We start from the raw sequence: 56,062 nt of genomic DNA, 5'->3' as shown, positions 1-56,062 counted from the left end.
GCCGAGCTGGTCGAGTGGTCCGGCGGGCTGTACCAGCCGCCGGCGCGTTTCAGGAGCTGGTGATGAACGCCATCGCGAACCTCGCGGCGACGCTGCGCGCCGACCTCGGCGAATGCCTGGCCGACCTGGCGGTGGACGCCCTCATCGACGAAGCCGAACTGTCGCCCAAACCGGCCCTGGTGGACCGTCGCGGCAATGGCGCGCATGCCGACCTGCACCTGGGCCTGATGCAGGCCTCGGCGCTGAGCCTGTGGCCGTGTTTCAAGGAAATGGCCGACGCCGCCCAGCGGCATGGGCGCATCGATGCGCGCCTGCGCGGCGTCCTTGGCCAACTGGGGCGCGACGGCGAGGCGGCGATGCTGCGTACCACCGAAGGCGTGAACACCCATCGCGGAGCGATCTGGGCGCTCGGCCTGCTGGTCGCGGCCGCCGCTCTCGAACCGCGCCGCACGCAGGCCGGCGAAGTGGCCGCGCGCGCAGGACGCATCGCCCTGCTCGACGATCCGGCGGCCGCCATCGGCGACAGCCACGGCGAGCGCGTCCGTCGGCGCTACGGCGTCGGCGGCGCCCGCGAGGAGGCGCGTCTCGGCTTCCCCCGCGCAGTGCGCCACGGCCTGCCGCAGCTATGGCGCAGCCGCGAAGGCGGCGCTGGCGAGCAGAACGCCAGGCTCGATGCGCTGCTGGCGATCATGAGCGTCCTCGACGATACCTGCGTGCTGCACCGCGCCGGCCGCGTCGGCCTCGCCGCGATGCAGGATGGCGCCCGCGCGGTGCTCGCCGCCGGCGGCAGCGCCAGTCTCGCCGGGCGTCGCCGCCTGTGCGAGCTGGACCGCCGCCTGCTGGCGCTGAACGCTTCGCCCGGCGGCGCCGCCGACCTGCTGGCCGCCTGTCTTTTCCTCGATCGCCTGCCCGCCGTGTCCGGTGGGTGGGCTGGGAGTCTCTGAGATGGAAACCCTGACCTTCGAATTTCCCGCCGGCGCTCCGGCGCATGGTCGCGCCCTGGCCGGCTGCGTCGGCTCCGGCGACCTGGAGGTGCTGCTCGAGCCGGCCGCCGGAGGCGCGCTGAGCATCCAGGTGGTGACCTCGGTGAACGGCAGCGGCCCGCGCTGGCAACAACTCTTCGCGCGGGTCTTCGCGGCGTCCACGGCGCCGGCCGCGTCGATCCGCATCCACGATTTCGGCGCCACTCCCGGGGTGGTCCGCCTGCGCCTGGAGCAGGCACTGGAGGAGGCTGGCCATGACTGACGTCGCCCGCCTGCTGGCGCTGCGCAGCTTCACCGAACTGGGAGCGCGCCAGCGCGCCCGCGCCCTGCTCGACGCGGGCAGCTTCCGCGAATTGCTCGACCCCTTCGCCGGCGTGCAGTCACCCTGGCTGGAACGACAGGGCATCGTGCCCCAGGCCGACGATGGGGTAGTGGTCGCCCGTGGCCTGCTCGACGGCCAGCCGGCGGTGCTCGCCGCCATCGAAGGTGCCTTTCAGGGCGGCAGCCTTGGCGAAGTCAGCGGAGCGAAGATCGCCGGCGCGCTGGAGCTGGCCGCCGAGGACAATCGCAACGGCGTTCCGACCCGGGCCCTGCTGTTGCTGGAAACCGGTGGCGTGCGCCTGCAGGAAGCCAACCTCGGACTGGCGGCGATCGCCGAGATCCAGGCGGCCATCGTCGATCTGCAGCGCTACCAGCCGGTGGTGGCGGTGATTGCCGGGCCGGTCGGCTGCTTCGGCGGCATGTCCATCGCCGCCGGGCTGTGCAGCTACGTGCTGGTGACCCGCGAGGCGCGCCTCGGCTTGAACGGTCCGCAGGTGATCGAACAGGAGGCCGGCATCGCTGAATACGACTCGCGCGACCGGCCGTTCATCTGGAGCCTCACCGGCGGCGAGCAGCGCTTCGCCAGCGGTCTCGCCGACGCCTACCTGGCCGACGACCTCGATGAGGTACGCACCTCGGTACTCGCGTATTTCGCCAAGGGCCTGCCGGCACGGCCGCGCTGCCGCCGCGCCGAGGATTACCTGCGGCGGCTGGGCGACCTCGATACCGCCGAGCAACCGGATGCCGCCGGCGTGCGCCGGCTGTACCAGGGGCTGGGCCAAGGAGATGCAACATGAGCCAACCGTTCGCTTCCCGTGGCCTGGCCTGGTTCCAGGCGCTGGCCGGTAGCCTCGCGCCGCGTCCCGGCGATCCTGCTTCGTTGCGCGTCGCCGATGCCGAGCTGGACGGCTACCCGGTGCGTTTCCTGGCCGTCGTGCCCGATCCCGACAATCCGTTCCCGCGCGCTCGCCAGGGCGAGGTCGGGCTGCTCGAGGGCTGGGGCCTGGCCGCCGCCGTCGACGAGGCGCTGGAGGCCGACCGCGAGGCGCCACGCAAGCGCGCGCTGCTGGCCATCGTCGACGTGCCGAGCCAGGCCTACGGCCGCCGCGAGGAGGCCCTGGGTATCCACCAGGCGCTGGCCGGGGCGGTGGATGCCTACGCCCGCGCCCGACTCGCCGGGCATCCGCTGATCGGCCTGCTGGTGGGCAAGGCGATGTCCGGCGCGTTCCTCGCCCACGGCTACCAGGCCAACCGCCTGATCGCCTTGCACGATCCGGGGGTGATGGTCCACGCCATGGGCAAGGCCGCCGCCGCGCGGATCACCCTGCGCAGCGTCGAGGAACTGGAGGCGTTGGCGGCGAAGGTGCCGCCGATGGCCTACGACATCGACAGCTACGCGTCGCTCGGCCTGCTCTGGAGGACCCTTCCGGTGGAGACCGTCGAGGTGCCGTCGACGGCGGACCTGGTGCGGGTCCGCACCTGCCTGGGCGAGGCCCTGGCCGATATCCTCGGCGGCCCGCGCGACCTCGGCGGCCGCCTCGGCGCGGCCAACCGCGAGGCGTCGGCGCGGGTGCGCCGGCTGCTGCGCGAGCAGTGGTGAATTCAGGAGCGAGCCGTGGTCATCGCGAACAGCTCACAGCGGGGCTCCAGCCGGCGACGGCTCGCTCCTGATCCGATGCGTCGCAGGGCAGGGCCGGAACCCCATGACTTGCTCCTGGGCATGGCGCCGGCGCATTTGCCGGAGAATGCTCCGGCCTGGGTCTGCGCGGCACTGAAGGCCGGCTGGCCGGTGGTGGTGCGCCGTGCGCCGGCAGATCCCGCGCGGGTGGCCATCGGCGTGCGCGGCCTGGCGCGGGAGCAGCGCTGGGCCGGCTGGATGCCGTTGGCGGCAATCACCCGGCGCTTGCGCCCGGAAGCGCTGGGCCAGCGCGAGCCGGCGATGCTGCGCGATCTGCCGGCCTGGCGTGCCTTGCGCGACCTGCGTGCGCCGCTGAACGCGCTGGGACTGGCCTGGGGCGTGACCGGCGGCGCCGGTTTCGAGCTGGCCAGCGGGGTCGCCGTGCTGCATCCGGACAGCGACCTCGACCTGCTGCTGCGCACCCCGCGCCCGTTCCCGCGCGATGACGCGCTGCGCCTGCTGCAGTGCTTCGAGCAGTGTCCCTGCCGGATCGACCTGCAACTGCAGACCCCGGCGGGCGGCGTGGCCCTGCGCGAATGGGCCGAGGGTCGGCCCCGGGTGCTGGCGAAAGGCAGCGAGGCGCCGCTGTTGCTGGAAGACCCCTGGCGGATCGCGGAGGTCGAGGCATGAGCGTGCTGTTCGCCTATCCCGGCCAGGGCGCCCAACGTCCCGGCATGCTCGCGGCCTTGCCCGACGAACCGCCGGTGCGCGCCTGCCTGGAGCAGGCGGCGGACTGTCTCGGCCAGGCGCCGGCCGAACTGGAGAGCGCCGAGGCCTTGCACGGCACCCGCGCGGTGCAGTTGTGCCTGCTGATCGCCGGGGTCGCCGCCAGCCGCCTGCTGGAGACGCGCGGGCATCGGCCGGGGCTGGTCGCCGGGCTGTCCATCGGCGCCTATCCGGCGGCGGTGGTAGCCGGCGCGCTGGACTTCGACGACGCGCTGCGTCTGGTGGCGCTGCGTGGCGAACTGATGCAGGCCGCCTGGCCCGAGGGCTACGGGATGAGCGCCATCCTCGGTCTCGAACAGGCGCAACTGGAAGCGCTGATCCTGGCGGTGCGGCGCGAGCACCCGCCGCTCTACCTGGCCAACGTCAACGCCGAGCGGCAACTGGTGGTGGCCGGCAGCGAAGCGGCTCTGGCCGCCCTCGCCGAACGCGCCCGTGCCGCCGGCGCCAGCGCGGCGAAGCGCCTGGCGGTGAGCGTACCGTCGCACTGTGCGCTGCTCGACGAACCGGCCGCGCGCCTGGCCGAAGCCTTCGCCGGCATCCGCCTGCATCGGCCGCGCGTGCCCTACCTGAGCAGCAGCCGGGCGCGCCTGGTCGCCGAACCGGCCGCGCTGGCCGACGATCTCGCCGGCAACATGGCGCGCCGCGTCGAGTGGCTGGCGACATTGCGCAGCGCCTACGAGCGCGGTGCCCGCCTGCATCTCGAGCTGCCGCCGGGACGGGTCCTCAGCGGTCTGGCGCGGCCTCTGTTCGGCTGCGCCACGCCGGCCTTCGAAGGCTCCCGGGCGGATACCCTGGACGCGCTGTTGCGCGAGGAGGAAAAGAGAACCCGATAAGCGTTCGTTCGAGGCATAAAAACAACAACATCGATCCGCAACCGAGGACAACAATAATGATTATCTACGGTGTCGCACTGCTGTCTCTGTGTACCCTCGCCGGGCTGTTCATCGGCGAGATCCTTGGCGTGCTGCTCGGCGTGCCGGCCAACGTCGGTGGCGTCGGCATCGCCATGCTGCTGCTGATCTTCGTCGGCAGCTACCTGGGCAAGCGTGGCCTGCTCTCGGCGAAGACCGAGCAGGGCGTGGAGTTCTGGAGCGCGGTCTACATTCCCATCGTGGTCGCCATGGCCGCCCAGCAGAATGTCCTCGGCGCGCTGAGCGGCGGGCCGGCCGCTATCCTCGCCGGCATCGCCGCGGTCGCCGTGGCCTTCGCCCTGGTCCCGCTGCTCGACCGCTTCGGCCGGAAGAAAGCCGAAGGCGCCCCGCCATTGAAACCGCGCACCAGCGTGCAGGGGTGAGCGCCATGTTCGAGTCCCTGAACAAAGTCATCAATGGCTACGGCCTGATCAGCGGCTTCGCCATCATCGGCGTGACCATGGCGGTGTCCTACTGGTTGTCGGCGCGCCTCACCCGCGGGCGCCTGCACGGCTCGGCGATCGCGATCTTCCTCGGCCTGGTGCTGTCCTACGTCGGCGGCGTCGCCACCGGCGGGCAGAAAGGATTGGTGGACGTGCCCCTGATGTCCGGTATCGGCCTGCTGGGTGGCGCCATGCTGCGCGACTTCGCCATCGTCGCCACGGCCTTCGGGGTGAATGTCGAGGAACTGCGTCGGGCAGGGGTTTCCGGGGTGGTGTCGCTGTTCCTCGGGGTCGGTTCGTCGTTCGTCGCCGGGGTCGCGGTGGCCATGGCGTTCGGCTACACCGATGCGGTCAGCCTGACCACCATCGGCGCCGGCGCGGTCACCTACATCGTCGGACCGGTGACCGGCGCCGCCCTGGGGGCCAGCTCCGAGGTGATGGCGCTGAGCATCGCCGCCGGGCTGGTGAAGGCGATCCTGGTGATGGTCCTGACGCCTTTCGTCGCGCCCTACATCGGCCTGAACAATCCACGTACGGCGGTGATCTTCGGTGGTCTCATGGGCACCTCCAGCGGCGTCGCCGGCGGCCTCGCCGCCACCGACCCGAAGCTGGTGCCCTACGGTTGCCTGACCGCGGCGTTCTATACCGCCATCGGTTGCCTGCTGGGGCCGTCGCTGCTGTATTTCAGCGTGCGCGGCCTGGTTGGGTGAGCGGGCTCGTCCGGGCACCCTCTCCCTGAAGGGCGAGGGTTGGGGAGAGGTCAGCGGGCCAGCGGTAATGTGGACTTCCGTCCGCTATCCCGCCGCCTCCTGCTCCAGGCGCAGGCTGTACATCCGGCACTCCGCGAGCAACGCCAGCAGGTTCGGGTCGCGCTCCTTGGCCTTGAGGAACACCACGCCGATGTGCTGCTGCAGGCGATAGCGCGGTTGCAGCGGGATCAGCCGCACGCGGTTCTCGTAGACCGCCTCGATGCGTTTGGGCAGCAGCGCATGGCCGACCCCCGAGCTGACCATGCTGAGGAGGGTGAAGATGTCGTTCACCTGCATGGCGATCTGCGGTTCGAAGCCGGCCTGCTGGAACACCCGGGTGCCGTCCTGATGGGTGGCGAAGCCCTGGGTGAGCGTGACGAAGGGCGTGTCGCGCAGGGTGCTGAGATCGATCTCGGCGAGCCTGGCGTAGGGCGAGTCCACCGGCACGGCGAGGAAGATGTCATCGGAGAACAGCGGCAGCTGCTCGCAGTCGGGATCGCTGACGCTGTCGTTGAGCGACACCAGGATGGCGTCCAGCTCCATGTTCTTCAGCTGGTAGAACAGATCGACGTTGGAGCCGAGGATCAGGTCGATGTTCAGCGCGCTGCGTCGCAGCTTGAGGCCCATGATCAGTTGCGGCACGGTCTTCACCGTCAGCGAATAGAGCGCGCCGAGCTTGAAACGCTCGGCGGAGAAGCCGGCCGCCTCGCGGGTCAGGCGCACCGTGTCGAGTACCTCCTGGACCAGCTTCTGCGCGCGCTCCTCGAGCACGTAGGCGCTTTCCAGCGGGGTCAGGTTGCGTCCCTCGTGCTTGAACAGCGGGCAGCGCAGGGCGCTTTCCAGCGAGTGGATGGCGCGGTGCACGCTGACGTTGCTGGTGCCCAGTTCCGCCGCCGCGCGCGCCAGGTTGCCGGTGCGCATGAAGGCGAGGAAGGTTTCCAGCTTCTTGAGGGTGATTTCTTCGTCGATCAGCATCCGCGTTCCCCTGGCCGGTGGCGTCGGGGGATTGTGCCTGAGGCGGCGCGGGAGGGGTAAAAAGGGCCGTCATGTCCTAGCGCGTGGCGGAGCATGACGGCCTGGAAACGCCTTGGGGAAGGCGGAGTTGCACTGACCGGATGGAATCCCGCTTCGGCAGCCTGAGCCGCCGATAGGCTAACGGAACTCAGCGGATGGAGCGGATGGTGCCCTTGCTGCCGGTGACCTGCCGGACCGGGGTGGTCCGGAGCGCCGGCCACCCTAGCAACGGAGGCTTTTTGCCACAGTCATCGGATTCGTCTTTGTCAGAAAGAAAGTTCCTCTTGGAATGTCGGAAAGCTGAGGGTCAGTGCCGGCGCTCGGCAAGCTTGCCCAGTTGCTCCCGGCAGTAGTCGACGAACAATCGTGCCGGCTTGGTCAGTTGCGCGCGTTTCAGCCAGGCGGCGGCGAGCCCGGAGGTGGACACCGGCTCGGCGAGGTCGACCATGACCACCTTCTTGCCGTCGTAGGTGCATTCCGAATGCGGGCGGGTGACCAGCAGGGAGAAGCCGAAGCCCTGGCCGACCATGCCGCGCACCATCTCGATGGACGGCGAGCTGAAGGCGATGTTCGGCGTCAGGCCGAGTTCCTCGAACAGGCTGACGAAATAGGTGCGGCTGGGCTGCACGTCGAGCAGGATCATCGGTTCCAGGCACAGGTCGCGCAGCGACACTTGCGCCTGCCCGGCGAAGCGGTGTCCTTCGGGGAGCAGCGCGTGGGGTCGTTGCGGCGGCATCAGCGGCTCGGTCTCGATGGTCGAGTCGAGGTCGTGCTCGTAGAGGAAGGCCAGGTCGAAGCGCCCGGAGGTGAGGCCTTGCACCAGTTCCTGCTGCTCGCCGTCGCGTATGCGGATCTCCACCCCCGGATAGGCCTGGCGAAAGCCGGCGATCAGGCCCGGCAGGTAGAGCGGGGCGACCGTCTCGAAGCAGCCGATGTCGATCTGCCCGGCGATCACGTCGTTATCGGCCAGGGCGTTCTGCTCGAACTCGTGGGCCATCCGCAGCAGTTCCTGGGCCTTGCGGTAGAAGCGCGCGCCGGCGGGGGTCAGCGACACGCCCTGGGCGTGGTGGCGGATGAACAGCTGCACGCCGAAGCTTTCCTCCAGACCCTTCACCGCCGTGGAGATCGACGGCTGGGCGATGTACAGCTTGCGCGAGGCCTCGGCCACGCTGCCGCATTCCACGGTGGTCACGAAATACTTGAGTTGCCGCAAGGTATAGGACGCCACTGCAAGACCTCATCGGCGCATCATCCTCCCCGGGCCGGGCGTGCGCGCCTCGATTGTTGTGTCCGCCGCGCTGCAAGCAAGTTGCAGGCCGCTGCCGGGCGTCGCGGCGCTGGCCGCGACGACGATTGCCCGCCTGCACGATAACCCAGCACGACGCACTTTGCCGGGGCACGCCTGGCCAGCTTTTTCTTATGTCCCGAGGACATTTTTAATAATTTTCCTTCGCCGCGGCTTGCGCGACCATCCTTCCCCATCGACCCCATGGACAGCGGTCCGCCTCCCGGCGGTCCGGGCCATGCGTGCAGAACCACGACCGGCGCAGACCGGCGAGATAACAAGGAGAAGGTGGGGTGTTCGAACTCAGCGATTGGCAACGGCGCGCCGCGACACAGCGCTTCATCGACCAGGCCCTGATCGGCGGCCGCCAGCGTCCAGCCGCCAGCGGCGCTACCTTCGACGCCATCGATCCGGCGAGCAATCGCCTGCTGGCGCGGGTCGCGGCCTGCGATGCGGCCGACGTCGACGCGGCAGTGGCCGCCGCCCGCCGCGCCTTCGACGAAGGCCCCTGGGCGCGTCTCGCCCCGGTCGAGCGCAAGCGCGTGCTGCTGCGCCTGGCCGAGCTGATGCTGGCCCATCGCGAAGAGCTGGCGCTGCTCGACTCGCTGAACATGGGCAAGCCGGTGATGGACGCCTGGAACATCGATGTACCCGGCGCCGCCCACGTCTTCGCCTGGTATGCGGAAAGCCTCGACAAGCTCTACGACCAGGTCGCGCCGACCGCCCAGCAGACCCTGGCCACCATTACCCGCGTGCCGCTGGGGGTGATCGGCGCGGTGGTGCCGTGGAACTTCCCGCTCGACATGGCCGCCTGGAAGCTCGCCCCGGCCCTGGCCGCCGGCAACTCGGTGGTGCTCAAGCCGGCCGAGCAGTCGCCGTTCTCCGCCCTGCGCCTGGCCGAGCTGGCCCTGGAGGCGGGGGTGCCGGAAGGCGTGCTGAACGTGGTGCCGGGCCTCGGCGAGCAGGCCGGCAAGGCCCTCGGCTTGCACCCGGAGGTGGACGCACTGGTGTTCACCGGCTCCACCGAGGTCGGCAAGTACTTCATGCAGTATTCCGCGCAATCCAACCTCAAGCAGGTCTGGCTGGAGTGCGGCGGCAAGAGTCCGAACCTGGTGTTCGCCGATTGCCGCGATCTTGACCTGGCGGCGGAAAAGGCCGCCTTCGGCATTTTCTTCAACCAGGGCGAGGTCTGTTCGGCGAACTCGCGCTTGCTGGTGGAGCGTTCGATCCACGACGAGTTCGTCGAGCGCCTGCTGGCCAAGGCCCGCGACTGGCAGCCGGGCGATCCGCTGGACCCGGCCAGCCGCGCCGGCGCCATCGTCGACCGCCGGCAGACCGCCGGGATTCTCGCCGCCATCGAGCGGGCGCAAGGCGAGGGCGCGACCCTGCTCGGCGGTGGCCGCCAGTTGACGATCAACGGTTCGGACAACTTCATCGAACCGACCCTGTTCGGCGACGTACGCCCGGACATGCAGCTGGCCCGCGAGGAAATCTTCGGTCCGGTGCTGGCGATCAGCGCCTTCGACTCCGAGGACGAGGCCATACGCCTGGCCAACGACAGCCGCTACGGCCTCGCCGCCTCGCTGTGGAGCGACGACCTGCACCGTGCGCACCGGGTGGCGCGGCGCTTGAATGCCGGAACGGTGTCGGTGAATACCGTGGACGCGCTGGACGTCGCGGTGCCTTTCGGCGGCGGCAAGCAGTCCGGCTTCGGTCGCGACCTGTCGCTGCATTCCTTCGACAAGTACACCCAGTTGAAGACGACCTGGTTCCAGTTGCGCTGAAGACGCGACGGACGCGACACGACTCGATGCCGATAACGACAACAAGAGGACGATCGAATGAACGACACGCCGAACGTGCGTGAGCCGGCCCTGCGCCGCGTGCTCGGGCTGGGACCGCTGCTGGCGGTGGCCATCGGCCTGGTGGTTTCCCAGGGCGTGATGGTACTGATGCTGCAAGGCGCCGGGACGGCCGGCCTGGGCTTCATCGTGCCGCTGGGAGTGGCCTACCTGCTGGCGCTGAGCTACGCCTTTTCCTTTTCCGAGCTGGCCCTGATGATTCCCCGCGCCGGTAGCCTGAGCAGCTACACCGAGGTGGCCATCGGGCATTTCCCGGCGATCCTGGCGACCTTTTCCGGCTACGTGGTGGTGGCGATGTTCGCCCTCTCGGCGGAACTGCTGCTGCTCGACCTGATCATCGGCAAGGTCTACCCCGGCGCGCTGCCGCCGATGCTGGTGGCCTACGGCGTGCTCGGCCTGTTCACCCTGCTCAACCTGCTCGGCATCGACATCTTCGCGCGCCTGCAGAGCGCCCTGGCGCTGCTGATGATGATCGTCCTGCTGGTGCTCGGCCTGGGTGCGGTGAGCAGCGACCACGCTTCCGCGCAGACCGCCCTGGCGAGCGGCTGGAACCCGCTCGGGGTAAGCGCCCTGGCGCTCACCGCGATGGCCGTGTGGGGCTTCGTCGGCGCCGAGTTCGTCTGCCCGCTGGTGGAGGAGACGCGGCGTCCGGAGCGCAACATCCCGCGTTCGATGATCCTCGGCCTGAGCATCATCTTCCTGACCATCGCCCTCTACTGCTTCGGTGCGCTGCTGTGCATCCCGCAGGCGGAACTGGCCGGCGACCCGCTGCCACACTTCCTCTTCGCCAACCGCGTGTTCGGCGAGTACGGCCAGCTGTTCCTGGTGATCGCCGCGATCACCGCCACCTGCAGCACCCTCAACTCGTCGCTGGCGGCGATCCCGCGGATGCTCTACGGGATGGCGCAGAACGGCCAGGCCTTCCCGCAATTCAAGCAGCTCAGCCGGCGGGCGCGCACGCCCTGGGTGGCGGTGCTGTTCGTCGCCGCGATCACCGGCCTGCCGATCCTGATCCTCGGCCAGGACCCGGACTCGATCAACCTGCTGCTGCTCGCCGCCGCGCTGGCCTGGCTGCTGGCCTACATCATCGCCCACGTCGACGTGCTGGCCCTGCGCCGTCGCTATCCGCACATCGCCCGTCCGTTCCGCACGCCGTTCTACCCGCTGCCGCAACTGTTCGGCATCGCCGGGATGATCTACGCGGTGGTCCACGTCTCGCCGACCCCGGAAATGACCGGACGGATCTTCGCCAGCGCCGGCGTGGTGCTCGGCGTGGTCTCGCTGGTGGCGGTGGTGTGGATCAAGGGCGTGATGCGCAAGCCCCTCTTCGTACCCGAACCGCTCGAGACGGCCGGTGAGACTGCCCAGGGCAAGTCCGTCGCCCTCGATCCCCTGCAATCCCCTTCGGCCTGACGCGCCAAGGGAACAAGGAGAACACAGACGATGACCGCTCAGCTCAACCCGCAGCGCGACACCCGCGACTACCAGCAACTGGACGCCGCGCACCACATCCACGCCTTCCTCGACCAGAAGGCGCTGAACCGCGAAGGCCCGCGGGTGATGGTCCGCGGCGAGGGCCTGCAGCTCTGGGACAACGACGGCAAGCGCTACCTGGACGGCATGTCCGGCCTCTGGTGCACCAACCTCGGCTACGGCCGCCAGGACCTCGCCGCCGCCGCCAGCCGCCAACTGGAACAACTGCCGTACTACAACATGTTCTTCCACACCACCCACCCGGCGGTGGTGGAGCTTTCCGAGATGCTCTTCAGCCTGCTGCCGGACCACTACAGCCACGCGATCTACACCAACTCCGGCTCCGAGGCCAACGAGGTGCTGATCCGTACCGTGCGGCGCTACTGGCAGATCCTCGGCAAGCCGCAGAAGAAGATCATGATCGGCCGCTGGAACGGCTACCACGGCTCGACCCTGGGCAGCACCGCGCTCGGCGGGATGAAGTTCATGCACGAGATGGGCGGCATGCTGCCGGACTTCGCCCACATCGACGAACCCTACTGGTACGCCAACGGCGGCGAGCTGAGCCCGGCCGAGTTCGGTCGCCGCGCGGCGCTGCAACTGGAGGAGAAGATCCTCGAACTGGGCGCGGAGAACGTCGCCGCCTTCGTCGCCGAGCCCTTCCAGGGCGCCGGCGGCATGATCTTCCCGCCGCAAAGCTATTGGCCGGAGATCCAGCGCATCTGCCGGCAGTACGACGTGCTGCTGTGCGCCGACGAAGTGATCGGCGGCTTCGGCCGCACCGGCGAATGGTTCGCCCACGAACACTTCGGCTTCCAGCCGGACACCCTGTCCATCGCCAAGGGCCTGACGTCCGGCTACATCCCCATGGGCGGCCTGGTACTCGGCAAGCGCATCGCCGAGGTGCTGGTGGAGCAGGGTGGGGTGTTCGCCCACGGCCTGACCTATTCCGGCCACCCGGTGGCGGCGGCGGTGGCCATCGCCAACCTCAAGGCGCTGCGCGACGAGGGCGTGGTCACGCGGGTCAGGGAGGAGACCGGACCCTACCTGCAACGCTGCCTGCGCGAGGTCTTCGGCGACCATCCGCTGGTCGGCGAGGTCCAGGGCGCCGGCTTCGTCGCCGCGCTGCAGTTCGCCGAGGACAAGGCGACCCGCAAGCGCTTCGCCAACGAGAACGATCTGGCCTGGCGCTGCCGCACCATCGGCTTCGAGGAGGGCGTGATCATCCGCTCCACCCTCGGCCGCATGATCATGGCCCCGGCGCTGGTGGCCGGGCGTGCCGAGATCGACGAACTGATCGACAAGACCCGTATCGCGGTGGATCGCACCGCGCGCGAGATCGGCGTGCTCTGACGCGCCCCGGCGGCCCGGCCTCGGCCGGGTCGCCTGCGACACGGAGCGTCCCCCCATAACGACGACGCGGCGCCTGGCGACCGCGCGCGGAACCGTTTCGGCCTCTGGCCGGCAACTGCCTCAGCAACATCACAACAATGCCAATCGGCTGTGGGAGTGTTCCATGTACAAGTCCTTGCACCAGTACGCACACGTGTTTTCCCGGTTGTCCCTGTTCGGCCTGGCGTTCGCCGCGGCGGCCCAGGCGCAGAGCCAGAGCCTGACGGTGATCTCCTTCGGCGGCGCGACCAAGGCCGCCCAGGAGCAGGCCTATTTCAAACCCTTCGAGCGAAGCGGCGGCGGGCAGGTGGTCGCCGGCGAATACAACGGCGAAATGGCCAAGGTGAAGGCCATGGTCGACGTCGGCAAGGTCAGCTGGGACGTGGTCGAGGTGGAGAGCCCCGAACTGCTCCGCGGCTGCGACGAGGGGCTGTTCGAACGCCTCGACCCGGCGCGTTTCGGCGACCCCGCGCAGTTCGTCCCGGGCACTTTCAGCGAGTGCGGGGTGGCCACCTACGTCTGGTCGATGGTGATGGCCTACGACTCGACGAAGCTGGCCAGGGCGCCGCAGTCCTGGGCGGATTTCTGGAACGTCCGCGAGTTCCCCGGCAAGCGCGGCCTGCGCAAGGGCGCCAAGTACACCCTGGAAGTGGCGCTGCTGGCCGACGGGGTGAAGGCGGAGGACCTCTACAAGGTACTCGCCACCCCGGAGGGGGTCGGCCGCGCCTTCGCCAAGCTCGACCAGCTCAAGCCGAACATCCAGTGGTGGGAGGCCGGCGCCCAGCCGCCGCAATGGCTGGCGGCCGGCGACGTGGTGATGAGCGCGGCCTACAACGGGCGCATCGCCGCTGCGCAGAAGGAGGGGGTGAAACTGGCCATCGTCTGGCCCGGCAGTCTCTACGATCCGGAGTACTGGGCGGTGGTGAAGGGCACGCCGAACAAGGCGCTGGCGGAGAAATTCATCGCCTTCGCCAGCCAGCCGCAGACGCAGAAGGTGTTCTCCGAGCAGATCCCCTACGGGCCGGTACACAAGGGCACCCTGGCGTTGCTGCCGAAGACGGTGCAGGAGGCGCTGCCGACCGCGCCGGCCAACCTCGAAGGCGCGCGGGCGGTGGATGCCGAGTTTTGGGTGGACCACGGCGAGGAGCTGGAACAGCGTTTCAATGCCTGGGCGGCGCGCTGAGCGCGCTGCGCGTCGGCAAAAAAAACGACGGGCCCCAAGTCGTCCGGGCCCGTCGGGTCAAAGCGCTGACGGGGTGATCAGCGCAGCTCTTCCAACAACCCCTGCAGATACCGACAGCCCTCGGTATCCAGCGCCTGCACCGGAAGGCGCGGCGCCCCCACCTCCAGGCCGGAGAGGCCCAGGCCGGCCTTGATGGTGGTCGGCAGGCCCCGGCGGAGGATGAAGTCGAGCAGCGGCAACTGCCGGTAGAACAGCGCGCGGGCCTTCTCCAGGTCGCCGTCGAGCACCGCCTGGTAGAGCTGGCCGTTGAGCGTCGGGATCAGGTTCGGCGCGGCGCTGCACCAGCCTTTCGCGCCGGCCACGAAGGCCTCCAGCGCCAGCGGGTTGCAGCCGTTGTAGAAGGGCACCCGGCCTTCGCCGAGCAGGCGCAGCTTGTGCATGCGCTGGATGTCGCCGGTGCTCTCCTTGACCATGGTCACGTTGTCCACTTCGCGGACGATGCGCAGGATCAGTTCCACCGACATGTCGATGCCGCTGGTGCCCGGGTTGTTGTAGAGCATCACCGGCACGCCGATGGCTTCGCCCACCGCGCGGTAGTGCTGGAACACTTCCGCCTCGTTGAGCTTCCAGTAGGAGATCGGCAGGACCATCACCGCCTCGGCGCCGAGGGATTCGGCGAACTGCGCGCGGCGCACGGTCTTGGCGGTGGTCAGGTCGGAGACGCTGACGATGGTCGGCACGCGATGGGCGACGGTCTTCAGGGTGAAGTCGACCACCTCGTCCCATTCCGGGTCGCTCAGGTAGGCGCCTTCGCCGGTGCTGCCGAGCGGGGCGATGGCGTGCACGCCGCCGTCGATCAGGCGCTCGATGGAGCGGCCGAGGGCCGGCAGGTCGAGACCTCCGTCGGCGGCGAAGGGGGTGATGGTGTAGCCGATGATGCCGTGGATGGATGCGGACATTGGATGTACCCGTGACATTGAGTGGGAAATGCCAGGACGGACCTGGTGGGAAAGGTCGTTCAGCTCAGGCAGTCGCTGTTGCGCGGCAGGCAGCGCCGGGCGTAGTAGTTGAATGCGGCGCCGTGGCGCTTCGGGGTGGAGATCCAGTCGTGGGCCTCGCGCGCCAGGGCCGGCGGGATCGGCTTGATCTCCCCGGCGGCCATCGCCAGCAACTGCATCTTCGCCGCGCGCTCGAGCAGCACCGCGATCACGCAGGCCTCCTCGATGCTTGCACCGGTGGCCAGCAGGCCGTGATGGGAGAGCAGGATGGCGCGCTTGTCGCCGAGGGCGGCGGAGATGATCTCGCCTTCCTCGTTGCCTACCGGCACGCCCGGCCAGTCCTTGAGGAAGGCGCAGTCGTCGTATAGCGGGCAAAGGTCCATGTGCGAGACCTGCAGCGGTACTTCCAGGGTCGACAGCGCGGCGATGTGCAGCGGGTGGGTGTGGATGATGCAGTTGACGTCCGGGCGGGCGCGATAGACCCAGCTGTGGAAGCGATTGGCCGGATTCGCCATGCCGTGCCCGTGGAGGACGTTGAGGTCTTCGTCGACCAGCAGCAGGTTGCCGGCGCTGATCTCGTCGAAGCCCAGGCCCAGTTGCTGGGTGTAGTAGGTCCCCGCCTCTGGGCCGCGCGAGGTGATCTGCCCGGCGAGCCCGGAGTCGTGGCCGGCCTCGAAGAGAATCCGGCAGGTCAGGGCCAGCTTTTGCCGGTCAGTCCACGTATTATCGCCGAGGCTGCTTTTCATCTGCTTCAGCGCGTGCTGGATCAGTTGATCCTTGGGTAATTCCAGTGTCGTAGCCATGCGAGGTTCCTTTGACGGAGCGAGTCGGGGGAAACGCCAGGCAGTTGCGCGCCACGCAACGACCCGGCTGTAAATGACACGGATCAAGTTATATGACACAAAGTGTCATTAGCAAGAGAAAAGTTTCATCGCCATCGGGAGAAGGCTGTCCTCAATGTCCATGCGCTTGAAATTGCTGAGAAAAAAACTCGGGGTCACGCTGGAGACCCTGGCCGACAAGACCGGCCTGACCAAGAGCTACCTGTCCAAGGTCGAGCGCGGGCTGAACACGCCGTCCATTGCCGCCGCGCTGAAGCTGGCGAAGGCGTTGAACGTGCAGGTGGAGGAGCTGTTCTCCGAGGAAAGCGACGGTGTCGACGGCTACAGCATCGTTCGTCGCGACCAGCGCAAGTCGCTGTCCAGCGGCGACGACGGCCCGGCCTACGCCTCCCTCGCGCAGCAGATCGGCGCCCGCGCGCTGTTGCCGTTCATCGTCCACCCCCCGCGCGATTTCAGTCACTCGACGTTCAAGGAGCACCTCGGCGAAGAGTTCATCTTCGTCCATGAGGGCCAGGTCGAGGTCGACTTCATGAACCAGCGGATCATCCTCGAGCGCGGCGACGCCCTGCATTTCAACGCACAGAAGCCGCACCGCATCCGCTCCCTGGGGGAGACCCAGGCGGAATTGCTGGTGGTGATCCACAGCGACGAATGAGGCGACGGCTTCGGTCGATCGGATGCTTGCTAACGTTCTGTTCGATTATCGAACTGTTAATCGATTATCGGATTGTGAGCCCTCGGACCCCGGCGTAAGGTTCTCGTCACGTGCCGTCCAGGCAGCGCACAACAAGACGAGACCCGACCGATGGCTGAAATCCTCTCCCTGCGCGAAGCGGTGCGACGCTTCGTCCACGATGGCGACAGCGTCGCCCTCGAAGGCTTCACTCACCTGATCCCGACGGCCGCCGGCCACGAGCTGATCCGCCAGGGCAGGAAAGACCTGACGCTGATCCGCATGACTCCCGACCTGGTCTACGACCTGCTGATCGGTGCAGGCTGCGCGAAGAAGCTGGTGTTCTCCTGGGGCGGCAACCCCGGCGTCGGTTCGCTGCACCGCCTGCGCGACGCGGTGGAGAAGGGCTGGCCGCAACCGCTGGAGATCGAGGAACACAGCCACGCCGACCTCGCCAACGCCTATGTCGCCGGCGCCTCCGGGCTGCCCTTCGCAGTGCTGCGCGCCTACGCCGGCTCCGACCTGCCGAAGGTCAACCCGCTGATCCGCAGCGTCACCTGCCCGTTCACCGGCGAAGTGCTGGCGGCGGTGCCCTCGGTGCGCCCGGACGTCAGCGTGATCCACGCGCAGAAGGCCGACCGCAAGGGCAACGTGCTGCTCTGGGGCATCCTCGGCGTGCAGAAGGAAGCGGCCCTGGCGGCGAAGCGCTGCATCGTCACCGTCGAGGAGATCGTCGACGAACTGGACGCCCCGATGAACGCCTGCGTCCTGCCGAGCTGGGCGCTCAGCGCCGTGTGCCTGGTGCCCGGCGGCGCGCATCCGTCCTATGCCCACGGCTACTACGAGCGCGACAACCGCTTCTACCAGGACTGGGACCCGATCGCCCGCGACCGCGAAAGCTTCACCGCGTGGATCGACGAATACATCCGGGGGACCGAGGATTTCGGGGCCTTCCAGGCCAAGCTCGCGGAGGGCAAGCGATGAGCAGCTACAGCACCAACGAGATGATGACCGTGGCCGCCGCCCGCCGCCTGCACAACGGCGCGGTGTGCTTCGTCGGCATCGGCCTGCCGTCGAAGGCCGCCAACCTGGCGCGCCTGACTTCCTCGCCGGACGTCGTGCTGATCTACGAGTCCGGGCCGATCGGCGCCAAGCCCAGCGTCCTGCCGCTGTCCATCGGCGACGGCGAGTTGGCCGAGACCGCCGATACCGTGGTCCCCACCGGCGAGATCTTCCGCTACTGGCTGCAGGGCGGACGGATCGACGTCGGCTTCCTCGGCGCGGCCCAGGTCGACCGCTTCGGCAACATCAACACCACCGTGATCGGCGACTACCGCCAGCCCAAGGTGCGCCTGCCGGGAGCCGGCGGCGCGCCGGAAATCGCCGGCAGCGCCAAGGAAGTGCTGATCATCCTCAAGCAATCGCACCGCACCTTCGTCGACAAGCTGGCCTTCGTCACCTCGGTCGGCCATGGCGAGGGCGGCGACTCGCGCCAGCGCCTGGGCCTGCCGGGCAAGGGGCCGGTGGCGATCATCACCGACCTGTGCATCATGGAGCCGGAAGCCGGCAGCAACGAGTTCGTGGTCACTTCGCTGCATCCGGGCGTGACCCGCGAGCAGGTGGTCGAGGCCACCGGCTGGGCGATCCGCTTCGCCGAGCGGGTCGCCGAGACGCCCGCGCCGAGCGAGGTCGAACTCGCCGCGCTGCGCGACCTCGAGGCGCGCACCGCGGCCGCCCATGGACAGAAGGGGAGCGACGAATGAGCCGCGAGGTATTCATCTGCGATGCCGTGCGCACGCCGATCGGCCGTTTCGGCGGCAGTCTTTCCGCGGTGCGCGCCGACGACCTCGCGGCGGTGCCGCTGAAGGCCCTGGTCGAGCGCAACCCGGGGGTCGACTGGTCGGCGTTGGACGAGGTGTTCCTCGGCTGCGCCAACCAGGCCGGCGAGGACAACCGTAACGTGGCGCGCATGGCGCTGCTGCTGGCCGGTTTGCCGGAGAGCGTGCCCGGCGTCACCCTCAACCGCCTCTGCGCCTCGGGGATGGACGCCATCGGCACGGCGTTCCGCGCCATCGCCTGCGGCGAGATGGAGCTGGCCATCGCCGGCGGCGTCGAGTCGATGTCGCGCGCGCCGTACGTGATGGGCAAGGCCGATAGCGCCTTCGGGCGCGGCCAGAAGATCGAGGACACCACCATCGGCTGGCGCTTCGTCAATCCGCTGATGAAGGAGCAGTACGGCATCGACCCGATGCCGCAGACCGCCGACAACGTCGCCGACGACTATCGCGTGTCGCGTGCCGACCAGGATGCCTTCGCCCTGCGCAGCCAGCAGCGCGCCGGCAGGGCGCAGGAGGCCGGTTTCTTCGCCGAGGAAATCGTCCCGGTGACGATTCGCGGGCGCAAGGGCGACACCCTGGTCGAGCACGACGAGCATCCGCGTCCCGACACCACCCTGGAGGCGCTGGCCCGGCTCAAGCCGGTCAACGGGCCGGAGAGGACCGTCACCGCCGGCAACGCGTCCGGGGTCAACGACGGCGCCGCCGCGCTGGTCCTGGCCTCCGCGGAGGCAGTGGAGAAGCACGGCCTGACTCCGCGCGCGCGGGTGCTGGGCATGGCCAGCGCCGGCGTCGCCCCACGGATCATGGGCATCGGCCCGGTGCCGGCGGTGCGCAAGCTGCTGCGGCGCCTGGACCTGGCGATCGACGCCTTCGACGTGATCGAACTCAACGAAGCCTTCGCCAGCCAGGGCCTGGCCTGCCTGCGCGAACTGGGCGTGGCCGACGACAGTGAGAAGGTCAACCCGAACGGCGGTGCCATCGCCCTCGGCCACCCGCTGGGGATGAGCGGTGCGCGGCTGGTCCTCACCGCGCTCCATCAACTTGAGAAGAGCGGCGGCCGGCGCGGCCTGGCGACCATGTGCGTAGGCGTCGGCCAAGGCCTGGCGCTGGCCATCGAGCGGGTCTGACTGGCACAACCGGGTCGCCCGCCCGGTATCAAGAGCGCGCGTCGCGCGGCGCTGCCCATGTTTCGGCGGCGGCGCGGCGCGTGTGCAGCGGAACAGGACGCTCCGTCGCACGGTCAGGATGAAACGGACCCTGTCGAGAGAACAACAGCATGACTGCCCCTGTTCACCAGTACAGCAACGAAGAACGCCGCAAGCGCATCTTCGCCATCGTCGGCGCCTCCTCCGGCAACCTCGTGGAATGGTTCGACTTCTACGTCTACGCCTTCTGCGCGATCTACTTCGCACCGGCCTTCTTCCCCTCCGACAACCCCACGGTGCAGTTGCTGAACACCGCCGGGGTCTTCGCCGCCGGCTTCCTCATGCGCCCCATCGGCGGCTGGATGTTCGGCCGCATCGCCGACAAGCACGGGCGCAAGACCGCCATGCTGATCTCGGTGGTGATGATGTGCGCCGGCTCCCTGGCGATCGCCTGCATGCCCACCTACGCCAGCATCGGCACCCTGGCGCCGGCCCTGCTGTTGCTGGCGCGGATGTTCCAGGGCCTGTCGGTGGGCGGCGAGTACGGCACCAGCGCGACCTACATGAGCGAGGTGGCGCTCAAGGGCCAGCGCGGCTTCTTCGCCTCGTTCCAATACGTCACCCTGATCGGCGGACAGTTGCTGGCGGTGCTGGTGGTGGTGATCCTGCAGCAGTTGCTGAGCGAGGACGAACTGCGCGCCTGGGGCTGGCGGATCCCCTTCGTGATCGGCGCGATCACCGCGGTGATCGCCCTCTGGCTGCGGCGCTCGCTGAACGAGACCGCTTCGAAGTCGACCCTGGAGCGCAAGGAATCCGGCACCTTCGCCGAGCTGTTCAAGCACAAGCGGGCCTTCTTCACCGTGCTCGGCTTCACCGCCGGCGGCTCGCTGATCTTCTACACCTTCACCACCTACATGCAGAAGTACCTGGTCAACACCGCCGGGATGAGCGCCAAGACCGCCAGCGCGGTGATGACCTTCGCCCTGCTGGCGTACATGCTGATGCAACCGCTGTTCGGCATGCTTTCCGATCGCATCGGGCGCAAGACCTCGATGCTCTGGTTCGGCACCCTGGGCACGCTCTGCACCCTGCCGATCCTGCTCGCGCTGAAGACCGTGAGCAGTCCCTACATGGCCTTCTTCCTGATCATCCTGGCGCTGGCCATCGTCAGCCTGTACACCTCCATCAGCGGCCTGATCAAGGCCGAGATGTTCCCGCCGGAGGTGCGCGCCCTCGGCGTCGGAGTGTCCTACGCGGTGGGCAACGCGATCTTCGGCGGCTCGGCCGAGTACGTCGCCCTGGGGCTGAAGTCGGTAGGGATGGAGAACGTCTTCTACTGGTATGTTTCAGCCATGTGCCTGCTGGCGCTGCTGGTCTGCGTGAGCCTGCCGGACCTGCGCAAGGTCAGCTACCTGAACGACGAGCCCTGACGGGCCGGGAAAAGGAAAACCGATGAGCGACGTACCCGCCAACCAGTTGTTCGATGCCTATTTCACGGCGGCGCCGATGCGCGCGGTGTTCTCCGACCGCGGCCGCCTGCAAGGCATGCTCGACTTCGAGGCCGCCCTGGCCCGCGCCGAGGCGCGCACCGGGGTGGTTCCCGCGACGGCGGTGGCGCCGATCGAGGCGGCCTGCCGCGCCGAACTGTACGACCCGCTGGCGCTGGCCGAGGCGGTCGCCACTGCCGGCAACTCGGCGATCCCGCTGGTCAAGGCGCTGGGCCGCCAGGTGGCGGCTGGCGACGCCGAGGCCGAGCGCTACGTGCATCTCGGCGCCACCAGCCAGGACGCCATGGACAGCGGCCTGGTGCTGCAACTGCGCCGTGCGCTGGCCTTGCTCGAGCAGGATCTGCAACGTCTTGCCGAGGTCCTGGCGGACCAGGCCGAACGGCATGCCGACACGCCGCTGGCCGGGCGCACCTGGTTGCAGCACGCCACCCCGGTGACCCTGGGCATGAAGCTCGCCGGCCTGCTCGGTGCCTTGACCCGGCACCGCCAGCGCCTGCGCGAGTTGCGCCCGCGCCTGCTGGTGCTGCAATTCGGCGGCGCCTCGGGGACGCTCGCCGCGCTCGGCGAACAGGCCCTGCCGGTGGCCGCGGCGCTGGCCGAGGAGCTGGGCCTGGCTTTGCCCGAACAACCCTGGCACACCCAGCGCGACCGCCTGGTGGAATTCGCCAGCGTGCTCGGCCTGGTGGCCGGTAGCCTCGGCAAGTTCGGTCGCGATGTCAGCCTGCTGATGCAGACCGAGGCCGGCGAGGTCTTCGAGCCGGCCGGCGCCGGGCGCGGCGGTTCCTCGACCATGCCGCACAAGCGCAACCCGGTGAGCAGCGCGGTGCTGATCGCCGCCGCCACCCGTGCGCCGGGGCTGGTCTCGACCCTGTTCGCGGCGATGCCGCAGGAACACGAGCGCAGCCTCGGTCTCTGGCACGCCGAGTGGGAAACCCTGCCGGAACTCTGTTGCCTGGTTGCCGGCGCGCTGCAACAGGCGATCGGCCTGCTCGAAGGCCTGGAGGTGGACGCCCAGCGGATGCGCCGCAACCTTGGCCTGACCCACGGCCTGGTGCTCGCCGAGGCGGTGAGCATCGCCCTGGCCCGCCGTATCGGCCGCGAAGCCGCGCACCATCTGGTGGAACAGTGCTGCCGCCGCGCCGTCGAGCAGCGCCGCGAGTTGCGCGCGGTGCTCGGCGAAGAGGCGCGGGTGAGCGCCGAGTTGTCCGGCGACGAACTGGACCGCCTGCTCGATCCCGCCCATTACCTCGGCCAGGCCCGCGCCTGGGTCGAGCGCGCGCTCGCCGAACACCATGCCCTGGGCTTCGAACCCCATCCCGCCTGACTGGAGATCCCTTCGTGCCAACCGTACGCCTCGCCGACGGCGACCTGAACTACTCCCTGGAAGGACCGGCCGGCGCGCCGGTCCTGCTGTTGTCAAACTCGCTGGGCACCGACCTGGGCATGTGGGACACGCAGATCCCCGCACTCACCGCCCATTTCCGCGTGCTGCGCTACGACACCCGCGGCCACGGCGCCTCGCTGGTCACCCCCGGACCGTACGCCATCGGCCAGCTCGGCGCCGACGTGCTTGCCCTGCTCGATGCCCTCGAGCTGCCGCGCGTGCATTTCTGCGGGCTGTCCATGGGCGGCCTGATCGGCCAGTGGCTGGGCATCCACGCCGGCGAGCGGCTCGGCCGGCTGGTGCTGTGCAACACCGCGGCGAAGATTGCCAGCGACGAGGTCTGGAACACCCGCATCGATACCGTCCTGAAAGGCGGCGAGCAGGCCATGCGTGACCTGCGCGACGCCTCGGTGGCGCGCTGGTTCACCGCGGGCTTCGCCGAGCGCGAACCGGCGCAGGTCGAGCGCATCGTCGCGATGCTCGCGGCCACCTCGCCGCAGGGCTACGCGGCCAACTGCGCTGCGGTACGCGACGCCGATTTCCGCGAGCAGCTCGGGCTGGTCCAGGCGCCGACGCTGATCGTCGCCGGCAGCCACGATGCCGTGACCACTCCGGACAACGCCCGCTTCATGCAGGCGCGCATCGCCGACGCGCAGTTGGTCGAGTTCGCCGCCGCGCACCTGTCCAACGTCGAAGCGGGCGACGCCTTCAGCCGCCGCCTGGTCGATTTCCTGCTGTCCGCCTGAGGAGCCGCCGATGGACGAGAAACAACGCTACGAAGCCGGCATGCAAGTGCGCCGCGCGGTGCTCGGCGACGCCCATGTCGAGCGCAGCCTGGCCAACCTGACGCCGTTCAACGAAGAGTTCCAGGAAATGATCACCCGCCACGCCTGGGGCGACATATGGACCCGTCCGGGGCTGCCGCGACACACCCGCAGCCTGGTCACCATCGCCATGCTGATCGGCATGAACCGCAACGAGGAACTCAAGCTGCATCTGCGCGCGGCGAAGAACAACGGGGTGAGCCGCGACGAGATCAAGGAAGTGATCATGCAGAGCGCCATCTACTGCGGTATTCCCGCGGCCAACGCGACCTTCCACCTGGCCGAATCGGTGTGGGACGAGCTTGGCGTGGAGTCGCAGCAGGCGTCCCGGTAGGTCGCCGGCGGCGCTAGCGGTAGGGCGAATGGCGTCGCAGGCGTTATCCGCCGATACCCCGAGGGCCAACGGCGGTTATCCGTCCTGCGCGTGGGTCGGCAAGGCGGCGCTTCCCCTTGCCAATCGCCGGCGTTTCCCGGAAGGTCGACAGCTCCGTCATCCCTTCGGTCCGCCATGAGCCGCAAGCTGCATATCCACGCGCCCGCGATCCACTACTTCGACATGGTTCGCCGCTGCCATTCGATCCGCGAAGCCGCGCGGCGCCTGAACGTCGCCTCGTCGGCGGTGAACCGGCAGATCCTCAAGCTGGAGGACGAGATCGGCGCGCCGCTGTTCGACCGCCTGCCCGGCGGCCTGCGCCTGACCGGAGCCGGGGAGATCTTCGCGCGCCACGTCACCGTGGTCCTGCAGGACATGGAGCGCGTGCGTTCCGAACTGGACGCGCTGCAAGGCCTGCGCACCGGCCATGTGGAGATCGCCACCATCGAAGCGGTGACCAGCGACCTGCTGCCCTGCGTGCTCAAGGCGATGCGCGAACGCTACCCGGACATCACCGTCGGCGTCACCCTGCTCGGTTCCCAGGCGATACCCGAGGCGGTGAGCAGTGGCGCGGTCGACCTCGGCCTGGCCTTCGCCCTGCCGCGCAGCGCCGACCTGCAACAGGTCAGCGTCGGCCATTTCCGCCTCGGTGCCATCGTCTCCCCGCAGCACCCGTTGGCGCGACACCAGGCCATCGCCTTCGCCGATTGCGTCGAACATGGCCTGATCATGGCCAAGAGCGAGCTGTCCATCCATCACCTGCTGGCGCCGCTCCAGCGCCGTTTGCGCGAACCGCGCCGGGCGGTGCTGGAGAGCAGCTCCCTGGAGCTGTCGCGACAACTGGCGCGGCGCGGGCTCGGCGTCGCCTTCCAGACCCGCCTGGGGATCGAGGCCGACATCGCCCAGGGCGAGCTGCGTTTCCTGCCGCTGAAAGACAATGGCGGCATCCACAGCGACCTCGGCCTCTACGTGCGCACCGGCCGTTACCTGCCGGTGGCGGTGGACGCCCTGGCCCGGCAGATCGCCGAGGAAGTGCGCCTGCGCGAGCGCGAGGAAGCGCGCCTGAACGAGGCCTGAGCGGCGCTCGCGCCGATGCCAGACGGCTTGCCCGAGCTTGCCCGTCCGCTGATGCCGTTTCGGCATCGGTATGTTCGATATTCTGTTCTTTGGTCAGCGCGGCGAAGTGCCGATACTGCCCCGCGACCCCGGCGCGAAACCGGGGGCTGAGTCGCCACAAGAACAACAAGCAACCAGCAGGACACACAGCATGAAGAAGATGATGCAGGGCGCCGCCGCCCTGATCGCGCTCGTCGGCGCCGGGGAGAGCATGGCGCTGGAATGGATGAGCAACAGCGTCGGTTTCCGTTACGGCCAGCAATTCACCAACCCGAACAACCCGGACAAGTTCGCCAAGCGCATCTACAGCTTCACCCACGCCGACGGCTATCGCTACGGCAGCAATTTCTTCAATCTCGATGTGTTCCTTTCCGACAACCGCGACCCGCGCAAGGGCACCGACCATGGTGGCAGCGAAGTCTATGCGGTCTACCGCCACCAGCTCTACGCTTCGCGGGTGTTCGACCGGCCGCTGGGCACCGGCCTGGTCAAGGACTACGCCTTCACCCTGGGCTTCGACGCCAGCCGCAACAACAACCTGGCTTCGGCCAAGAAGCGCGCCCTGGTGTTCGGCCCGACCCTCAAGTTCAACGGTCCCGGCGTGCTCGACCTGAGCCTGCTCTACTACCGCGAGAAGAACCACTTCGGCGTGCCCGGCGCGCGCCATCCCGACCACACCTTCGACACCACCTACATGCTCAACCTGACCTGGATGCGGCCGTTCAAGGTCGGCAACCATGCGGCGAAGTTCCAGGGCTTCGTCAACTACGTGGGAGAGAAGGGCGAGGACTACAACGACAAGGACACCGCGGCGGAAACCCTGGTCCGCACCGCCCTGATGGTCGCCGCCCTGCCAGGCGACAAGCGCCAGCCGAACCTGTGGCTCGGCGTCGGCTACGAGTATTGGCGCAACAAGTTCGGCGTCGACGGTGGCACCGGCAGCCGCACCTCGACGCCGACGTTGAATATGGAATTCACCTTCTGAAGCGAAGCGCCGTCGCCCTACGCGATGCCGACCCCTGGGGTAGGGCGAATAACGCCACCGGCGTTATCCGCCGATACACCGAAGCCCGGCGGCGGATAACCGCGAGCGGCTATACGCCCTACGCGATGCCGACCCCTGGAGTAGGGCGAATAACGCCACCGGCGTTATCCGCCGATACACCGAAGCCCGGCGGCGGATAACCGCGAGCGGTTATGCGTCCTACGCGATGCCCACCCTTGGGGTAGGGCGAATAACGCCATGGGCGTTATCCGCCGATACACCGAAGCCCGGCGGCGGATAACCGCAAGCGGTTATGCACCCTACGCGACGCCCACCCTTGGGGTAGGGCGAATAACTCCACCGGCGTTATCCGCCGATACACCGAAGCCCGACGGCGGATAACCGCGAGCGGTTATCCGCCCTACGCGATGCCGACCCCTGGAGTAGGGCGGATAACGCCACCGGCGTTATCCGCCGATACACCGAAGCCCGGCGGCGGATAACCGCAAGCGGTTATGCGCCCTACGTGATGCCGACCCCTGGGGTAGGGCGAATAACGCCATCGGCGTTATCCGCCGATACACCGAAGCCCGGCGGCGGATAACCGCAAGCGGTTATGCGTCCTACGCGATGGGGCAGTTTCACCCCGCATCCGCGTGACTGACCAACCCCTTCAGCAGCACCGCGGCGGTGGCCAGTGCAGCCGGCAGCACCAGGGCGGTCAGCACCTGTTCGAAGTTCCAGCCCAGGCCCAGCAGGGTGGCGCCGATCCAGGCGCCGAGGATGGCGCCGAAGCGGCCGATACCGAGCATCCAGGAGACCCCCGTGGCCCGCCCCTGGGTCGGATAGAAGCGCGCCGCCAGCGACGGCATCGCCGACTGCGCGCCGTTGATGCACATGCCGGCCAGCAGCACCAGGGTCGCCAGCAGGGTGACCTGGCCGAGGCTCTTGCCGACGCACCAGGCGAACACCCCCGCCAGCAGGTAGAACAGGCCGATCACCTTGTGCGGGTTGAAGCGATCCATCGCCCAGCCCACCGCTACGGCGCTGAGCACCCCGCCGAACTGGAACAGCGCGCCGATGAACGCCGCCTGCTCCAGGCTCGCGCCGCTATCGCGCATCAGGGTCGGCAGCCAGCTGGTGAGCAGGTAGACGATCACCAGGCCCATGAAGTAGGTCAGCCAGAGCAGCAGGGTGCCGGCGCTGTAGGTACCGGAAAAGATCACCGCGAACACGTTGCGGGCCTGCACCGTCTGCTGCTCGGGGACGTGGAAACTCCGTGCCAGCGCCACCTGCGCCGGGGCGATGGGGGCCAGCACCTGGCGTACCCGCTCGCTGCCGCGGTTGCGCACCACCAGGTAGCGCGCCGATTCCGGCAGGCGGAACAGCAGGACTACCGCCAGGACCAGCGGTAGCAGGCCGCCGAGCAGCAGCAGGCTGTGCCAGCCGAACAGCGGGATCAGCTTCGCCGAGACGAATCCGCCGCAGGCCATGCCCAGGTTGAAGCCACAGAACATGCTGGTTACCAGCAGCGACTTGAGGCGCTCGGGGGTGTATTCGGAAAGCAGGGTGGTGGCGTTGGGCATCGCCGCGCCGAGGCCGAGGCCGGTGAGGAAGCGCAGCGCCAGCAGTTGCTCGACGTTGGTGCTGTAGGCCGAGGCCAGGCTGAACAGGCCGAAGAGGAAGACCGCCGCGACCAATACCAGCTTGCGTCCGTAGCGGTCGGCCAGCGGTCCGGAGCCGAGGGCGCCGAAGACCATGCCGATCAGCGCGGCGCTCATCACCGGCCCGAGGCTGGCGCGGTCGATGCCCCAGTCCTGGGTCAGCGCCGGAGCGATGAAGCCCATCGCGGCGGTGTCGAGGCCATCGAGGAAGACGATCAGGAAGCACAGCAGGACGATCCGCCATTGGTACGGCGAAAGCGGCTGGGCATTGATGAAGGCTTGCACGTCGAGTCGTTCGACGGCGGGCAGGCTGGGGCTGTTCATGGGACGGGTTCCGCGGCGAGAGTGAGGGCGTGGGACGAGGGTCGGACGCGTGGCTCAGGTGCAGGCGGCGGAAGGCAAGGCGTGCTGCGGCATGTCGGGATTCCCCTGTTGTTTTTGTAGCGGAGGCGCTCGGCCTGCCGGGGTGCAGACACATTACGGAGGGCCATGGGGAGTGGCAATCCGATAATCGTTTATCGGTTCGCTGATCGAACGAAACCCTGTGAAATCTCGACCTTCGCCAGGCTGTGAAAATCCGGAACCAGATTCTAGAATCCTGCCTTTCCTCGACTCAGGAACGCCCCTCCATGGCCGGTAGCCTCATCGAACGCGCCCTCGGCTTGCTCGAACTCCTCGCCAGCGATGCCCGTGGCCTGCCCCTGCAACAACTGGCGGACCGCCTGGATATCCCCAAGAGCGCCGCGCACCGCATGCTCGCCGAGCTGATCCGGCTCGGCTACGTGCGCCAGGACGACGACACCAGCCGCTACCGCCTCAGCACCCGCCTGGCCGCGCTGGGCTTCCGCTTCCTCGCTTCCAGCGGGGTGGTCGACCTGGTCCAGCCGGTGCTCGACGGGCTCGCCCGGGAGACCGGCGAACTGGTGCGCCTGGGGGTGATCGAAGGCGATCGCCAGACCTGGATCGCCAAGTCCCAGGGCGCCACCTCCGGGCTACGCTACGACCCCGACATGGGGCGCGAGGCGCCGCTGTTCTACACCGCATCCGGGCACGCCTGGCTGGCCAGCCTGAGCGACAAGGCGGCGCTGGCGCTGGTGGAGCGCCAGGGCGTAGGGGCGGCGCGGGACTTCGGTCCCAACGCGCCGCGCTCCAGGAGCGAGCTGCTGCGCTACCTGAAGCGCGCCCGCGAGCACGGCTATGCCTGGCAGATCGAATGCTCGGCGCCGGGCATGGCGGCGATGGCCGCACTGGTGCGCCACCCCGAGGACGGACGGGCTCTCGGCGTGCTCAGCGTGGCCGGGCCGAGCGCACGCTTCGGCGAGGCGCGCATGCACGAACTGGCGCCCCTGCTCCTGGCCGCGGCGCAGGACCTGTCCCACGCCAGCCAGGCGTCCGAGCTGTTCCGCTGAGCCATCCGGCCCGGCCCCAGTCCTTTCCCGACATCAGCGTTCGAATAGCGAACGCTTTCTTGCCTGTCACGAGCCCGCATGCGGCGGGCCTTTCCGCACTTCCATGGATGCCCCGGCGGTAGTGCCGTCTCGAACCGCTCTTGCGCGGGGCCAGCCATTCGTTCAAATAATCTCCCTCGCTAAATCTGGAACGACGTTCTGGAATCTTGAAGCGAACAAGAAAACAACGATTGGGGACCGCCTTGGACGCACCGCTTCGCATCGCCCTCATCGGCGCCGGCAATATGGGCCGCCAGCATTACCACCGCTTGCAGCGAATCGCCGGCGCGCGCCTGTGTGCGGTGGCCGATCCGCAGGGCCAGGCGTTCGCCGCGGACGCCGGCGTGCCCTGGTTCGGCGATCATCGGAGGTTGCTGGAAGAAGCCCGGCCGCAAGCGGCGATCGTCGCCAATCCGAACAACCTGCATGTCGCCACCGCCCTCGACTGCCTCGCCGCCGGGGTGCCGCTGCTGCTGGAAAAACCGGTCGGCGTGCAGCTCGACGAAGTGAGCGAGCTGGTGGCCGTCGCCCGGCGATCTGGCGTTCCGCTGCTGGTCGGTCACCATCGTCGGCACAATCCGCTGGTCGTGCGGGCGCGCCAATTGATCGCCGAGGGCGCGCTCGGTCGGTTGCTGTCGGTCACCGCGCTCTGGCAGTTGAAGAAGCCCGACAGTTATTTCGAGGTGGCCTGGCGTCGCGAGCCCGGCGCGGGAATGTTGCTGACCAACCTGATCCATGACCTCGACCTGCTCCGCCACCTGTGCGGGGAAGTGCGGGAGGTGCAGGCGCTGGCCGGCAACGCTATCCGTGGCCTGCCCAACGAAGACAACATCGCGCTGCTCCTGCGCTTCGCCAATGGCGCCCTGGGCAGCCTGACCGGTTGCGACGCTGCGGCGGCGCCCTGGAGCTGGGAGCTGGCAGCCGGGGAGAACCCGGTCTATCCGCGCCAGGCCGAGCAACCCTGCTACCTGCTGGCCGGCACCGAGGGTGCCCTGAGCCTTCCCCAGCTCCGCCGCTGGCGCTACGCCGAGGCCCGGCAGGGCTGGCACGACCCGCTGGCGGCCAGCGTGGAGGCCGTGGCGACAGGCGATCCCCTGCAACGCCAGCTAGAGCACTTCGTCCGGGTCGCGCGGGGCGAGGAAGCGCCATTGATGGATGCCACCGACGCCGCTCGCACCCTGGCGCTGGTCGAGGCGGTTCGCGAGGCCGCGCGCACTGGCCGGGCCTGCGCGCCGGCCAGTTTCTGAACCGCTGACGATGAGGTAGTGCATGGAATCGAGGATTCTTTCCCTGGCGGCGCTCACCGTGCTCGAGCTGTCGCCCCCGGACATGGTCGAGGCTGCCGCCCGCGCCGGCTACAGTCATGTCGGCCTGCGCCTGGTGCCGGCCACCGTGGAAGAGCACCACTATCCGCTGCTGGCCGATGCCGGCCTGCGCCGGCGGACCCTGGCGCGGCTGCGCGACAGCGGAGTGCGCACGCTGGACGTGGAGATCCTGCGCCTGCGTCCGGACACCCGCGTCGGCGAGTTCGCCGCGGTGCTGGAGGTCGGCGCCGAGTTCGGCGCGCGCTATGTGCTGGTGGCCGGCAACGATGACGACGAACGGCGCAGCGCGGACAATTTCGCCGCGTTGTGCGACCTGGCGCGGCCGCTCGGCCTCGACCCGCACCTGGAGTTCATGCCCTGGACCGGGATCCGCGACCTGCGGCAGGCCGCGCGGGTGGTCGAGGCGGCGGCGCGGGATAACGCCGGCCTGTTGCTGGACGCCTTCCATTTCGACCGCTCGGCCAGCAGCCTGGAAGACCTGCGGGCGATCCCGCCTGCGCGCCTGGGCTACGCGCAACTCTGCGATGTCGTCGGGCCGCGTCCGACGTCGATGGACGAAATCCTTCGCCAGGCCCGCGAGGAACGGCGCTTCCCTGGCGATGGCGGGCTCGATCTGCTGGCGCTGCTGCGCGCCTTGCCGGAGAACCTGCCGCTGAGCCTGGAGGTGCCCGCGCTGGATCTGCTCGCGCGCGGCGTGGATGGCGCGGAGCGGGCGCGGCTGGCGATCGAGCGGACCCGGACGCTGCTCGCCCGCCTGTAGCGCCACCGCGCAGGCAGGTTGCCCGTTTGCATAATGGAACGGGGTTCTATAGTTTCCAAACGTTGAAGCCGATCGTTTCTTTCCTCGATGGCGGGTACCGTCAGAATAAATAGCCTGCTATCGATTTGCCCTGGTGCCCGGACCCTCCGATGAACGCATCCACCTCCCCGCTGCCCGCCAGCGACCAGACCCTGCGCGGCATCCTGCTGATCTGTGCCGCGGTGTTCCTGTTCGCCAGCCACGACGGGTTGTCCAAGTTCCTTTCCGGTTTCTACCCGATCGTCATGGTGGTCTGGGCCCGCTACCTGGTGCACACCCTGTTGATGGTCGCCGTGTTCGTGCCGCGCAACGGCCTCGCGGTGATCCGCAGCCGCCGTCCGCTCATGCAGTTGGCGCGGGCGCTGTGCCTGATCGGCACCAGCCTGTTCTTCACCACCGGCCTGCGCTACCTGCCCTTGGCCGAGGCGACCGCGGTGAACTTCCTGGCACCGCTGCTGGTGACCGCGTTATCCGTGCCGCTGCTGAAGGAGAAGGTCAGCCTCGGCCAATGGCTGGCGGTGCTCACCGGCTTCATCGGCGTGCTCTTCATCGTGCGTCCCGGTGGCGCGCTGTTCACCCCGGCGGCGTTGTTCCCGCTCGGCTCGGCGCTGTGCTTCGGGCTCTACCAACTGCTCACGCGGATGCTCGCCAACAGCGACAGCCCGACCACCAGCAACTTCCTTGCCGGCATCTTCAACACGCTCATCATGAGCCTGCTGGTGCCGTTCTTCTGGCAGACTCCAAGTCTTCTCCACGGCCTGATGATGATCGCCCTGGGCGGTTGCGGCATGGGCGGCCACCTGCTGCTGACCCAGGCCTTCCGCCATGCGCCGCCGGCGACCCTGGCGCCGTTCAGCTATGGCCAGATCATCTTCGCCGGCCTGCTCGGCCTGCTGGTGTTCGGCCACGTGCCGGATGCCTGGGCGCTGCTCGGCATCCTCGTCATCTGCGCCAGCGGCCTGGTGGTCGCCTGGCGCCGTGGCCGCTGAACGCAACGGGGTCGGCGCGTAGGCTTCACAACAGGCTCAGCGGATAGCTGACGATCAGCCGGTTCTCGTCGAAGCGGGTATTGCTGCCCCAGTCGCGGCGCTGGCTGGAGTTGCGCCAGCGGACGTTGAGACGCTTGAAGGCGCCGCTCTGCAGCGTGTAGCCCAGCTCGCTCTCGCGTCCCCATTCGCTGCCGTCGTCGGTGACTCCGGCCAGGCGCACATGGTCGCCATGCAGGTAGCGGGTCATGAAGGTCAGGCCGGGTAGGCCGAGGCCAACGAAGTCGAAGTCGTAGCGCAGTTGCCAGGAGCGCTCGCCGGGATTGTCGTAGCTGGCGTTGTAGCTGTCGTTGGCCAGGGTTCCGCCGCTGGTGCCGTTGACCCGCATCCAGCCGTCGTCGCCACTGACCTTCTGCAGGCCGAGATAGAGGCTATGCAGCCCATAGCGCGCGGAGAACAGCGCGGAAACGGTGCGGTTATCGAGCTTGCCGGCGCGCGCGCTGCCAGCGTCGCGGCCACGGAATCCGCCGAGGTTGGCGCCCAGCAGCCAGTCGCCGAGCGGCTGGCTGTGTTGCAGTTGCAGGTACTGTTGGCGGTAGATGTCCTTCAGCTCGGCGTTCCACAGGCCGAGCAGGCTGCGTTCGCCATTGAAGCGATATTCGCCGCCGGCGAAATCGAAGCGGTCGGAAGTGGCGGCTGGCCGGCCGAACAGCGACATGTCCTGCATGCTTGCGTCGTTGCGCGGGCTGTTGCCGCGGAACTGGCCGGCGTAGAGGGTCAGGCCGGCGATCTCGTTGGCGCTGAGCTGGCCGCCGCGGAAGGTCTGCGGCAGCGAGCGGCCATCGTCGGAGCGGAGGATCGGCAGCACCGGCATCCATTCGCCGATCTTCAGTTCGCTGTTCGAGACGCGCAGCTTGCCGGCCACCGCCAGGCGTCCGAAGTCGTCGGCCGGGCGGCCGTCGTCGTGGATCGGCAGCAGTTGGGTGCCGGCCGTTCCCTTGCCACCATCCAGCTTCAGGCTGTAGAGACCGAGGACATCGAGGCCGAAGCCGACGCTGCCCTGGGTGAAGCCGGAGCGGGCGTCGAGGATGAAGCTCTGCGTCCACTCCTCGGCCTTGCCCTGGCTGGCATCGCCGACGAAGTTGCGGTGCAGGTGGAAATTGCGCGCGGTGAGGCTGGCCTTGGCATCTTCGAGGAAACCTTGCCCGGCATGGACTGGCAGGCCGGCGCCCAGGCAGAGGGAAGCGCAGAGCGCGCGGACGTGGCTCGGGTGCGACATGGGTGTGTCCCTTCGTTCTTGTTCTTTAGGCAGGGAGGTGCCCGGCGAGCGCCGGGCGCTTGGACTCAGGCTTCGATCCGGCGCGGAGCCATGAAGTACAGCCAGGTCAGGGCGATGAAGTACATCGCCGGGATCATGGTGAAGAGCACCGCGTAGTTGTTGTTCGTCGCGGTCAGTACGCCGCCGACGATCTGGGTCATGAACATCCCGCCCAGCGCCGCGCACATGCCGCCGAAGCCGAACACCGTGCTCATCAGGTGCTTGGGCGTGTAGTCCATCACCAGGCTCCAGATGTTCGCCGTCCACGCCTGGTGCGCGCCGACCGCCAGGGCGATGGCCAGCACGGCGATCCACAGGCCGCTGGCGTTGGCGGCGAACACCACGCCGACGATGGTGCAGGCGAACAGCAGCATCGATAGCAGGCGCGCGCGGATCGCCGGCATGCCGCGGCCGATCAGCCAGGACGAAAGGATGCCGCCGCCGACGCTGCCGAAGTCGGCGGTCAACCAGATCAGGATCAGCGGGATGCCCATCTGCGTCACGCTGATGCCCAGGCCGTACTGCTGGTTGAGGAACGGCGGCAGCCAGTAGAGGTAGAACCAGAACACCGGCGCGGTGATCGAGTAGGCCAGGGCGAAGGCCCAGGTGCCGCGGCGGCGGAGAATCTGCGAGAAGGGCACGCGGGTGGCGGGCGGCTCCTCCTGCTGCTGGATGTATTCCAGCTCGCTCTGTTTCACCCGCGGATGCTCCTCGGGGTTGTAGTAGTTGCGCCACCAGAACACCAGCCAGACCAGGCCCAGCGCCGACATGCAGAGGAACGCCGCCTGCCAGCCCCAGACGCCGAGGATCAGCGGCAACAGGGCCGGGGTGACCATCGCGCCGACATTGGTGCCGGCGTTGAAGATGCCGGTGGCCACCGCCCGTTCCCCGGCGGGGAACCACAGGCGGGTGGTCTTCACGCAGGCCGGGTAGTTGGCCGCCTCGGTCAGGCCGAGGATGAAGCGACAGACCATGAAGCCCGCCGCCGAGGTCGCCAGGCCGTGGGCGCCGGTGGCCAGGCTCCAGAGCAACACGGCGAGGAAGAACGCGCGCTTGACCCCGACCTTGTCGATGAAGCGGCCCTGGAGGATGAAGCCGATGGCGTAGCCGACCTGGAACCAGAAGTTGATGTTGGCGTAGTCCATCGCCGTCCAGCTCATCTTCTCGGCCAGGATCGGCTGCATCACGCCGAGGGCGGCGCGATCGATGTAGTTCAGGGTGGTGGCGAAGAACACCAGGGCGAGCATGCCCCAGCGCGTCCGGCCGACGGCGAAGGCGTTGCGGATCCTGCCGCCGCGGGATTCCCGCGGGGCGTCGGCGGCGAGCAGTCGAGAGCTGGAAGAGTGGATCATTGACGGGGCCATCCTTTCGGCGGCCGGTGCCTGGGCGCCCGGCCTGGATTTGTCGTTCTGGGTTGCACGCGGGCGGGCCAGGGGCCGCGCCGGTGTCAGCGGGCCAGGGGCGGTCGGGCCGGACGAGCGGCCAGCGGACGGGATGGAGGGCGGACGGAGAGGTCGGCGATGGACATGAGCGGGTACCCGATTCTTGAAATTGTTATGTCGCGTGGGTTGCGCAGGTGCCCGGAAAGAAGCGCGGAGCGCTTCCGGCAGATCGGGACGGCCTGCACGGGTGGCAGCGATGGTGCGCGATTGGTCGAAAAAGCGTCAATTCGATAATCGTGCTTCCGTTCGATATTCGAACGGAATACTAACCAGTTCGTACATTTTGCGTTGCCCGTCAGTTGGCGCAAACCAATAATCGGCTTGCCGGGCGAGCGGTCTCAGCGACCCGAAGTGGCTTCCCGGCGCATCCCGCGCGGGCTATCCGCGCCTCCGCCGTTCCGCCGCCGGCCCTCGCGCGGCGCCAGGCGCCGTAGGGCGCATTGAGGAGTCGAAGCATGCAGCGTTCGATCGCCACCGTATCCCTGAGCGGCACCCTGCCGGAAAAGCTCGAGGCCATCGCCGCCGCCGGTTTCGACGGGGTGGAAATCTTCGAGAACGACCTGCTTCATTACGACGGCAGCCCGCGCGACGTACGCCGGCTGTGTGCCGACCTGGACCTGGAGATCCTGCTATTCCAGCCGTTCCGCGACTTCGAGGGCTGCCGCCGGGAACGCCTGGAGCGAAACCTGGAGCGCGCCGAACGCAAGTTCGACCTGATGCAGGAACTCGGCACCGACCTGGTGCTGGTGTGCAGCAACGTCGCTGCCGATGCCCTCGGCGAACCGGCGCTGCTGGCCGATGACCTCCGGCAGCTGGCCGAGCGCGCCGCCGTCCGCGGCCTGCGCATCGGCTACGAGGCGCTGGCCTGGGGGCGCCAGGTGAACACCTGGGAGCAGGCCTGGGACCTGGTGCGGCGGGCCGACCAGGCGAACCTCGGGCTGATCCTCGACAGCTTCCACACCCTCTCGCTGGACGGCGATCCCCGCGGCATCGCCGATCTTCCGGGGGAAAAGATCTTCTTCGTGCAGATGGCCGACGCGCCCTTGCTGGCAATGGACGTGCTGGAATGGAGCCGGCACTTCCGCTGCTTCCCGGGTCAGGGCGGCTTCGACCTGGCAGGCTTCCTCGCGCCGGTCGTCGCGTCCGGCTATCGCGGTCCGCTGTCGCTGGAGGTCTTCAACGACGGCTTCCGCGCCGCGCCGACTCGCGCCAACGCCGTCGACGGCCTGCGCTCGCTGCTCTACCTCGAGGAGAAGACCCGCGAGCACCTGCAACGCCAGACGCCGCACGTGGCGGTGGACGAGCTGTTCGCGCCGCCGCCGGCGAGCCTCTGCGACGGCATCGAGTTCCTCGAGTTCGCCGTCGACGAGACGCTCGGCGCGCGCCTTGGCCAGTGGTTGCAACGACTGGGCTTCGCCAGGGCCGGTGAGCACCGTTCGAAGAATGTCAGCCTGTTGCGCCAGGGCAACATCAACCTGGTGCTGAACGCCGAGCCCTATTCCTTCGCCCACGGTTTCTTCGAGGCCCACGGACCGTCCTTGTGCGCCACCGCGCTGTGCGTGCGTGACGCCGGCCAGGCGCTGGAGCGCGCTCGTGCGTACGGAGGCCAGCCGTACCGCGGACTGCTCGGCCCCAACGAGCGGGAAATCCCGGCGGTGCGCGCCCTCGACGGCAGCCTGCTGTATCTGGTCGAGCGGCACACCGAGGGCCGCAGCATCTACGACAGCGACTTCGTGACGAACGACGCCGACACCTCCGGCCTCGGCCTGCGGCGCGTCGACCACGTGGCCCTGGCGCTGCCCGCCGAAGGCCTGGACAGCTGGGTGCTGTTCTACAAGAGCCTGTTCGACTTCGGCGCCGATGACGAGGTGGTGCTGCCCGACCCCTATGGCCTGGTCACCAGTCGCGCCGTGCGTAGCCCCTGCGGCAGCGTGCGCCTGCCGCTGAACATTTCCGAGGACCGCAACACCGCCATCGCCCGTTCGCTGTCCAGCTATCGCGGTTCCGGCGTGCACCACATCGCTTTCGATTGCGCCGACATCTTCGCCGCCGTGGCCCAGGCCAAGGAGGCCGGGGTCGCACTGCTGGAAATCCCGCTGAACTATTATGACGACCTCGCCGCGCGCTTCGACTTCGACGACGAGTTCCTCAGCGAACTGGCCTACTACAACGTCCTCTACGACCGCGACGCCCAGGGCGGCGAGCTGTTCCATGTGTTCACCGAGCCGTTCGAGGAGCGCTTCTTCTTCGAGATCCTCCAGCGCCGCCACGACTACGCCGGCTACGGCGCGGCCAACGTGCCGGTGCGCCTGGCGGCGATGGCGCAAGCGCGGCGGGGTGTGCGCCGGGTCAAGCTGTGAGAATTGTCGGGGCTCCGGCAGGTGCTCTTCCTACAGCCGGGCGGGCCCCGCATAATCGGCCGCAATTCCCGCCGGCCACGAGTGAGTCACCGATGTCCAAGCCTGATCCCGCCGTCGTGGAGGAATCCGCTCCGCGCGGCAAGGGACGCAAGAACAATCCCGAGAAGACCCGCCAGGACATCCTCCGCGCCGCCATCGACGAGTTCGTCGCCCAGGGCCTCTCGGGTGCGCGGGTGGACGCCATCGCCGAGCGCACGCATACCTCGAAGCGGATGATCTATTACTACTTCGGCAGCAAGGAGCAGCTCTACCAGGCCGTGCTGGAGAAGCTCTACAGCGACATCCGCGGTATCGAGGGCACCCTGCGGCTGGGCGCGCTGCCGCCGGCCAAGGCGATGGAGAAGCTGGTGGAGTTCAGCTTCGACTACCACGACCGGCACGTGGATTTCGTGCGCATCATCAGCATCGAGAACATCCACAAGGGCGAGCACATCGCCAGCAGCGAACTGGTGCAGAGCGTCAACAGCTCGATCGTCCAGAGCATCGCCGAGATTCTCCGCCGCGGCGAAGCGGAAGGGGTGTTCCGCGCCGGGCTGGAGGCGCTCGACGTGCACATGCTGATCAGTTCGTTCTGCTTCTACCGGGTGTCCAATCGCTACACCGTGTCGCGGATCTTTCGCACCGACCTGCACGACGCCGAGGTTCGCCAGCGGCACCGGCGGATGATTGGCGAGGCGGTATTGCGCTACATCCGTGCCTGACTCCGGTCCCCTCTCCCCTTGGCGGGAGAGGGGCGCCATTCAGTCGCCCAGGCTGGCGAAGTGCGCCTGCATGCGCGCGGCGTCGGCCGCCACCCCGCTGAACAGTTCGAATGCCTTCACCGCCTGGAACACCGCCATGGTGCCGCCGTCCAGTGTGCGGCAGCCGAGGGCGCGGGCCTGGCGCAGCAGCTCGGTTTCCAGCGGAAAGTAGATCACCTCGGCGACCCACAGGTCGGCGCGCAACAGTTCCGCCGGCACCGGCATGCCGGGTAGCTTGGCCATGCCCACCGGGGTGGTGTTGACCAATCCCTGGGCGTCGCCCAGGGCGCCGGCCAGGTCGCTGCCGGCGAGCGCTCGTGGCGCGCCGAAGTGCTGGTTGAGGTTGTCCGCGAGGGCCTGGGCCCGCGCCGGGTCGACGTCGAACAGGACCAGCCGCTCGACGCCCTCGGCGAGCAGCGCATGGGCCACTGCCGCGCCGGCGCCGCCCGCGCCCATCTGCACCACGCGCTGGCGCGGCGCGCCGGCCAGGCCGCGCCGAAAGCCCTCGGCGAAGCCCAGGCAGTCGGTGTTGTGGCCGATGCGCCGGCCATCGCGCAGCACCACGGTGTTCACCGCGCCGATGCCGCGCGCCTCGGCGGAGAGTTCGTCGAGCAGGGGGATGATCGCCTGCTTGCAGGGGAAGGTGACGTTCAGCCCGGTGAAGCCGAGGTCGCTGGCGGCGGCGAGCAGGAACTCCAGGTCGTCCGCCGACTTGCCCAGCAGGTCGAGATCGATCAGCCGGTACAGATAGCGGATGCCCTGGGCGTCGCCCTCGCGCTCGTGCAGGGCAGGGGTCCGCGACGCCTGGATGCCGGCACCGATCAGGCCGGCGAGAACCGATCGCGGCGCGCTCATGCGGCCGCCTCGAAACGCTCGGCGAAATGTTCCAGGGCCAGGCGGTAGCCGAGGCTGCCGAATCCGCAGATCACTCCCAGCGCCACCGGCGAGACGTAGGAGTGGTGGCGGAACGCTTCGCGCTGGTGGACGTTGGACAGGTGCACTTCGACCACCGGCAGTTCCACCGCGGCCAGGGCGTCGCGCAGCGCCACCGAGGTGTGGGTCCAGGCGGCGGGGTTGATGACGATGCCGGCGACCCGGCCGCGGGCCTGGTGGATCCAGTCGAGCAGTTGGCCTTCCTGGTTGGTCTGGCGGAAGTCCACGGCGAAGCCGCGCGTCTCGGCGAAGGCCGCGCATTCGTCGGCGATTTCGCCCAGGGTCCGCCGGCCGTAGGTCTGTGGCTCGCGGGTGCCGAGCAGATTCAGGTTGGGGCCGTTCAGGACCAGTACCGTGCGCGTCATGGCGCAGCCTCCACAGCAATGATGTCATCGATGCCGGGAAAATGTACCGAACGGTTACTTTTGTAAACCGGACGCCGTCGCCGACGGGACGAAAGCGTTCGATTATCGGCGTCCGCTCACTCGCCTGCCGCCGGTTGCGTCGCGCCGCGGCCGCGCAGGGTCATGTCGGGCAGTGCCGAGGCCACCGCCAGGCCGAGCAGCGCCACCGCCGCGTTGACCAGGAAGAGCACCTTGAAGGCATCCGCGAGGACATGCTGGAGGATCACCCGGGCCGGCCCGCTGGCGGCGTCCAGGCTGCTCAGCAGGGCGCTCTCGGAAAAGCCCTGGTCGAGCCCGCCGCCGATCCGCAGGTGCTTGAGCAGGGCCAGCAGGATCGCCGACATCAGCGCCACCCCGACCGCCCCGCCGAGGGAGCGGAACAACGTCGCGTTGCTGGTGGCGACGCCGATGTGGCGTTGCTCCACGGCGTTCTGCGCGGCCACCAGGCTGGTCGGGAACTGGGTACCGATGGCGATCCCGGTGAGCAGCATGCACAGCCCGGACAGCCAGTGGTCGCCGACCGGGACCAGGGCCAGGCCGGCGATGCCGCAGGGCAACAGGACGGCGCCGAGCAGGATCAGCGGCTTGTAGCGTCCCAGGCTGGCGGTCAGCCGCCCGCAGCAGTACGCGCCCAGCGGCAGGCCCATGACCAGCGGCAGCAGATGCAGCGCGGCGCTGTCGGCGCCGGCGCCGGTAACGCTCTGGTAGCGCAGCGGTACCAGCACGGTCAGCGAGATGGCCTGGAAGCTGGCGAAGAACGCAACCAGCCAACTGAGGGTGGCGGCGCGGACGGCGAACAGTTGCATCGGCACCAGCGGTTCGCGGAAGCGCCGCTCCTGGGCGACGAACAGCAGCAGGGCGAGCGCCGCCAGGGCGAACAGGCCGAGCAGCGCAGGGTCGCTCCAGGCTGCGCCCTGGCCGATCTGGGTGATGGCCAGGAGCAGCGCGGTGAGGCCCACCACCATCAGCACGATGCCCAGGTAGTCGATCACCGGTTGCCGGCGCGGCACCGGCAGGCCGACCAGGGTTCGCCGCGAGATGGCCAGCGCGAGAAGGCCGATCGGCAGGTTGATCCAGAATACCCAGCGCCACGACAGGTACTCGGTGAGCAGGCCCCCGAGCACCGGGCCGGCGACGCTGGCGATGGCGTACATGCTGCTGAAGTAACCCTGGTAGCGGCCGCGCTCGCGCGGCGGGACGATGTCGCCGATGATCGCCTGGCTCACCGCCATCAGCCCGCCCGCGCCGATCCCCTGCAGCACTCGCGCCAGCACCAGTTGGCCCATGCTCTGCGCGAGCCCGCAAAGCAGCGAGGCGGCGGTGAACACGACGATGGCGAAGAGCATCAGACGGCGGCGGCCGTAGAGGTCGCCGAGCTTGCCGTAGATCGGCATCGATACGGTCATCGCCACCATGTAGGCCGAGATCACCCAGGCCAGCAGGTCGAGGTCGGCGTAGTCGGCCGAGATCGCCGGCAGGGAGACGGCGACGATGGTCTGGTCGAGGGCGCTGAGGAAGATCGACAGCATCAGGCCGGCGAGGACGGTACGGACCGCGGGCGGGTTCTGGGCGAGATCGGACAAGACGGCACCTGGGGCGGACGGAACGCGAAGGCAGCGGGCATCATACTGCGCCTGGGGTAGGACAGGTGCCGGGGAGAATCGATCCGTGGGCCGTCTTTCGTCGATATCCGCCTGCGCCAACGTTGCGTCCCGCCTTGGGAAAGGTGCCCCGGCGTTGCGCCGGGGTGGCGCGGCCTACTCGATTTCCTCGTAGGGCAGGCCGACATAGTTCTCGGCGATGGTCGCCAGGCCCGCCTCGGAGCCCAGGTAGTACTCCAGTTCGGTCTGCTGGATGCGCTGGCTGAACGCGTCGGTGTCGGGGAAGCGATGCAGCACCGAAGTCATCCACCAGGAGAAGCGTTCGGCCTTCCAGATCCGCCGCAGGCAGATTGCCGAGTAGCGTTCCAGCAGTTCGCCGCGCCCTTCGCGGTAGGCCTTCAGCAGCAGCCGGTAGAGCGTGCTGACGTCGCTGGCCGCCAGGTTCAGTCCCTTGGCGCCGGTGGGCGGCACGATGTGCGCGGCGTCGCCGGCGAGGAACAGCCGGCCATGCTGCATCGGCTCGACCACGAAGCTGCGCAGCGGCGCGATGCTCTTCTCCAGCGAAGGTCCGGTCACCAGTTTCTCCGCCACCTCGGACGGGAGTCGCGCCTTCAGTTCCGTCCAGAAGCGCTCGTCGGACCAGTCCTCGACCTTCTCCGACAATGGCACCTGCACGTAGTAGCGGCTGCGGGTGGCCGAACGCTGGCTGCACAGGGCGAAGCCGCGCGGATGGTTGGCGTAGATCAGTTCGTGGCTGACCGGCGGGGTGTCGGCGAGCAGGCCGAGCCAGCCGAACGGATAGACCCGCTCGAAGACCTTCAGCCGCTCCGCCGGGATCGATTGCCGCGAGATGCCGTGGAAGCCATCGCAGCCGGCGATGTAGTCGCAATCCAGGCGCAGCCGTTCGCCGTCGCGTTCGAAGGTCACGTAGGGGCGCTCACCTTGCAGGTCGTGCAGGCGCACCTCGGCGGCCTGGTAGACGGTAGTGGCGCCGCAGGCTTCGCGGGCCTCCATGAGGTCGCGGGTGACCTCGGTCTGGCCGTAGACCATCACCGTCTTGCCGCCGCTCAGGCGCTTCAGGTCGATGCGCCGGCGCTGCCCGGCGAAGGCGATCTCCACGCCTTCGTGGACCAGCCCGTCGCGCGCCATGCGCCGGTCGACGCCGGCCTCGCGCAGCAGGTCGACCATACCCTGTTCCAGCACGCCGGCGCGGATGCGGCCGAGCACGTAGTCCGGGGTCTGGCGTTCGAGGATCACGTTGTCGATGCCGGCCTTGTGCAGCAACTGGCCGAGCAGGAGGCCGGACGGACCGGCGCCGATGATGGCGACTTGAGTCTTCATTGCGGATAGCCCTCTCGCTGTTATGGCTGGCCGGCGGCGCATGCGCCGGCGCTGATCTTGTCTGGAGGTGGCTGTATTTTTGTTTGCCGTGGAGTGCTATAGAAGGCAAATTGCCGATCTATTTCTGGACTTTTATAAAGTCTGTTCGGCAATCGGCCATTTCGCTCGGAGGGCTCGATGACGGATTCCATCCGCGACGTCCCGGTGTTCAAGCTCTACGGCGCTCCCCTCGAATGGCCGACCCCGGACCTGCTGCACTGCGAGTCGATCCCCGCCCGCAGTCGTCTGCACGACTGGGAGATCAAGCCGCACCGGCACGCCGATCTCGCTCAGTTGCTCTACGTGCGAAAGGGCTGGGCGCAGCTCCAGGTCGAGGGCGAGCCGACTCGCGTCGAGCAGCCTTCCATCCAGTTCGTACCGCCGTTGTGCATCCATGGCTTCCAGTTCTCCGAGCGCATCGACGGCTACGTGCTGACGGTCGCCGCACCGTTGCTGGCGCGCTTGCAGGCGCACCTCGGCGCGCAGCGCCAGGCGCTGGAGGCGCCGGGGTTGTACCCGGTGGGCGCGGACCGGCGCTATATCGACACGCTGTTCGACGCCATAGACGGCGAGTACGCCGGCGCTGCGCCGGCGCGCGAGCTGTTGTTGCAGTCGCTGATCGGCGTGCTGGCGGTGTGGCTGGGGCGGCAGGTGATGGTCCGGCGGGCGGAGGCACGGCCGGGTCGTGGTCAGGAATACCTATCGGCCTTTTCGCAACTGGTCGAGCGGCATTTCCGCGAGCACCTGGGAATCGACGAGTACGCGCGTCGCCTGGGCATCTCCCCGGCACACCTGAACAGCGTGGCGCGCCGCCTCAGCGGGCAGACCGCACTGGGCATCGTGCACCAGCGCCTGCTGCTGGAGGCCAAGCGCGACCTGGTCTACACGGCGATGACGGTGAACGAGATCGCCGACCGCCTCGGCTTCAGCGAGCCGGCCTACTTCACCCGTTTCTTCAAGCGCCTGAGCGGCGTCTCGCCGAGCGCTTTCCGCAAGGGCGACTAGTGTTCGCGGCGCAACTGGACGATCTCCAGCGCGCGTCCCTCGTCATCACGCGGGCGTCGGCCGCTCTCGACGAAGCCGCAGCGCGCGTAGAACCCCAGCGCCTCGCGGTTGGCGGCGTAGACCTCGACTTCCAGCGCGCCCTTCAGGGTTGCCGCGTGCTCCACCAGTTGCCGGCCGATCCCGCGCCCGTGGGCCGCCGGAGCGACGAAAAGGCCGCCGATGAAGGCATCGAGCAGGCCGATGAAGCCCAGCGGCGTATCGCCGTCCAGCGCCAGCCAGGTTTCCGAGGCATCCAGATAATGATCGCGAACCAGTGCCTTCTGCTTCTGCAACTCGGCTTCGCCGAGGAAACCGTGGCCGACGCGCGAGGCCTCCAGCCAGATGGCCAGGGTGGCATCGCGGTCGGCGGGAATGTAGCGGCGGATTTTCAGCGGAGAGGACATGGCGGCAGCTCGCAACGGGAACAGCCGCGGATTATCGCGTGAGCCGGCGGGAAAAGGGTAGGTCCGGCATGTACGCTTCAGTCGCCGCGGATGTACTGTTCCAGTTGCTGGATCAGCTCGGCCTGCTCGGCGATCGCCGCCTTGACCAGGTCGCCGATGGACAGCAGGCCGAGCAACTGGCCGTCTTCCACGACCGGCAGGTGGCGCAGGTGGCGATCGGTCATCAGGTTCATGCAGGTGTCGACGCTCTGCTTCGAGTCCACGCTGACCACCGGCGCGCTCATGATCGCGCTGATCGGCGTACCGATGGACGAACGGCCCTTGAGGACCATCTTGCGCGCATAGTCGCGCTCGCTGACCACCCCTACCACCTCGCCATGGTTCACCACCAGCAGCGCGCCGATGTTCTTTTCCGCCATCAGGCGCAGGGCGTCGAGCACCATCTCGTCCGCTCCGATGGTGTACACCTGCTGGTTCTGCTTGGCGTTCAACAGTTGTGCCACGGTTTTCATGCGCGCCCCTCCGGAGCCGTTCTCACGTCCAGCAAGAATCGTAGACGACGAGCGGATCGGCAAGCGGGGAAAACGGCATCGAACCGATTGAAAAACGTCATCATCGCTTTCCCGACGAAGGTAGGGCCCGCGCTATTAGTCTTTCCCTGCGGGGCTAGTGCAGCACCCGTGCGAGCCCTTCCGGCGACTGGCCGGTGACGTAGCAATGGCGGTGCCGGTCGAGGCTGAGCGGGTGGCCGGCGTCGGTCAGCAGCCTGGCGATGCCCTCGAGGTGTTCCTTGACGTTCACCTGGTATTCCTGCTCGGTCAACGGCACGACCCACAGCAGGTCGACCGGATGCGCCGACAGGGCGAAGCCGTCGAACAGGGAGGCATCCTCCTCCAGCGGCGCCGGGAGGAGAAGGAAGTGCCGCAGCAGGCTCTGCTCGTAGAGCGGGAAGCCGAACGCCACCGCATGTCCATGTCCCAGGGCGAGGCGCTCGTGGAATGGCAGGCCGGCGAGCCATTGCAGGTGGCGCAGGTCATCGCCGCCCAGTTCGTCGAGATAGCAGATCAGCTCGGCGGACCAGCGCGCCTTGCCCATGTAGGGCGCGAAATGCATCGGTGCCTGGCTCATCCCGGCGGTGATCACCACATGGTGCGGCCGCCGGGTGCTTTCCAGGCGATAAGCGAAGACCGCCATTTCCGGCGCCGCTACGCAGTGTCTCCAGAAGTCCCGGCAATCCAGGGTCATGGCGGGCGCACAACCGAAATGGGCGTCGTATTTCTCGCGCAGCCGGGCGATGTAGTCGTTCATCTTCGGTCCTCTGGACTTAGCGGGTGGGGCCGGACATGGGGCGCCGGGGGCGCGGCCGTTTCCATGCGAGGGCAGACCAGTGATGGCTGATCCTGGTTGCCGTTGGGTGACCAATGGAATGCGAACGGCGACTGCCGAGAAATCGGCTCGTTCCGAGAGAGGCGAGAGGCTTTCCTTCTTGGTGCGTAGGAAAGCGCTGAGGGCAGCTGAGGGTATCTGTCGGGAACGGAAAAAAGCCCGTCGGGAACGGGCGAAGAGGGAAGCTTACCAGGGCAGCGGGAAGTGGCCTTCCGCGCGCAGGTAGTCAGGATCGGGGGTGAACGGGTCGATCTTCTGCCGCTCGCTGCAACCCTGGCGTTCGCAGTCCCGCAGGCGCTGCAACGGCGAGCGGTCGTCGCGCTGGATGCGGATGCCTGTGACAGGCGCGCCTTCGGAAAGGCTGTAGCTGCGGCCGCTCTCGCAACCGGGCAGGGTCAGGCAAAGGCAGAGGAGCAGGGTGGTGTGCGGGTGTCGTGGCATTGCAGGTCGAATGGGCTTGCGAAGGCCGCCCATGCTATCAATCGGCCAGCAAATAGGGGGCCGGATGGACAGTCCATGACCGGGATGAGAGTTGCTTCGCAAACCCGGAGATGCCCTCGAAAGGCTATTGCCTCACGCGGGAAAGCCCGTCGAAGGCCCGCAGCAACTTGCCCAGGACGAGGGTCAGCGTCTCTTCTTCCGGGCCGGAGACGAGACCCGCCAGCAGCCTTTCGTCGAGCCCTGCGACCTGTGCCAGGGCCTGCTCGAACACCGCCTGTGCCGCGGGGCTGCGGCGCACCAGCACGGCGCGCCCGTCGTCCGGATCCGGCAGGCGGCTGACCCAGCCGCGCCGCACCAGCCGTTCGATGGTCCGGCCCAGCGCAGTGCGGTCGGTCTGTGAGTGCTCGATGAGCACGCTCATCGGCACGTCACCGTCGAAGGCGTGGATGATCCGCAACGCACGCCATTCATGCAGCCCCAGTTCGAGAGGGGCAAGCAGGGCGGTGAGTTGCCGTTCGCGCTGGCGGACGATCTCCGTCATCAGGTACAGCGGGCCTTGGGGCAGCCCCAGTGCGTTCGTCTCGGTCATTGGCCCGGTCACCTTCCTCGATCCTCTTTCGCCAGGGCGGGGATTGTAGCGCTCAGGCGTCGCCGAATCCGTAGTCGCTCCAGCGTTCTTCGACTCGCCTGCGCAGCGCCGTCGGATAGGCGTGGCGGAACGACGCCGTAGCGGCACGCATTTGCCCGGCGAACTGTTCCGGGTACAGGCAGTTGATCACCAGCCGACCGCCGCTGCCTCGTGCCTTGTCCTCGGCATCGAGGTAGGGAACCATCGGGAAGTCACGGATCTGCGGGAAGGCGAAATGGTCGTGCAGCGGATGCGCGCGGGTCGCCAGCGCCCATACCACCTGGTCGATCTCGGTGACGTCGATGTCGTTGCCGACCAGGATCAGCTTCGGCACCAGGTGTCCGGCATGCGAGCCGAAGACGGTCTCGGCGACCCGTGCGGCGAAGGCCGCGGCGTCGGTGCCCAGGGCCGCCAGGCGTTGCACGTCGATCGACAGCACGGCCCAGCAGGTCGCCGCCTCGTAGGAGCACCAGACCATGTCCACCGGCAGTCCGGCGTTCTGCGCCACGTCCAGCAGTTGCGCGGAAATCATGGTGCCCCAGATGGTGTGGTTTTCCTCCGGTGGCGTGCCGGCGACGCAGATCGGCAGGATCGGCTGGTCGCGGAAGCTCAGCGCATGGACGTGGAACAGCGGCTGCGGCTTGCCGGTGGGGAAGGAATAGCCGTGGTATTCGCCCATCGGGCCTTCCAGCGCGGTTTCGTCGAGGCTGATCTCGCCCTCCAGGACGATCTCGGCATTGGCCGGAACCCACAGGCCGTTGGTCTGCGTGCGCACCACCTCCACCGGCTCGCCGACCAGGGCGCCCACGTAGCCGGCTTCGCTGACCCCCTCCGGCAACGGCATGCCGGCCGCCGCGAGTGCCGCTGGCGGTGCGCCGAGGGCCATCGCCCAGGGCGTTGGCTTGCCCTGGCGGCGCCACTGCTCGCGGATGATGCCGATGTGCTGGGTGGGAATGGTCGGACCCGCCAGGGTGTTGCGGTCCACCAGCATCAGCCGGCCCACCGACCAACTGTCCCAACTGCCGTCCGGCGTCTGTACCACGTGGAAACCGTAGGTGCCGAAATAGCGCCCGCCGTCCTGCTCATGGAGCAAGGGAACCGGGAAGCGGGTCAGGTCCACCTGCTCGCCGAGCCAGACGTTTTCCTGCACCGGCCCGCGCTCCAGCCGGCGCGGCGCGATCGGTTCCGCGCGCATCGCGGCGCGCAGCATGGCCACGATGTCCCGCGGCCCGCTGTGTTCCGGCAGGCCGAAATGCAGCGCCAGGCGCGAATGGGCGCGGGCCCTGTCGGCGCGCAGGCCGGCCGGCGCGCCCAGTACCCGCGCGCCGGGCAGGCTGTCGCGGATGTTGTGGAACAGCGGGGCGGGTGCGCGGCGTTCGTAGACCCGGCGGGTGATGGCGCCGATCTCCAGGTTGGCGTCGACCTCGGTGTGCACGTCCACCAGGTCACCCTGGCGACGCAGGTGGTCGACGAAGTGGCGGAAATCCAGGGCGCTGCGGTTCATCGGCTCGCCATTCCATATAAGTGCGTGTGCACGCATCCTATTGAATGGTTCCAGGCGAGGTCAAGAAGTGCTGCGCTCCGTTCCGGGGATTCGTCGGGCCGTCGTGGCACGCGGCAAACCCCGCAGTGGCCGCTCAACGCACCATATAGTCCATCTGCCATGGCCGCGGAATCACCAGTGCCAGCAACGCGAGAAGAGCCGCCAGCGCTGCGCTCGCCGCCATCGCCGCGAGGCCCAGTTGCTGTTCCAGCAGGGCGCCGAGCACCGCGCCGACGCACATACCGCTCCAAGGCACCAGTTGCACCCGCCAGCCGTTGCGCCGCTCGCCCAGCAGCCAGCGGCCGAGGCCGCGGCCGAAGCGGGAGAGGGCGCCGGTGACGTAGGTCAGGCCGATGGGCAGGCCGTTGACCTGCTCGACCACGGCGTTGAGCATGCCCATGGCGAGGATCGCGGCGACCAGCGCCGGCACGTTCCAGTCGAATGGCCAGACCGCCGACAACGCCAGCAGCATCGCGCAGCAGACCAGGATCGGCGCCGCCCGGCGCCCGCTGAAGCGCGCCAGTATCACTCCCAGCGCGTTGCCGACGACGAAACTGGCCAGGGCGACGCTCAGCCGCACCAGCCCGCCGAAGTCGCCCTCGCCCAGCGATACCGCCAGGCGCGTGGTGTTGCCGCTCATGAAGGAAACGAAGTCGCCGGTGGCGAGGAAACCGATGGCGTCGGTCATGCCTGCCAGTACCGACAGCCCGGCCACCAGGCCGAGCCCGACACGCCCGCGCGTCCGCCGCAAACGAAGGCGCCGCGCGCTGCTACCCACCATGCTGTCTGGAAGCATCCGGAGAAACCACCCGCAGGAAGAGAAGGTCCGCCCCAGTGCGGACTCCCGATCTTAAGGCTCTCCCCAGGGAAAAGGCCAGGGGCGAGGCGGAGCGTCTGGGGCCGAAGATCCTGGTCAATCGGCAATGACAGTGCGGGGCGGGGCCTCAGATATCGAATACCGGTACCTGGTTTCCACCCAGTACCTCGATCTTGTCGGTCCGGTAGACCACCATCGCCTTGCTGCAGGTCACCGTGGAACGACCCTCTTTGCTGGCATTGAGATACACCGTGCCCTTGCCGGCGTAGACCGCTCTCGCGTTGGCGGCGATGCGCAGCTCGAGGGCCGCCGCTTCTCCGTCCTCGTCCCCGGCGAAGTCGCACCCGTAGAGGGCGATGGCCAGTTCCTTGCCGAACAGTTCGAGAAGGGTCGCACCAAAGGCCTGGGGCTCGACGAACTGCTTGCCCTGGACACGCCGGGCCATGACGTCCGCGGTGCTCTCGCCGTGGGGGTTGCCCAGCCAGAGTTGGCCAGCCGTGCCGTGGGTGGCGATGAGGATCGTATCGATGAAGTACTGTTCGCCGCTCTCCGCGGCAACCTTGCCTAGATCCCGAACCAACTGGGCGTAGTTGGTATCTGCCTTGATCGCGAAGGCCGGCTTGTAGAGCTTGTTCCGCGCATAGGCGACGACCGCCTCCGCGAAGGCGCTGCCGGAGTCGCCTCTCCGGATCTCCTGCTGGAAGTCGTGGTAGATGACCAGGACCGCCCCTTTCCTGACCGGGCCGCTGAGCCCTCCCTTGACGATGTCGAGGGCGAAACGGAAATTGGCGCTGAGCACCTGGGACGCATGGGTAGGAAAGGTATCCGTATCGGTCAGCAGTTCTACTTCGGTACCGACCAGCACCTCCTTTCGTTCGTCGCCCTCCGCCCAGGGCGTGTCGTCCACATCCGTTCCGTAGATCCTTGCGTCCAGGTCGACCTCGACGAGCGTACTCACTGTGAAGGGCACCAGAAGCTCTTCCGGGCCGAGTCGATTCTTGACCACGGCGCCCTTGCCTTGCTTGGCGATTTTCGTGACTACGCCATGCCATGAGCGCATCCTGTTGCTCCTGTGGGAGTCCTGGTAGGAACGGCATCCGAGCATGCAGAACTATAGACGTGAAACGGCCAGCCCCGAGGAACTATCCGCCGATCGACCCTTCATCTGGCCCCGGCCTTGAGTGCCATTCCCGGCCGGACAGGATCGGTTGCTCTGGTCTCGCGGCGAGGGACAGGCGCCGCTCGGCGGAGCGGGTGGCGGCGAGGCAGGTCTTGTCTAGTCCTGAAATAGGTTTACACCTGCTCAGGTAGGCCGATAGGCCTCAAAACGCCCGATGCACCGCATCGGGCGTTTTGTTTTTCAGGGCCATGTGAGGTCGCTCTGTGTTGTAGATCTGCACGGCTTCAGCAACCATCTTCCTTGCCTGCTCCAGATTTTCAGGGCTACTCAGCAGCAGCTCTGTTTTGAGGATCCCGTTGATGCGCTCAGCTAGCGCGTTCTGGTAGCAGTCATATCCGTCAGTCATCGAGCACTGGACGCCATGCCGTGCATGCAGTGACTGATACAGCGCCGAGCAATATTGAATACCGCGATCCGAGTGGTGGACCAGTGACTGGCGACGCTGCCGTTTGCGTAGGGCCTGCCTAAAGGCTTGTGCAACTGACTTGGCATGCAGGCTTTCATGCACATGATGGCCAACAATTTTTCTGGAATACGCATCCGTTACCAGGCTTAGGTACAGCGGGCCGCTACTGGCTGGCAGGTAAGTAATGTCCGCCGCCCAAACGTGCTCCGGTCCTGACGGGACAACCTGGTTCGGGCCTGACTTGAGTAGGTTCGGATGGCGGTAGAAGCGGTGAAAGCTTTGTGTTGTCTTGTGATACGCCCGCTTGGGCAACACCAGCAAACGGCGCTCTCCCAGGACCTGAAATAGTCGGTCTCGGCCAATTTGGAGCCGCCTATCAGGCTGGCAATGCAGCAGATAGTGCAGCTTTCGTGTGCCTAGTCGTGGCTGACGTATCCGGATTTGTTGAACAAATTCGACAACCCGATCTGCCTGGCGTGCTTTGCTATCAGCAACTCGATTGCGCTTGTAGTAAGCCTGTCGGCTCATGCCAAGAAACTGACAAGCCCTGGCAATGCTCAGTCCTGCGACTTGACCTTGCGAGAGGACTTGCCGGATCGCTTTTTTACGACCGATACACCGTAATCATTTTTCAGGACATCGACGACGGTCTCGAAGAACTGATCCTTCTGGCTCATCAACTCAAGCTGCTGCTCAAGCTCTTTGATCCGCTGCTCTGGAGTGAGCGTTTTGGGGTCAGACATCGCGCAACTCCTCTCGGCCCGAATCGACGCCCCTTGGCTCCAATCCTGCCGACCATGCTTGCGCAACCATACCAGAACCGTCGACCGGCCCTGGATGCCATACCGCACCTGGGCCTGCTTGTAGGTCACCTTTCCTTGTCATCTGACGAAAACTCCATCTGGCGCGGGACACCATCGACCTATAAATCGTCCTGCCAGTCGGTGCTGGGTTTGAGGCTGCTCAGGAACTCTTCCAGGGCATAGTCTTCGCCGGGCGGCAACCGGGTCGTGAGCCGACTGGCGGGCGCCACCGGGTCGGCCGATGGCGGCGGACCGTCGCCGCTGGCGGTCTGCGGCAGCAGGTCGACGCCGAACGGGTCGTGAACGGGCTTCTTCCCCGGCGTCGGCGAGCTGATGCCGATCAGGGTCGCCTGGTCCTTGCGCCGCAACGGCATCACCATGCTGCTGTCGCCGTTGAGGTAGCTGGCCATGGTCGCCAGGGTGATGCCAACGAAGGGCGAGGCCGCGCCGGTGTCGCCCAGGCGCTGGGTCAGGTCGTAGCTTTCCCGCGAGTCCAGCAAGTCCAGCGAACTCTGCGCGGCGCCCAGCGCCGGGGTGAGTTCGGCCAGCGGCGTGGCGTTCAAACCGCCGTCGTAGAACAGCCGGGCGGGCGCCGGCCTGAGCCCGGCACTGGCCGTCTTCCAGGCAGCGGCCAGTTGTGCGGTGAGAGCTTCGCGCTTGAGCCGTTCGCCGGTATCCGGGTGGGTCAGCGGCACACTCACCGGCCGATGCAGCCTGGCCAGCACCGGCAACGCATCCCACTGCTCCAGAGCCCGCTCGGTCCAGGGCTGGGGAATGAACGGCGTGGGGCGGAACTCCACCGGCGGCTTGCGCCAGCCCCAGCCACGGAACTCGGGGTCGATCCGGTTTTCGTTGACCTTGGTGTAGGGGGCGAACTGGCGTAGCCAGTCGACCCGCTCGGGGCGGCCGACGATCAGGGCGACCATTGCATCCGTAAGCGTTCCAGGTATCCGAGGGCCTGACACAGCGCCTAGTGACTTGAATGTTACATCTCTACTGGAAAGCGCCCCCGCCATACTGATGCCTTCATTCGCATACACCAACACTGCTGGCAAGTCAGGGTTGCGTTCGAATAAACTGAACAACGCCTCCAGTACTCCTTCAGGCGTATCGTTACAGATAATGCCATCCTGCAAATTGGCAATCCGATGCCAATGCAGTCCAGCCGGAACACGGAGATCATTGACTTTTACTGACAGGCTTTCCCGCGTCTCCTCCGGAGTGAAGCGTAGGTTAGGAGTGCTCGGATCCCAACCACGCACCACCGTCACCGTCGGTATCGGCCATTTCTCCAGGAAGTTTTTCAGCCCTAGTTCCAAGGCGTCCGCTTGGCGCTTTTCATACGCCATATCCTTGTCATCCGCAGACGTCGGATACTTCTTCGGGTCCATCGGCAGGATGCTGCCGACATGCAACGCCTCGGCCTGTGCGGCATTCTGCTCCTGCAAGGCCTTCCACACTTGCCCCTGGCGAAACACATCCAGGCTCATGCCTATGCTGAGCACGTCCAGGGTTTCCAGGCGCGGCGAAGTTGTCGGTGGGTGATAAGCATCAGCGGACATGGTGGCCTCCTTGGCCGGGGCGTAGGCGGTAACGGACGTGGCCGGACTGGCAAAGCAGCGCATCGAGGATAGCGGCGACTCGGCCGCCTGCCCCACAGGGCAGTTCAAAAGGACGCCAACGAGAGAGAAAGCTGAGAGCATCAAGCGCATTAGATTGTCCCCCCAAAGCGCACCGCCTGCTCGTGGTAACGATCTAGGATGGTTTGTGTCCCGACTAGGGAAGGCAGTCTATTTCCTACTACCACAGGGAACTCGCCACTCTTGCGGTAAGCTACGGTGGCGTCTATTAACTGGCTGTTTTTAGATTCTTCCGCACGGTACAAAGCACGCACCTCTTCATCCGGCAGATCAACAGACGCATCACCTTGACTAAATATTCCTTTGTCCGAAGCCTTCCAATCCAACCGCCAATCCGCCACCCGACACAGATACTGATAGAAAACCACATCATCCACGCTGTCCCCGGCCCCGATGGCCAGGTCATAGGCCAGTACCCGCCGGTTATGCTCCGGGTTGTTGGGTATGGCCGAGTGGAACGACAAGGGCTCCAGATGGCCCTCCGCCGTCTGCAGGCGCAGCCGGGCCTCGTAGGGAGTTTCCGCGCGGGTGACCAGAACCATGCCGGTGCCCAGTTCACGAGCGGAAAATACATGGGTCTGCTGGGCCAATTCCTTGCCTTCGTTCAACGCCCTCTCCACGCTGCGCGCGTCGCGCCCGTAGCGGTACGCCAGCGCGGCGTCCACCTGTTGCGCGACGGCGTGCCCGCTGTCCTTTTCCTTCCAGCCGCCGTTGCTTACGCCGATGGCGGCGTCGATCGGATCGAGGGTATCGCGCACCTGATAGACGCCGCTGGCGGAGTTCTCTCCCGGCGCCGTGACGGCTCCGTCGAAATCGAATCGCGCTTCCGTCGGCAACGGCAGACGCGGCGCGGTCAGCAGCACGCTGTCGCCCTGGTCGAAGTTCGCCCGGCCGAATCTGTCCTTGCCGCCCAGCCCGGTGTCTTCCCAGGTCTTCTCGCCGGCCAGCAGAAGAGGATAGACATGGGGAGGGGCGTGCCCGCCGATCTTTTCCTTCTCGCCATTGCGCTTGCGTACGGTGAAGATGCGCTGGTGAAAACCCTGCGGCAGCCCGGTCCTTCCCGGGAGCCCCTTGACCTGCTCAGCAATGCCGCGCCAGCCGATACCCTGGACGTTGGCAAGTCCCACCGTCTGGTCCTGGGGCGTGAAATACAGGTAGACACTGCCGCGATTGTCGCGCTCATCGAAGCTGAGCCGTTCCCCGTCGATGGTCGTCTGGCAGCCCTGGCCACCCACCCAGCCGGGGCCGCCTATCGCGCCGTAGCCTTGGCAGTTGCGCAACGCGACGCTGCTCAGCGCGGGGACCGGATGGCGTCGGCCGCAGATGAACTCGAGGATACCTTTGAGCGTGGCCAGCCGCGCCTCTCTGGTCTGCTGGCTGCTCCAGCCCTGGAGCTTCTCGTTGAGGGGTTCGAACAGGCCGTAGGGTGAGTTGAGCATGATCACCCCGTCCGCCGGCGCCACGCCGTCATCCTTGAGGAAGGCATGTGCCAGCAGGGTCAACAGGGTGCCCTGGCTGTGCCCGACGACATTGATGGTGTCGTCGGGGTAACGCTTGCGGATGATCTTGATCAACATGGCCAGGCGCATGGCCGCAAGGACCATGTACTTGCGCCCTGCCGCCGAAAACAGCGGATGGGTCATGGTGCCGCCGAACCAGTCCAGCGAGATGAAACCGAACAGCTTGCCGTTGAAACCCTGGCCCCACATGTCCGGCAGGTTGGTGGTGGCATTGACGAACTGCCCGCCTTCCTTGGTGCCGGACTTGTCCAGCCGGTTGCCGTTGCGGTCCAGCCATTCGCCGTGGGCCGCGGTCTTGTTGATGTATTGCTCTTCCTCGCGGAAGCCCCAGTAGAAAGGTACGACTACGCTGCGTACGGCGGCCCCGCCGGCGCCACTGGCGAACTTGCGCCGGTAGTAGACGACGTCGGGGTTCTCTGCCTTGCCTTCGTCGTCCGCCGGCAGGCTGTAGCCCGCCGGCGTCAGGTAGCCGGGATTGGCCTGCCCGCCGGGCAAGGTCGGCGGCATGTCCAGGCGTTCGTTGAGCCCCTGGCAGAGCCCTCGCTCGATCCGTTCGTAGCAACCCGCGAGATCGTTGACGCCATGCACCACGATGGTCACGCAAGGCTTGGGCGGAGGCGGCACCAGCTGCACGTCGCCGCCCTTGGGCAAGGTGATGGACTGGGCAGAGACGATCGTCCTCGACCGAACCCTATCGTTCATGGCTTCTCTCCTTGCCGCTCCTCGGCGTTGCGTCGTGCCAGGCAGGTCGCTTCGTCGAGCAGCATCCAGTTGCCAGGTTCGCCGACCAGGCAGAATTCGACGGCAATGCTGGAAACCGTTTGCCGGTGCCGACGGCTACGCTCGTTGAAATGAATGAATGCGTTGTAGCTCCCATCTGGCTGCAAGCGCTCCGGCCGGCGCAGGAGCACGCTGGAGCCGGGATAGTCGCCGAAGACCTCGATCTCCCCGGCACGCCACCCGGGCGGGAGCTCGATCCGCCACAGCGTTTCCTGGCAATGGCTGCCGACCCGCCGACATACCGAAACACGGGTGATCTCGACGTCGTTGGTTTCCGCCAGCAAGGGGCGTAGATCCAGTGTCACGCGCCCGGAGCCGGCGTGCACCGGGATCTGCGGTGGCAGTTTGGAAACGGCCAGGGCCTGGGCGCTTCCCAGGCCGAACAGGCAGGCAATGAGCAAGGTCTTGCATTTCATTGGTCAGTATCCCGTTGGGAAGTTTTTCAGTACGCCAGCGAACCTGCTGTTCGCAGAGGCTTCCCCGAACTCGTTCTTCTCGAGGAAATAATCTCGAACGATGTCTCCCTGCTGTTCGATGTTGTAGTCCTTCAACGTCTTTCCCGGCTCCAACCGGTAGGCGTACTGGTCGCCTAGGAGAAACTGCCTGGCTTGCTGGTAGGCCCCCACCAGAAGGACGTTGACGCCATGCTGGTGCTGCCAGACATGGGTCATTTCGTGAATGAACAGACCCTGGCGCTGCAGGCTCTCCAGGCTCCAGTCCGCCACGCCGCGCAACTCCTCGCCGAAGTAGATGTGGCCGTTCGGCGCCATCACGTAGTCCTTGCCCTGCCAGGGGACATAGTCCTCGTCGCGCAGGCGGACCGTGGAATAGTCGATGGAATCGCCGAATACGCCTTTCGCCAGGCTGATTTCCCCTTCGCTGAGAGCACGTCCGGCCTCGGCGTCGGGGCCACTCAGGAGCTTGCCGACTGCAACCGCCGCGCCAACCGCCGCTGCTATCCCGGCAACTGCGGAGGCGGGCGATTTCGTGTGTTTCATATCGACCTTGGCGATGTTCATCGCATCCTTCTGCAGCAGCTGGGTAGCGCCTTCGGCGTCGGTGACGCCCTCGATGACCTCGCCGTTGGCCATGGTGATGGTATAGGGCACGTTGGGCATGGCCGTCTGCCCGTCCAGTTGCTTGAGGACGAACCGCCGCTGCGTCTCGCCCACCTCGAACTGCGGCAGCTCGGCTTCCAGGCTGGCCGCGCCGACATGACTGTGCTTCGCCGCCTTGACCACGAAGTTGCCGGGCATGCCCAGCTCGATGTTGCCGCCCTTGAGGGTCAGGTAGGCGCCGCCGCA

Annotated in this window: 53 protein-coding genes and 1 pseudogene (1 of these 54 cut by a window edge); 30 read left to right on the top strand and 24 right to left on the bottom strand. The window is 67.6% G+C overall.

Annotated elements, in window-relative coordinates:
* The 9 genes in view from mdcA to madM are tightly spaced (at most 56 nt apart) and all read left to right on the top strand, a layout consistent with a single transcriptional unit that may run on beyond the window.
* A protein-coding gene (gene mdcA, locus FHW81_RS19095; RefSeq protein ID WP_003145070.1) for a malonate decarboxylase subunit alpha crosses the window boundary here: on the top strand, positions 1–63 show its 3' portion. The gene continues 1,602 nt to the left of window position 1, outside the view; only the last 63 of its 1,665 coding nucleotides appear in the window; its start codon lies beyond the left edge, outside the window; its stop codon occupies positions 61–63.
* A complete protein-coding gene (locus tag FHW81_RS19090) occupies positions 63–944 on the top strand; it encodes a triphosphoribosyl-dephospho-CoA synthase (protein ID WP_003137092.1) in 882 nt (293 codons plus the stop codon). Before mdcA ends, FHW81_RS19090 begins: the two co-directional genes overlap by 1 nt.
* A 1-nt stretch (position 945) precedes the next feature.
* Complete coding sequence (locus tag FHW81_RS19085; RefSeq protein WP_106120519.1) at positions 946–1,245, top strand: malonate decarboxylase subunit delta; 300 nt, start codon at positions 946–948, stop codon at positions 1,243–1,245.
* A complete protein-coding gene (locus FHW81_RS19080; RefSeq protein WP_003084003.1) occupies positions 1,238–2,101 on the top strand; it encodes a biotin-independent malonate decarboxylase subunit beta in 864 nt (287 codons plus the stop codon). Before FHW81_RS19085 ends, FHW81_RS19080 begins: the two co-directional genes overlap by 8 nt.
* The gene (gene mdcE, locus FHW81_RS19075) at positions 2,098–2,904 is read left to right on the top strand and encodes a biotin-independent malonate decarboxylase subunit gamma (RefSeq protein WP_003112668.1); all 807 of its coding nucleotides are present in this window, start codon (positions 2,098–2,100) and stop codon (positions 2,902–2,904) included. Before FHW81_RS19080 ends, mdcE begins: the two co-directional genes overlap by 4 nt.
* 15 nt (positions 2,905–2,919) lie before the next feature.
* Entirely contained in the window at positions 2,920–3,612 is a 693-nt protein-coding gene (locus FHW81_RS19070; RefSeq protein ID WP_003118606.1) for a malonate decarboxylase holo-ACP synthase, read from the top strand.
* Positions 3,609–4,541 carry a malonate decarboxylase subunit epsilon gene (gene mdcH, locus FHW81_RS19065; protein WP_003161013.1) on the top strand — a complete coding sequence of 311 codons (933 nt, stop codon included), beginning with the start codon at positions 3,609–3,611 and terminating at the stop codon, positions 4,539–4,541. The genes FHW81_RS19070 and mdcH overlap by 4 nt, the downstream gene beginning before the upstream one ends.
* A 56-nt stretch (positions 4,542–4,597) precedes the next feature.
* A complete protein-coding gene (gene madL, locus FHW81_RS19060) occupies positions 4,598–5,002 on the top strand; it encodes a malonate transporter subunit MadL (RefSeq protein ID WP_003084010.1) in 405 nt (134 codons plus the stop codon).
* Positions 5,003–5,007: 5 nt separating this feature from the next.
* Complete coding sequence (gene madM / locus FHW81_RS19055) at positions 5,008–5,772, top strand: malonate transporter subunit MadM (protein ID WP_003084016.1); 765 nt, start codon at positions 5,008–5,010, stop codon at positions 5,770–5,772.
* A gap of 84 nt (positions 5,773–5,856) precedes the next feature.
* Here madM and FHW81_RS19050 read toward each other — a convergent pair whose 3' ends face one another.
* Both FHW81_RS19050 and FHW81_RS19045 read right to left on the bottom strand, forming a co-directional pair.
* Positions 5,857–6,786, bottom strand: a complete 930-nt coding sequence (locus FHW81_RS19050) for a LysR family transcriptional regulator (RefSeq protein ID WP_009314998.1) — start codon at positions 6,784–6,786, stop codon at positions 5,857–5,859.
* Positions 6,787–7,132: 346 nt separating this feature from the next.
* Positions 7,133–8,053, bottom strand: a complete 921-nt coding sequence (locus tag FHW81_RS19045; RefSeq protein WP_003084035.1) for a LysR substrate-binding domain-containing protein — start codon at positions 8,051–8,053, stop codon at positions 7,133–7,135.
* 350 nt (positions 8,054–8,403) lie between these two features.
* Here FHW81_RS19045 and FHW81_RS19040 point away from each other — a divergent pair, with 350 nt between their 5' ends.
* The 4 genes from FHW81_RS19040 to FHW81_RS19025 all read left to right on the top strand — a co-directional run bounded on the left by FHW81_RS19040 (position 8,404) and on the right by FHW81_RS19025 (position 14,020).
* Positions 8,404–9,894, top strand: a complete 1,491-nt coding sequence (locus FHW81_RS19040; protein ID WP_003112672.1) for an aldehyde dehydrogenase — start codon at positions 8,404–8,406, stop codon at positions 9,892–9,894.
* A gap of 57 nt (positions 9,895–9,951) precedes the next feature.
* On the top strand, positions 9,952–11,385 hold the full coding sequence (locus tag FHW81_RS19035; protein ID WP_003084045.1) for an APC family permease: 1,434 nt from the start codon (positions 9,952–9,954) through the stop codon (positions 11,383–11,385).
* A 30-nt stretch (positions 11,386–11,415) separates the two neighbouring features.
* Positions 11,416–12,798, top strand: a complete 1,383-nt coding sequence (locus tag FHW81_RS19030) for an aspartate aminotransferase family protein (RefSeq protein WP_009314999.1) — start codon at positions 11,416–11,418, stop codon at positions 12,796–12,798.
* Positions 12,799–12,961: 163 nt separating this feature from the next.
* A complete protein-coding gene (locus tag FHW81_RS19025; RefSeq protein WP_003110236.1) occupies positions 12,962–14,020 on the top strand; it encodes an ABC transporter substrate-binding protein in 1,059 nt (352 codons plus the stop codon).
* A 77-nt stretch (positions 14,021–14,097) separates the two neighbouring features.
* Here FHW81_RS19025 and FHW81_RS19020 read toward each other — a convergent pair whose 3' ends face one another.
* Together FHW81_RS19020 and FHW81_RS19015 are read right to left on the bottom strand one after the other, a co-directional pair.
* Positions 14,098–14,979 (bottom strand): dihydrodipicolinate synthase family protein, encoded by an 882-nt coding sequence (locus FHW81_RS19020; RefSeq protein WP_003101895.1) that lies wholly within the window; start codon positions 14,977–14,979, stop codon positions 14,098–14,100.
* Between the two features lie 59 nt (positions 14,980–15,038).
* The gene (locus tag FHW81_RS19015) at positions 15,039–15,821 is read right to left on the bottom strand and encodes an aldolase (RefSeq protein WP_003084054.1); all 783 of its coding nucleotides are present in this window, start codon (positions 15,819–15,821) and stop codon (positions 15,039–15,041) included.
* Between the two features lie 154 nt (positions 15,822–15,975).
* Here FHW81_RS19015 and FHW81_RS19010 point away from each other — a divergent pair, with 154 nt between their 5' ends.
* From FHW81_RS19010 to FHW81_RS18965, 10 genes are all read left to right on the top strand, one after another.
* The gene (locus tag FHW81_RS19010) at positions 15,976–16,515 is read left to right on the top strand and encodes a helix-turn-helix domain-containing protein (RefSeq protein WP_003084057.1); all 540 of its coding nucleotides are present in this window, start codon (positions 15,976–15,978) and stop codon (positions 16,513–16,515) included.
* Positions 16,516–16,665: 150 nt separating this feature from the next.
* Positions 16,666–17,517 (top strand): CoA transferase subunit A, encoded by an 852-nt coding sequence (locus FHW81_RS19005; protein WP_003084060.1) that lies wholly within the window; start codon positions 16,666–16,668, stop codon positions 17,515–17,517.
* Positions 17,514–18,296: a CoA-transferase subunit beta gene (locus FHW81_RS19000; RefSeq protein WP_003084062.1), complete on the top strand. Its 783-nt coding sequence runs from the start codon at positions 17,514–17,516 to the stop codon at positions 18,294–18,296. Before FHW81_RS19005 ends, FHW81_RS19000 begins: the two co-directional genes overlap by 4 nt.
* Positions 18,293–19,498, top strand: a complete 1,206-nt coding sequence (gene pcaF, locus FHW81_RS18995; RefSeq protein WP_019681270.1) for a 3-oxoadipyl-CoA thiolase — start codon at positions 18,293–18,295, stop codon at positions 19,496–19,498. Before FHW81_RS19000 ends, pcaF begins: the two co-directional genes overlap by 4 nt.
* Before the next feature lie 149 nt (positions 19,499–19,647).
* Positions 19,648–20,946, top strand: coding sequence for an MFS family transporter (locus FHW81_RS18990; RefSeq protein WP_003101889.1), 1,299 nt, complete (start codon positions 19,648–19,650; stop codon positions 20,944–20,946).
* Between the two features lie 22 nt (positions 20,947–20,968).
* Positions 20,969–22,348: a 3-carboxy-cis,cis-muconate cycloisomerase gene (locus FHW81_RS18985; RefSeq protein ID WP_003145060.1), complete on the top strand. Its 1,380-nt coding sequence runs from the start codon at positions 20,969–20,971 to the stop codon at positions 22,346–22,348.
* 14 nt (positions 22,349–22,362) lie between these two features.
* Positions 22,363–23,154: a 3-oxoadipate enol-lactonase gene (gene pcaD, locus FHW81_RS18980; protein WP_003084070.1), complete on the top strand. Its 792-nt coding sequence runs from the start codon at positions 22,363–22,365 to the stop codon at positions 23,152–23,154.
* Between the two features lie 10 nt (positions 23,155–23,164).
* Entirely contained in the window at positions 23,165–23,566 is a 402-nt protein-coding gene (pcaC, locus tag FHW81_RS18975) for a 4-carboxymuconolactone decarboxylase (protein ID WP_003084072.1), read from the top strand.
* A gap of 174 nt (positions 23,567–23,740) precedes the next feature.
* The gene (locus FHW81_RS18970; RefSeq protein ID WP_003084073.1) at positions 23,741–24,682 is read left to right on the top strand and encodes a LysR family transcriptional regulator; all 942 of its coding nucleotides are present in this window, start codon (positions 23,741–23,743) and stop codon (positions 24,680–24,682) included.
* Between the two features lie 190 nt (positions 24,683–24,872).
* Positions 24,873–25,706, top strand: coding sequence for a hypothetical protein (locus FHW81_RS18965; protein ID WP_033981215.1), 834 nt, complete (start codon positions 24,873–24,875; stop codon positions 25,704–25,706).
* Between the two features lie 641 nt (positions 25,707–26,347).
* Here FHW81_RS18965 and FHW81_RS18960 read toward each other — a convergent pair.
* Complete coding sequence (locus tag FHW81_RS18960; protein WP_023091471.1) at positions 26,348–27,694, bottom strand: MFS transporter; 1,347 nt, start codon at positions 27,692–27,694, stop codon at positions 26,348–26,350.
* A gap of 305 nt (positions 27,695–27,999) precedes the next feature.
* Between FHW81_RS18960 and FHW81_RS18955 the strand changes: the two genes are divergently transcribed.
* From FHW81_RS18955 to FHW81_RS18940, 4 genes are all read left to right on the top strand, one after another.
* Complete coding sequence (locus tag FHW81_RS18955; protein ID WP_003101874.1) at positions 28,000–28,779, top strand: IclR family transcriptional regulator; 780 nt, start codon at positions 28,000–28,002, stop codon at positions 28,777–28,779.
* Between the two features lie 242 nt (positions 28,780–29,021).
* Positions 29,022–30,065, top strand: a complete 1,044-nt coding sequence (locus FHW81_RS18950; protein WP_023091470.1) for a Gfo/Idh/MocA family protein — start codon at positions 29,022–29,024, stop codon at positions 30,063–30,065.
* A 22-nt stretch (positions 30,066–30,087) separates the two neighbouring features.
* Positions 30,088–30,903: a sugar phosphate isomerase/epimerase family protein gene (locus FHW81_RS18945; RefSeq protein ID WP_016252861.1), complete on the top strand. Its 816-nt coding sequence runs from the start codon at positions 30,088–30,090 to the stop codon at positions 30,901–30,903.
* Positions 30,904–31,052: 149 nt separating this feature from the next.
* Positions 31,053–31,931, top strand: a complete 879-nt coding sequence (locus FHW81_RS18940; RefSeq protein ID WP_003101866.1) for a DMT family transporter — start codon at positions 31,053–31,055, stop codon at positions 31,929–31,931.
* 25 nt (positions 31,932–31,956) lie between these two features.
* Here the strand turns inward: FHW81_RS18940 and FHW81_RS18935 are convergent, their stop codons facing one another.
* Positions 31,957–33,207, bottom strand: a complete 1,251-nt coding sequence (locus tag FHW81_RS18935) for an OprD family porin (protein WP_023091469.1) — start codon at positions 33,205–33,207, stop codon at positions 31,957–31,959.
* A 65-nt stretch (positions 33,208–33,272) separates the two neighbouring features.
* A complete protein-coding gene (locus FHW81_RS18930; RefSeq protein WP_003101861.1) occupies positions 33,273–34,598 on the bottom strand; it encodes an MFS transporter in 1,326 nt (441 codons plus the stop codon).
* 545 nt (positions 34,599–35,143) lie between these two features.
* Between FHW81_RS18930 and quiC the strand changes: the two genes are divergently transcribed.
* Both quiC and FHW81_RS18920 read left to right on the top strand, forming a co-directional pair.
* A complete protein-coding gene (quiC, locus tag FHW81_RS18925) occupies positions 35,144–37,048 on the top strand; it encodes a 3-dehydroshikimate dehydratase QuiC (RefSeq protein WP_023091468.1) in 1,905 nt (634 codons plus the stop codon).
* 92 nt (positions 37,049–37,140) lie between these two features.
* Positions 37,141–37,809 (top strand): TetR/AcrR family transcriptional regulator, encoded by a 669-nt coding sequence (locus FHW81_RS18920; RefSeq protein ID WP_003101858.1) that lies wholly within the window; start codon positions 37,141–37,143, stop codon positions 37,807–37,809.
* 39 nt (positions 37,810–37,848) lie between these two features.
* Here FHW81_RS18920 and FHW81_RS18915 read toward each other — a convergent pair whose 3' ends face one another.
* The 4 genes from FHW81_RS18915 to pobA form a co-directional block, all read right to left on the bottom strand.
* Positions 37,849–38,703, bottom strand: coding sequence for a shikimate dehydrogenase (locus FHW81_RS18915; RefSeq protein ID WP_023091467.1), 855 nt, complete (start codon positions 38,701–38,703; stop codon positions 37,849–37,851).
* Positions 38,700–39,146 (bottom strand): type II 3-dehydroquinate dehydratase, encoded by a 447-nt coding sequence (gene aroQ / locus FHW81_RS18910; RefSeq protein WP_003106162.1) that lies wholly within the window; start codon positions 39,144–39,146, stop codon positions 38,700–38,702. Before aroQ ends, FHW81_RS18915 begins: the two co-directional genes overlap by 4 nt.
* 116 nt (positions 39,147–39,262) lie before the next feature.
* On the bottom strand, positions 39,263–40,768 hold the full coding sequence (locus FHW81_RS18905) for an MDR family MFS transporter (RefSeq protein WP_023091466.1): 1,506 nt from the start codon (positions 40,766–40,768) through the stop codon (positions 39,263–39,265).
* Positions 40,769–40,942: 174 nt separating this feature from the next.
* On the bottom strand, positions 40,943–42,127 hold the full coding sequence (pobA, locus tag FHW81_RS18900) for a 4-hydroxybenzoate 3-monooxygenase (protein WP_003121662.1): 1,185 nt from the start codon (positions 42,125–42,127) through the stop codon (positions 40,943–40,945).
* A 177-nt stretch (positions 42,128–42,304) separates the two neighbouring features.
* On the opposite strand from pobA, the gene FHW81_RS18895 reads away from it, so the two are divergent.
* Positions 42,305–43,171 carry a helix-turn-helix domain-containing protein gene (locus FHW81_RS18895; protein WP_003160998.1) on the top strand — a complete coding sequence of 289 codons (867 nt, stop codon included), beginning with the start codon at positions 42,305–42,307 and terminating at the stop codon, positions 43,169–43,171.
* Here FHW81_RS18895 and FHW81_RS18890 read toward each other — a convergent pair.
* The 13 genes and pseudogenes from FHW81_RS18890 to FHW81_RS18830 form a co-directional block, all read right to left on the bottom strand.
* Positions 43,168–43,614 carry a GNAT family N-acetyltransferase gene (locus FHW81_RS18890; RefSeq protein ID WP_003145042.1) on the bottom strand — a complete coding sequence of 149 codons (447 nt, stop codon included), beginning with the start codon at positions 43,612–43,614 and terminating at the stop codon, positions 43,168–43,170. The genes FHW81_RS18895 and FHW81_RS18890 overlap by 4 nt on opposite strands.
* 77 nt (positions 43,615–43,691) lie before the next feature.
* The gene (locus FHW81_RS18885) at positions 43,692–44,126 is read right to left on the bottom strand and encodes a CBS domain-containing protein (RefSeq protein WP_003112686.1); all 435 of its coding nucleotides are present in this window, start codon (positions 44,124–44,126) and stop codon (positions 43,692–43,694) included.
* A 154-nt stretch (positions 44,127–44,280) separates the two neighbouring features.
* Entirely contained in the window at positions 44,281–44,922 is a 642-nt protein-coding gene (locus FHW81_RS18880) for a suppressor of fused domain protein (RefSeq protein WP_003118118.1), read from the bottom strand.
* 264 nt (positions 44,923–45,186) lie between these two features.
* Positions 45,187–45,474 carry a hypothetical protein gene (locus tag FHW81_RS18875; protein WP_003123838.1) on the bottom strand — a complete coding sequence of 96 codons (288 nt, stop codon included), beginning with the start codon at positions 45,472–45,474 and terminating at the stop codon, positions 45,187–45,189.
* A gap of 91 nt (positions 45,475–45,565) precedes the next feature.
* Entirely contained in the window at positions 45,566–46,042 is a 477-nt protein-coding gene (locus tag FHW81_RS18870; RefSeq protein WP_077143932.1) for a MarR family winged helix-turn-helix transcriptional regulator, read from the bottom strand.
* A gap of 40 nt (positions 46,043–46,082) precedes the next feature.
* A complete protein-coding gene (gene hudA / locus FHW81_RS18865) occupies positions 46,083–47,573 on the bottom strand; it encodes a UbiD family decarboxylase HudA (RefSeq protein ID WP_003118119.1) in 1,491 nt (496 codons plus the stop codon).
* Positions 47,574–47,706: 133 nt separating this feature from the next.
* On the bottom strand, positions 47,707–48,393 hold the full coding sequence (locus tag FHW81_RS18860) for a YoaK family protein (RefSeq protein ID WP_003106170.1): 687 nt from the start codon (positions 48,391–48,393) through the stop codon (positions 47,707–47,709).
* A 163-nt stretch (positions 48,394–48,556) separates the two neighbouring features.
* The gene (locus tag FHW81_RS18855) at positions 48,557–49,489 is read right to left on the bottom strand and encodes a hypothetical protein (protein ID WP_003106171.1); all 933 of its coding nucleotides are present in this window, start codon (positions 49,487–49,489) and stop codon (positions 48,557–48,559) included.
* 262 nt (positions 49,490–49,751) lie between these two features.
* Positions 49,752–50,896, bottom strand: a pseudogene (locus tag FHW81_RS18850) (IS3 family transposase); the annotation flags it as partial.
* Positions 50,897–50,937: 41 nt separating this feature from the next.
* Positions 50,938–52,530, bottom strand: coding sequence for a type VI lipase adapter Tla3 domain-containing protein (locus FHW81_RS18845; protein ID WP_277608258.1), 1,593 nt, complete (start codon positions 52,528–52,530; stop codon positions 50,938–50,940).
* A complete protein-coding gene (locus tag FHW81_RS18840) occupies positions 52,530–54,680 on the bottom strand; it encodes a DUF3274 domain-containing protein (protein WP_023091465.1) in 2,151 nt (716 codons plus the stop codon). The genes FHW81_RS18845 and FHW81_RS18840 overlap by 1 nt, the downstream gene beginning before the upstream one ends.
* Entirely contained in the window at positions 54,677–55,174 is a 498-nt protein-coding gene (locus tag FHW81_RS18835) for a hypothetical protein (protein ID WP_023091464.1), read from the bottom strand. Before FHW81_RS18835 ends, FHW81_RS18840 begins: the two co-directional genes overlap by 4 nt.
* A 3-nt stretch (positions 55,175–55,177) precedes the next feature.
* Positions 55,178–56,062 (bottom strand): DUF2345 domain-containing protein (locus FHW81_RS18830; protein WP_010792405.1); only part of this gene is annotated, 885 nt, incomplete at its 5' end.

Source organism: Pseudomonas sp. RC10-4-2, from assembly GCF_050433085.1.
Lineage (GTDB): Bacteria > Pseudomonadota > Gammaproteobacteria > Pseudomonadales > Pseudomonadaceae > Pseudomonas > Pseudomonas aeruginosa.
Note: the sequence above shows the minus strand (reverse complement) of the source record. Positions and strands in the feature narration are given on the sequence as shown.

Bases quoted from the DNA above. Each gene is read 5' to 3' on its own strand.
- FHW81_RS19090 (WP_003137092.1), top strand. From the start codon at position 63: ATGAACGCCATCGCGAACCTCGCGGCGACGCTGCGCGCCGACCTCGGC.
- FHW81_RS19085 (WP_106120519.1), top strand. From the start codon at position 946: ATGGAAACCCTGACCTTCGAATTTCCCGCCGGCGCTCCGGCGCATGGT.
- FHW81_RS19080 (WP_003084003.1), top strand. From the start codon at position 1,238: ATGACTGACGTCGCCCGCCTGCTGGCGCTGCGCAGCTTCACCGAACTG.
- mdcE (WP_003112668.1), top strand. From the start codon at position 2,098: ATGAGCCAACCGTTCGCTTCCCGTGGCCTGGCCTGGTTCCAGGCGCTG.
- mdcH (WP_003161013.1), top strand. From the start codon at position 3,609: ATGAGCGTGCTGTTCGCCTATCCCGGCCAGGGCGCCCAACGTCCCGGC.
- madL (WP_003084010.1), top strand. From the start codon at position 4,598: ATGATTATCTACGGTGTCGCACTGCTGTCTCTGTGTACCCTCGCCGGG.
- madM (WP_003084016.1), top strand. From the start codon at position 5,008: ATGTTCGAGTCCCTGAACAAAGTCATCAATGGCTACGGCCTGATCAGC.
- FHW81_RS19050 (WP_009314998.1), bottom strand. From the start codon at position 6,786: ATGCTGATCGACGAAGAAATCACCCTCAAGAAGCTGGAAACCTTCCTC.
- FHW81_RS19035 (WP_003084045.1), top strand. From the start codon at position 9,952: ATGAACGACACGCCGAACGTGCGTGAGCCGGCCCTGCGCCGCGTGCTC.
- FHW81_RS19030 (WP_009314999.1), top strand. From the start codon at position 11,416: ATGACCGCTCAGCTCAACCCGCAGCGCGACACCCGCGACTACCAGCAA.
- FHW81_RS19025 (WP_003110236.1), top strand. From the start codon at position 12,962: ATGTACAAGTCCTTGCACCAGTACGCACACGTGTTTTCCCGGTTGTCC.
- FHW81_RS19020 (WP_003101895.1), bottom strand. From the start codon at position 14,979: ATGTCCGCATCCATCCACGGCATCATCGGCTACACCATCACCCCCTTC.
- FHW81_RS19015 (WP_003084054.1), bottom strand. From the start codon at position 15,821: ATGGCTACGACACTGGAATTACCCAAGGATCAACTGATCCAGCACGCG.
- FHW81_RS19010 (WP_003084057.1), top strand. From the start codon at position 15,976: ATGTCCATGCGCTTGAAATTGCTGAGAAAAAAACTCGGGGTCACGCTG.
- FHW81_RS19005 (WP_003084060.1), top strand. From the start codon at position 16,666: ATGGCTGAAATCCTCTCCCTGCGCGAAGCGGTGCGACGCTTCGTCCAC.
- FHW81_RS19000 (WP_003084062.1), top strand. From the start codon at position 17,514: ATGAGCAGCTACAGCACCAACGAGATGATGACCGTGGCCGCCGCCCGC.
- pcaF (WP_019681270.1), top strand. From the start codon at position 18,293: ATGAGCCGCGAGGTATTCATCTGCGATGCCGTGCGCACGCCGATCGGC.
- FHW81_RS18990 (WP_003101889.1), top strand. From the start codon at position 19,648: ATGACTGCCCCTGTTCACCAGTACAGCAACGAAGAACGCCGCAAGCGC.
- FHW81_RS18985 (WP_003145060.1), top strand. From the start codon at position 20,969: ATGAGCGACGTACCCGCCAACCAGTTGTTCGATGCCTATTTCACGGCG.
- pcaC (WP_003084072.1), top strand. From the start codon at position 23,165: ATGGACGAGAAACAACGCTACGAAGCCGGCATGCAAGTGCGCCGCGCG.
- FHW81_RS18970 (WP_003084073.1), top strand. From the start codon at position 23,741: ATGAGCCGCAAGCTGCATATCCACGCGCCCGCGATCCACTACTTCGAC.
- FHW81_RS18965 (WP_033981215.1), top strand. From the start codon at position 24,873: ATGAAGAAGATGATGCAGGGCGCCGCCGCCCTGATCGCGCTCGTCGGC.
- FHW81_RS18960 (WP_023091471.1), bottom strand. From the start codon at position 27,694: ATGAACAGCCCCAGCCTGCCCGCCGTCGAACGACTCGACGTGCAAGCC.
- FHW81_RS18955 (WP_003101874.1), top strand. From the start codon at position 28,000: ATGGCCGGTAGCCTCATCGAACGCGCCCTCGGCTTGCTCGAACTCCTC.
- FHW81_RS18945 (WP_016252861.1), top strand. From the start codon at position 30,088: ATGGAATCGAGGATTCTTTCCCTGGCGGCGCTCACCGTGCTCGAGCTG.
- FHW81_RS18940 (WP_003101866.1), top strand. From the start codon at position 31,053: ATGAACGCATCCACCTCCCCGCTGCCCGCCAGCGACCAGACCCTGCGC.
- FHW81_RS18935 (WP_023091469.1), bottom strand. From the start codon at position 33,207: ATGTCGCACCCGAGCCACGTCCGCGCGCTCTGCGCTTCCCTCTGCCTG.
- FHW81_RS18930 (WP_003101861.1), bottom strand. From the start codon at position 34,598: ATGATCCACTCTTCCAGCTCTCGACTGCTCGCCGCCGACGCCCCGCGG.
- quiC (WP_023091468.1), top strand. From the start codon at position 35,144: ATGCAGCGTTCGATCGCCACCGTATCCCTGAGCGGCACCCTGCCGGAA.
- FHW81_RS18920 (WP_003101858.1), top strand. From the start codon at position 37,141: ATGTCCAAGCCTGATCCCGCCGTCGTGGAGGAATCCGCTCCGCGCGGC.
- FHW81_RS18915 (WP_023091467.1), bottom strand. From the start codon at position 38,703: ATGAGCGCGCCGCGATCGGTTCTCGCCGGCCTGATCGGTGCCGGCATC.
- aroQ (WP_003106162.1), bottom strand. From the start codon at position 39,146: ATGACGCGCACGGTACTGGTCCTGAACGGCCCCAACCTGAATCTGCTC.
- pobA (WP_003121662.1), bottom strand. From the start codon at position 42,127: ATGAAGACTCAAGTCGCCATCATCGGCGCCGGTCCGTCCGGCCTCCTG.
- FHW81_RS18895 (WP_003160998.1), top strand. From the start codon at position 42,305: ATGACGGATTCCATCCGCGACGTCCCGGTGTTCAAGCTCTACGGCGCT.
- FHW81_RS18890 (WP_003145042.1), bottom strand. From the start codon at position 43,614: ATGTCCTCTCCGCTGAAAATCCGCCGCTACATTCCCGCCGACCGCGAT.
- FHW81_RS18885 (WP_003112686.1), bottom strand. From the start codon at position 44,126: ATGAAAACCGTGGCACAACTGTTGAACGCCAAGCAGAACCAGCAGGTG.
- FHW81_RS18880 (WP_003118118.1), bottom strand. From the start codon at position 44,922: ATGAACGACTACATCGCCCGGCTGCGCGAGAAATACGACGCCCATTTC.
- FHW81_RS18875 (WP_003123838.1), bottom strand. From the start codon at position 45,474: ATGGGCGGCCTTCGCAAGCCCATTCGACCTGCAATGCCACGACACCCG.
- hudA (WP_003118119.1), bottom strand. From the start codon at position 47,573: ATGAACCGCAGCGCCCTGGATTTCCGCCACTTCGTCGACCACCTGCGT.
- FHW81_RS18860 (WP_003106170.1), bottom strand. From the start codon at position 48,393: ATGGTGGGTAGCAGCGCGCGGCGCCTTCGTTTGCGGCGGACGCGCGGG.
- FHW81_RS18855 (WP_003106171.1), bottom strand. From the start codon at position 49,489: ATGCGCTCATGGCATGGCGTAGTCACGAAAATCGCCAAGCAAGGCAAG.
- FHW81_RS18845 (WP_277608258.1), bottom strand. From the start codon at position 52,530: ATGCGCTTGATGCTCTCAGCTTTCTCTCTCGTTGGCGTCCTTTTGAAC.
- FHW81_RS18840 (WP_023091465.1), bottom strand. From the start codon at position 54,680: ATGAACGATAGGGTTCGGTCGAGGACGATCGTCTCTGCCCAGTCCATC.
- FHW81_RS18835 (WP_023091464.1), bottom strand. From the start codon at position 55,174: ATGAAATGCAAGACCTTGCTCATTGCCTGCCTGTTCGGCCTGGGAAGC.